The sequence below is a fragment of the Brucella anthropi ATCC 49188 genome (assembly GCF_000017405.1).
In the GTDB taxonomy this organism is placed as follows: domain Bacteria; phylum Pseudomonadota; class Alphaproteobacteria; order Rhizobiales; family Rhizobiaceae; genus Brucella; species Brucella anthropi.
Genome location: NC_009672.1, coordinates 1 through 57,138 on the forward strand (window position 1 = coordinate 1; position 57,138 = coordinate 57,138).

A 57,138-nucleotide genomic window follows, 5' to 3' on the forward strand; every position below is an offset into this window, starting at 1 on the left:
CTTTCCGCCAAGCGATATCCAACCTGCAACGAAAACAGTTCACCGGTCAGAGATGGGTAAGTTTTTTCGCCCGGCGCACAAGATACCACACGGCAACAATGATTACCGGGAAGCCCGCAAGCGTCAGAAGCGTTTTCAGACCGGAGATAACTTCAACATGGCTCAGGCTTTCCAGTAGCGTCTTGTAGAGCCCGATGGCGTAATAGCTGATGGCGACGATAGAGAACCCTTCAACGGCTTCCTGAAGCTTGGTCTGCACCTGCACCCGTTTTTCCATCGATTCCAGCAGTTGCAGGTTTTGCTGCTCCAACTCAACCTGAACCGACGTTCGCAACAAATCGCTGGCGCGGGCAACGCGGGTGGCTGAATTCTCGACGCGTCTGCTGGCTTGCGCGCAAAACCTGATAGCGGGGCGGAAACGACGCTCGATGAATACGCCGAGCCTTTGATAACCGTCGACATGTTGTTCGCGCAATTCAGCAAGCCGCGCAAACACCAGTTCCGCATAGGCAGCAGTGGCGCTGAAACGCTCGCCCGTATTGACCGATACGTCGAGAATTTCGCTGGCAAGCTGTGCCAGATCCTTGAGAAGCCGCTCTTGCTGGTGCGCTTCTTTGCCTAGCGCATCAACGATTGTCTGCAACCGGGTCTCGAACTCGGAACAACGTGCAAAAGTGTCCTGCGCCAGCGGCAGGCTGATCAACGCCATGAGACGGTAATCTTCGATTTCGAGTAATCGCCGAACCATACGTCCGGTCCGAAACGCATTGAGATTGTGATTGAGCAGGACAAAGCGCGTCGCGTTGGCTTCGTTGAACCGAAACGTCGACCAGATTTCAGCGTCGCAATTGCCTATTGCAGAAACGGCAACATCTGTATCCGTTTCTGCACCGAGCATAAGCTTCGCATCATGCGTACCCGCAAGACCAACGACAATTTCAATGGAATTGATGCGCTGTCCCGGCATTTCATTGACGAGTTTGATCCAGATTTCTTCTCTGAGCGGGATGGCATTGTAGTCGCCGCTCCATTGAATGACATAGGTCAGCGATACAAATTCAGCGTGGATTTCCCACTTGATGCGACCGCTTGTCGTTTGTGCAATACCGCTTTTGCCGTCACTGGTATTCTTCAATCCCAGCTTTAGAAGAGTGTCGGGAACACGCGTGGTCTCGTTTCCGACAAAAAAAGCTTCATGCCAAACCACTGCCGGAGCATCAAAATAAATCGACGGACGCGAATGCAGTTCGTCGTTAAGAACACTACGCCATGGATAGTCTTTGGTCATCGGCGCGTGGTCCCACCCCGTTTTTCAAAACTGTTTGGAAAGATCGAAAGCCATCATCGACCATAGCGTATTACGGTCAGCTGATCGTTCAAAGGCTTTTTCGCGCACTTCCTCAATCGATTCAGCCGGGTTTCAAACTCAATGAGATTGTGTAGCACCATCTCGCTTCAAGTTCTGGCATCAAAGTCGACAAATGGTGTACGCGCAAGGGTGTCTAATGTGTTCGTCGGGGAAGATGCAAACCAAGGAATACCGGGAGCAATGGAACTACCTTCTTCCATCGTCGCGTTGCACAATATTGCGACCGCGACGGCAGGTCGTCGTTTCTCGTCAACCATCACGCTGCCGCACCATGTTGGAGCATTGACTTTTGTCAGCATCAGTGACTAATGTCAGAATATCCAACGAAAGAACCTCAATGCCTGTCCGACCGAATGACCAGATCATCCACAAGGCCGCCTGGCTTTATTATACGCACGGCCTGCGCCAGGACGAAGTGGCCCAACGTCTCGAAATCTCCCGCGCCTCAATTGCAATGTATCTGCGCAAGGCCCGCGAGATGGGGATTGTTACCATCTCGACCTCCTCGGAACTGTTTTCAGACGATGTGCTGGCGCGCGAACTGGAAGACGCGACGGGCCTAAACACTGTCTGGCTGGTGCCGGAAGACCGTCAAGCGATGGATCCCGCAGCTGAAATGCCTGTCGTCGCAGCTTCTGTTTTCCTTGAACTCCTCAACAAGGGCGACCGCGTCGGCGTTGCCTGGGGCCGCACCGTCTATCACATTGCCGACGTAATGCCTTTCGCGGATCTGAGCGGCGTTACCGTTGTCCAGCTCTGCGGCAATCTCGGTGCGCCCTATTCCTATAGGCCGGACCAGTGCACTACGGAAATCGCCCGCCGTCTCAATGCGGAAGGCATCAACTTCTATGCGCCGCTCGTTCTCTCTTCCGAGCGCCTCGCTGATGAATTGCGCGGTGAACCTGTCATCAAAGAACAGCTCGCTACAATCCCGGACTGCAATCTGGCGCTTTATTCCGTCGGCGGTATTGAGGATGACAGCCATCTCGTTAAATGCGGCGCGCTTTCGGCCGCCGACATGCATGCCATGGGCGAAAAGGGCGCTGCCGGGGTCATTGCCGGTCAGCTCATAGACCGCGATGGCCAATGGCTGGATTGCAATCACAACAGGCGCTGCATTTCCGCCGACCTCGCTTCCATTCGCGCCATCAAGAAACGCATGCTTGTCGTGCAGGAAGACAACAAGTTCGAGCCGCTGGTGGCGGCATTGAAGGGCGGCTTTGCTTCCCATCTCGTCATTACCACCTCGATGGCGCGTCGGATTCTGGATCGCTGGAGCAAGGATGGGCTCGGCAAAGGCGGTTCAAGCAAGGCTTGAGCCAGAAAAGTTTGGGTCCGCCGATGCCGGCCGGGCCGGTTTATCGGGAGGCTGACTACCATGGAAAATCTCTGGCGCGATGACGAAGCGGAAAAGGTCATCGCCGAATACGCCGCGAAAGGCGTCAACCGCGATTTGGCGCTGCGTACCTATACGACGCGGCTTCTGGGCGGCGAGCCACGACTGGTGTTACATGGCGGCGGCAACACGTCGGTAAAAACCGAGGTGACAGACCTCGTCGGCGACACGCATGCGGTGCTCTGCGTCAAAGGCAGCGGCTGGGACATGGGAACTATCGAACCGGCAGGCCTGCCCGCTGTGAAAATCGACGCCCTTCTCAAGAGCCGCAAACTCGACAGGCTTTCGGACGAGGATATGGTGACGCTGCTGCGCGCCAATCTCATCGAACCCGCCGCTCCGAACCCTTCGGTAGAAGCGCTACTGCATGCCTTCCTCCCGCACAAGTTCATCGACCACACACATTCGACGGCTATTCTCGCCATTGCGGATCAGGCCGAGAGCCAGAAGATGAGCACAGAACTCTTCGGCAAGAAAATGGGCTTTGTGCCCTATATCATGCCCGGCTTCGCGCTCGCCAAAGCGGCCGCCGAAGTGTTCGAACAGGACTCGACGGTTGAGGGCCTGATCCTCGACAAGCACGGCATCTTCACCTTTGGCGACACTGCGAAGGAAGCCTATGACCGGATGATTCACTATGTCACGGTCGCGGAGGATCACGTCAAGAACCACGGTCGCAATCCGTTCACGCCCGCTACCCTGCCTGCTTCGCTGGCAAGGCCCGGCGATATCGTCTCCATGCTGCGCGGCGCAGTTGCCGTCGACAAGGGAGAAGGCCGCTATGACCGGATGGTCAGCGTTTTCCGCACAACTCCGGCTATTCTCGATTTCGTCAATGCCCGCGAGGTCGCGGACATGGCGGCGCGCGGTGTCTCCACACCCGATCTTTCAATCCGCATCAAGACCGGCCCTATGGTGTTGCCCGCACCGGCCACGGATGATCTGGCCGGTTACCGCGCGGTGATCGACCAGCACGTTGCAACCTTTGTCGCCGATTACACCGAATATTTCCGCAGCAATGATGCGCGCGACGACGTCAAGCGCACCATGCTCGATCCCATGCCGCGCCTGACGCTGGTGCCCGGCCTTGGCATGTTTGGCCATGGTCGAACCTTCAAGGATGCGACCATCGCCGTCGATGTCGGCGAGATGTGGATCGAAGCAGCGCGCGATGCCGAATCCGTTGGTCGCTTTGAGCCGGTCAGTCGTCCCGATCTCTTCGATCTCGAATATTGGTCGCTCGAACAGGCAAAGCTCGCGGGCGCCAAGCCGAAACCGTTCACTGGGCAGGTCGCTGTCGTCACTGGCGGTGCGGGGGCCATCGGTGCTGCCGTCGTCAAGGCCTTTGCAGCCGAGGGCGCTCATGTCGTTGCGCTCGATCTCGATGGCGAGAAGGCTTCGGCGGTTGCGAAGGCTGCCGGAAACAGTTCCATCGGCATTGCCTGCGACATCACCGATCCCGCATCTGTGCGAGCCGCCTTTGACAAGGCAGTCGCAACATTTGGCGGCGTCGATATTGTAGTGTCAAATGCCGGCGCAGCCTGGGAAAGCCCTATCGCCACGATGGACGACACGCTGCTGCGCAAGAGTTTCGAGCTCAATTTCTTCGCTCATCAGACAGTCGCACAAAATGCCGTGCGCATCATGAAGGCACAGAAAACCGGCGGCGTTCTGCTGTTCAATGCCTCCAAGCAGGCCGTCAATCCCGGCGCGAAATTCGGTGCCTACGGCCTGCCGAAAGCGGCAACGCTCTTCCTGTCGCGCCAATACGCGCTGGAACACGGTGCCGACAACATCCGCGTCAATGCGGTCAATGCCGATCGTATCCGTTCCGGCCTGCTGAACGATGAGATGATTGCCAATCGGGCTGCGGCTCGCGGCCTCTCCGTCAAGGACTATATGGGCGGCAATCTGCTTGGCCTTGAAGTGACGGCTGAAGACGTTGCCCGTGCCTTTGTCCATCACGCACTAGCCGAACGCACGACTGCCGACGTGACTACAGTCGATGGCGGCAATATCGCAGCAGCCATGCGTTGATCTTTTGGGCTGGTGCAGACAACTGCTTCAGCCTTCCAGACATACAGAAAGGGGCGGTCCGATGGACCGCCCCTTCTTCATTCCGTCATGCCTAGAGCAGTTGTTTCGGCGCATTATCCTACACAGAGCCGCTTCGCACCTTTGCTGGAAATGCTCTAAATCAGGGCTTCGGCATCCATGCAGGCATGGCAACATCGGCATGAGCGAACTGCGGCAGTTTCGTGCCGAGCTCTTCCATATTCTTGATGTCCTGATCGTTGAGATCTTTCTGCGTAATCAGGGTCGGCGGCACGATGACCTGCTTGCCAGGATTTTCACCGGCCAGCAGCATGGCGAGCGAGCGTACAGACACCTGACCAACTACAGCCGGGTTGGTCGCTGCCGTCGCAACCCATGCAGAACCGGATTCACGCATGGCGGCGATGTCGGAGGTCGAGATATCCGCCGAGTAAATTTTCACGTCGGAAGACATGCCAGCTTCGTCGACCGCAATCTTCACGCCCTTGGCGAATTCGTCATAGGGTGCAAACATCACCGTGATGTCAGGGTTGGCGGAGATCACCGAGCGTGCCTGATTGGCGACCGAATTTGCAATGGGATTGTCCATCGTGCCGAACTGGGCGGCTTCCTTGATGCCGGAATATTTCGCCTTGAACTCTTTCCATTTCTCGTCACGACGGTCGAGCGGTGCGATGCCTGCGACATAGACATAGCCAGCCTTGAAGCTCTCGCCATTGTCCTTGATCGCCTGCTCAAGTGCCAAACGAGCGAGATCATGATCGGACTGCTCGACTTGCGGGATATTCTCGTTCTCGACGTTCACATCGAAAGCGACCACCTTGATGCCCGCGTCGACCGCACGCTTGGCGGCCTCCTTCATGGATTCCGTCAGGCCGTGCTGGATGATGATGCCCTGCACACCAAGCGCAATGGCCTGATCGACCATATCGGCCTGCAGAGCTGCATCCTGACGGCTGTCGAACACCTGCAGCTGAACACCCAACGCCTTGGCTTGTGCTTCAACGCCCGCGAGGTAGGACTGGAAGAAGTCGCCGGTCGACAGATAGCGCACGAGTGCGATCTTCACCTCTCCCGGCTTGTCAAAGGGTTTCGGCATATCGGCCGCAAAGGATGGCGTACCAAATGTTGCTGCAGCCATCAGCCCGAGCGTCAGCTTGCCCAGGGTTCTACGCGTGAAATTCATGTCAGTCTCCTCCACTGATCAATATTGTTAGCCCGCTGAAGGTTCCCGCCTCAGCGTTTGCCTCTTTTCGAGAGCGCAAAGGTGAAAATCAGGGCCATGACGAGCACGGCGCCCTTGACGAAATCCTGTGTGTAGTAAGGCGCGTTCATCATCGTCAGGCCCTGCAAAAGAATGCCGACGAAGAGAGCGCCAACGGCAGTGCCGAACGCATTCGGCTTGGCAGCGCCAAGCACTGCGAAACCAATGAGGGCCGCGGCAACGGCATCGAGAAGCAGATTATTGCCCGAGGCGATATCCCCGCGCCCGAGGCGGGCGGCAAGCAGAATGCCGCCGATCGAGGCGAAGACGCCGGAGATGATATAGGCCGAGATCTTGTAGGCATTGACCGGCGCGCCAGCGAGGCTTGCCGCGCGCTCGTTGGAGCCGACAGCGTACATCATCCGGCCGAAGCGGGTATATTCAAGGAAGAACCAGATGACGATGGCCAGCACGATCAGCACCACTACCGAAACTGGCACCAGATTGGGCAGGATGAAATCGAAACGATGACGGCCAAGCGCCAGAAAGGCCGGACTGAAAGCACCGGTTGCCGTCGAGCCATCCGGCAACGTCATGCCCGTTGCAATCGAGCGTCCTTCAGTCGGGATGCGTTGCAGGCCGAGCAGCAGGAACATCATTCCGAGCGTCGCCAGAAGATCGGGAACGCGCATATAGACGATGATGATCCCATTGACCAAACCGACGAGCACACCGACGGCAAGGCAAACAAGTGTCGCCGTCAGGGCGTCCCCACCCATGACCACCATCACATAAGACGAAGCCATCATGGCAGTCGTTGCGACGGAACCGATGGAAAGATCAAAACCGCCAACAACGAGCGTCGCGGTGACACCAAGTGCAAGAATACCGGTGATAGACACGGATTGCAGGATAAAGACCGCGCTCTGGGGCGAAGCGAAACCACCGGTCACAGCCGAGAAATAGAGCACCATGCCAGCAAGCAGCACGAGGAAGCCATATTTGATCGCGGTTTCCCGGATATTCAGGCCCGCAGGCGGAATTGCGCCGGTGGCGGTGGATTTGCTCTGTTCACTTATCATCATGCACTGACCTGTTGATGGGATTGTCCGGCAATCTCGGAGAGCAGCCGCTCGACATTGATGTCGACATTGCGGTGCTCGCCCACGATAGTGTGTTCCGACATCACGAGAATGCGGTCGGCGACTTCGAAGGCTTCGTCGAGCTCCGTCAGGAAAAGAATTGTGGTGCGCCCTGCCGCAGAAGCGCGCAGCTTCTCACCTATGTCGCGACGAGCGGCGATATCGACTCCCTGGAAGGGCTCATCGAGGATGAGCAGTCGCGATGGCTCGGAAAGCCAGCGACCGACCATAACCTTCTGCTGGTTGCCGCCCGACAGCGTCTGCATCTCGTCACGCTCATTGCGGCAGACGACACCGAGCGACGAAATCTGCTGGCGCGCCGTTGCCTTCTCTGCCCGTCGGCTTGAAATGCCGAAAGTCGAAAGCCGGCGTAAGAATGGCAAGCTGATATTTTCGTAGATATTGAAGTCCGGCACGATGCCGCTGATCGCACGGTCCTTGGCGACAAGGAAAACGCCTCTGGCTATCGCTTGACCAGTCGTCTTCGGTGCGTAGTTCACACCATCCAACGTCATTTCGCCTGCTTCCGGGGTCCGCGCACCAAACAGCGTTTCAGCAAGTGCCGTCTTGCCGACACCAACAAGACCCGTGACCGCGACGATCTCACCATCCCCGAGATCGAAATCGAAGGGTCGCGCCTGTTCGGAAAGCTTAAGGCCCCGCACGCTAAAGACCGGACGACTTGCGTCACGCACGGCGACGGCACCAGCCGACACCTTGCGCCCCAGCATGGCATTGACCGCGCCCTCGTAATCGAGTTCCGGCCCCTCGAAACGGCCAGTGATGCGACCGTCGCGCAGCGACACGATGCTGTCGGCAAGGCGACGAATATCCGACATGCGATGCGAGATATAGAGAATGGCGACACCCCGCGCCTTCAACCGATCAACGAGGTCGAACAGACGATCCGCCTCGGCACTGGAAAGCGACGACGTCGGTTCGTCGAGGATCAGCACTTTAGGTTCATGCGCCATGGCACGCGCAATCGCCACCATCTGGCGATCCGCAAGTGTCAGGTCAGTGATTTTGGCCGAAAGGTCGATGGCAAGGCCCATGCGCGAGGCGACCGCCGCCGCTTCGCGACGCACCCGGCGCGGATTGAAAAAAAGCCGCGCACCACGCCCGTTCAACCGATCGAGCGTGAGATTGGTCGCCACATCGAGATCGGCGACGACGCCGTCATTGATGTTCTGATGCACTGTGACAACGCCAGCACGGATTGCCTCGGCGGGCGTCGCTGGATCAAAGGCAGCATCTGCCAGCGTGATAGTGCCGGCACCACGCGTATAGACGCCCGAGAGGATGCGCACGAGCGTCGATTTTCCGGCGCCGTTGGCCCCCATCAAAACCGTCACTGCGCCTGCTTTGAGGTCGAGGTCAACACCTTGCAAGACCGTCACCGGTCCAAAGGATTTGCGCACGCCCTCAATGCGAAACACTGGCTGTTCGCTCATAAATTCCTCCCACTGACGCCACGTTAAGATAGGCTGCCATCAAATGTCAAGGCCATTGACATTTGACAGAATGATGCCTTAGCTGTGGGAAAGACGGCATGGCGGCGCATGGTGGAGGCGGCCCATGCGCAGGAGGAGAGCATTATGGACAGCCACGTCTTCGAGGCGCTGAGTACAGAGACATTGCCAGTTCGGCTTGGTGGCAATGCCGCCATGAAAGAGAAGGTCGGGAGCGATTCGTCACGCTGGGCCATCAGGGAAGTTGGTGACGGTAATCTCAATCTGGTCTTCATCGTCACAGGCGAAGCGGGCGCTGTGATCGTCAAGCAGGCACTGCCTTACGTGCGCCTCGTCGGCGAAAGCTGGCCGCTTCCGCTCAAACGCTCGTTTTTCGAATATCACGCTCTCAAGCGCCAGGGTGCGCGTGACCCGGGTATGGTGCCGGAAATCCTGTTCTTTGACGAAGCCCAGGCAATCATCGTCATGGAATTCCTGACCCCGCACATCATTCTGCGCCGCGCTTTGATTGACGGTCGCGAACTTCCGAAGATCGGTCGTGACCTCGGCCTCTTCGTTGCTCGTACTCTTTTCCGGGGGTCCGACCTTTCCATGGTGACCCGCGAGAAGAAAGCGGACGTCGCCTTGTTCTCTGACAATGTCGAGCTCTGTGACATCACGGAAAATCTCGTCTTTTCCGATCCCTATTTCGAGGCAAAGCTCAATCACCACACCACACCGCAGCTCGATCCAATCGTGGCGGAATTGCGCGCCGACCGCGAGCTCAAGGTGGAAGCGCAGCGGCTGAAACACCTCTTCTCTGCCAAGGCTGAAACACTATGCCATGGCGACCTGCACACCGGTTCGGTCATGGTGACCGACGATGAGACCCGTGTCATCGATCCGGAATTTGCCTTTTACGGTCCGATCAGCTTCGACGTCGGTATGCTGATCGCCAATTTCTGGATGAGCTATTTTTCACAGGCTGGTCATGAGACTGCACCCGGCGCTCGCGACAGCATGCGTGCCTATCTTCTGGATACGATCGACACACTTTGGGAAACGTTCCGCGCCGAATTCGCTGCCCTGTGGCGTACGGAGCGCAAGGGTATCCTCTATCAGGCAAGCCTCTTCGAAGATCGCCAGGACCCGCTTGCCGCCGAACAGGCACTCAACATCGTCATCGACGAGATCTGGCACGAAATGCTGGGCTTTGCCGGCATCGAAACCCATCGCCGCATCCTGGGTCTTGCCCACAATGCCGATTTTGAAACCATCACCGACCCCGACCGCCGCGCTTCTTGCGAGAGCAAGGCGCTGAAGTTCGGGCGTCACCTCGCCGTCAACCGGCAGCGCATCCATAGTCTTCGGGATATCCGAGAGACCGTGGAACGGCTTGAAAAGGAGATTCTCGCGTGAAAGTCGGAGAACGCCACTACCATACGATCTGGCTGAACGAAGACGGTCGCTCCGTTGACATCATCGACCAGCGCTGGCTGCCGCATGAATTCCGTGTCGTAACACTGAAAACCGTCGCCGATGTCGCCGATGCAATCCGCGACATGTGGGTACGCGGCGCGCCGCTGATCGGCGTCACCGCCGCCTACGGCGTTGCCATCGCGATGGCGAAAGACCCCTCGGATGCTCACCTCGATGCCGTATGGGAAGAACTCAACGAGACCCGCCCCACCGCCATCAACCTGCGCTGGGCGCTGAATGCGATGCGCGAATATCTGCGTCCATTGCCTGAGGCAGAACGTGCGGATGCTGCCTATAAGCGTGCCGCCGAGATCGCCGAAGAAGATGTTGAGCTCAACCGCGCAATCGGCGCGAACGGCCTCGATGTCATTCGCGAGATCGCTTCGAAAAAGAAGCCGGGCGAGCCCGTGCGCATCCTTACCCATTGCAACGCCGGCTGGCTTGCTACCGTCGATTATGGCACCGCGACCGCGCCGATCTATATGGCCGTTGAAGAAGGAATCCCGGTCCATGTCTATGTCGATGAGACGCGTCCGCGCAATCAGGGTGCCTATCTGACGGCTTGGGAAATGAACGGCCATGGTGTGCCGCACACGCTGATCGTCGACAATGCCGGTGGACATCTGATGCAGCACGGCGATATCGATATGGTGATCGTCGGCACAGATCGCACCACTGCAAACGGCGATGTCTGCAACAAGATCGGCACCTACCTCAAGGCGCTCGCGGCGCGTGACAACGACGTGCCGTTCTATGTTGCACTCCCCTCGCCAACCATCGACTGGACGGTGCAGGACGGCGTCAAGGAAATCCCGATCGAAGAACGCACCGCCGACGAAGTGAGCTTCGTCCAGGGCCGCGCCGCCGATGGGTCCATTGCGAGCGTCCGCATCTCGCCCGAAGGCAGCCCTGCCGCCAATCCCGCCTTTGATGTCACGCCAGCCCGCCTCATCACCGGCCTCATCACGGAGCGCGGCATCGCAACGCCGTCGCCTGAAGGCCTGAAGGCGCTCTTCCCGGAAAGGAGCTGAGACGATGATTCTGACCAACGAAAAATCCACCGAGGAAATCGCACTCGGCATCCGTCGACGGGTCTTCTTCCATACGATGAAGAACAATGGCGGCTATCTGAGCCAGGCCTGCTCCGCCGCCGAGAGCCTTGCGCTGCTCTACAATGAGTTGCTGACGCTCGGCGAGCCAACCCTGCCGAAAGTGCCGTTGCCTTTCCGTGGCGTGCCTTCGGCGCATAATCCGGATGCCTTCACCGGCGCCGGATATCATGGTCCCGTCGGTCCGAACTTCGACCGCTTCTTCATCTCGCCTGCCCATTATGCGCTCGTCATCTATTCCGTGCTGATCGAAATGGGACGGATGGACGAACACGCGCTTGATCATTTCAACAAGGATGGCGGTTCCGTCGAAATGATCGGCGCCGAACATAGCCCCGGCATGGAAGTGACCACAGGATCGCTGGCCCAGGGGCTTTCCATGGCGTCAGGCGTTGCCTGGGCGCGGCTGCGTAAAAAGGAGCCCGGCAAAGTCTGGGTCTATATGTCCGACGGCGAATTCCAGGAAGGCCAGACCTGGGAATGTCTTGCGGCGATGAGCTACCACAAGATCGACAACATCCGCGTGATCGTCGATGTAAACCGCCAGCAATGCGACGGCGCCATGTCTTCCGTGCTCGACCTTGGCGACCTTGCGTCCCGTGTGGCGTCCTTTGGGGTCACCTGCCGTTCGGTGGATGGCCACGATCTGGGCGCACTACGCGCAGCTGCCGAGAGCGCGGAAGCTGGTAAGCCACTTGTCATCCTCGCCAACACCTCGCCTTACCAGGGCATGGATTTTCTGAAGAAGCGTTTCCCACGCCTGCACTATGTCCGATTCAAGAGCGCGGAAGAGAGGCAGGAAATGCAGACGGCACTTGCCATCGAACTCGGTATCGATCTCACTGCGATGGAAAGGGCCTGACAATGGTCGAAATCGTCAACCGCCCTTACGCCAAGGCTTTCGAAGCCTTCGCCACCGCGCGCCCGGAAGTTCTGTGCCTTTCGGCTGATCTCACCTCGTCTTGCGAAGTCGACGGTTTTCGCGATCGGCATCCGGAGCAGTTTCTCACTCTCGGCATGGCCGAACAGAACATGTTGTCCTTTGCTGGCGGTCTCGCCATGCAGGGGTTCCGGCCGTTCATCCATACCTTTTCAGTTTTCCTCTATCGACGGCCCTATGACCAGCTGATCAACTCGATTGCCTATTCCAATCGCAAGGTGCGATTGATGGGGTTCCTTCCTGGCATCACCACACCGGGCGGCATTACGCATCAGGCGATTGAGGATATTGCCGTGTTGCGCGCGGTACCGAACATGACGATCCTCGAAACGGGTGATGCGACGGAAGTCGAGACTGTGTTGGAAGTCGCCGACAGCATCGACGGCCCGGTCTATGTGCGCATCCTGCGCGGCGAAGTACCTCGTCTGTTTTCAACGCCCTTTGAATTCAATAAGCTGCGCACGCTCTCGGAAGGCGATGACATCCTCGTCGTCTCTTCCGGCGTATGTACCGAGGAAGCGCTGCGCGCCACCGGCCCACTTGCCGCGCGTGGTGTCGGCATCCATCATCTTCACGCCTCCACGCTGAAACCATTCGATAAGGACGGTCTCCTGAGAGCCGCGCGCGGCAAGAAGGGTATCGTCACGCTGGAAAACCACACCATCATCGGCGGCCTCGGCTCGCTTGTCTCGGAAATCCTTGCGGAAGAAGGGCTTGGTATCCGCCTCAAGCGCCTTGGTCTCAACGACACTTTTGCGCACGGCGCCTCGAAGCCATATCTCATGAAGAAATATGGGCTTGATGCTGGCGCTCTGGTTTCGGCAATTGAAGAACTTGTCGGCAAGAATCTCGCCATCGGCGAAGAGGAGCTGGTGGAAGTGCGCCTCGATCATGTGCATTCCGCACAGAAGGCCGAGGCGCTTTGATGGCACCGCGCTTTACGGTTACCTATTTCGTGCGCGCCGCCGACGAGGCGGAGGCCAAAGCGCGTGCGCTCGACATTGCGCTGGAACAGACCGTGGAAATCCCGCGCAACGTCGTGCCGAAAGGCTATGTCGAGGACGAGATACTCGGTCGGTTGGAAAGCCTGCTCCAGGATCCCGAAGGCAGACCGGGATTTCTCGCCGCAATCTCCTATTCGGAGGACGATATCGGCGGGGATTTCCTGCAGTTTCTCAACATCGTCTTCGGTAACAGCTCCATCAAGCCCGGCATCAAGGTCGAGGATATTGGCCTGTCGCCGGGCCTGCTTGATCTGTGCAAGGGACCACGCCACGGCATAGTAGGCCTGCGTGCCCGCGCTGGCATCGGCGAAAAGCCGCTCTTGATGTCCGCCATCAAGCCGGCCGGCCTGTCGACTACGGAGCTTGCCCGCCTCGCCTATGATTTTGCGCTGGGTGGTATGCATTTTGTGAAGGACGACCACGGTCTCGTCGACCAGAAGACCGCTCCCTTCGAGGAGCGGCTGAAGGCCTGTATTGAGGCGGTCGGCGAGGCGAATGCGAAGAGCGGCGGTCGCACGAGTTTCGTTCCTAACATCACAGGCCCTGCAACCGCGATCATCGAGCGGGCAAAACAGGCGCAGGAATACGGCGCAGGCGGTGTAATGATCGCTCCAGCGCTTGCAGGCTATGATATCGTGCGTACACTTGCTGCAGATCCGGATTTTTCCCTGCCCATCGTCTCGCACCCGGCCTTTTCCGGCGCCAACGTCGTCTCACCCGATTGTGGCTTCACGCACCGTGCCTTTTTTGGCACGCTGCACCGCCTGATGGGCGCTGACGCCGTGGTCTATCCAAATTTCGGTGGCCGTTTCGGCTTTACTCGCGAGGAATGTCAATCGATCGCAAAGACCTGCTCCGTGGATATGGGTGGTCCCAAGGCCATCGTCGCGGCACCCGGCGGCGGCATGACCTTCGCCCGCATCCCGGAAATGCGCGAAGCTTACGGCAATGACATCATGTACCTTGTCGGCGGTGCACTGCTGTCGGAACCTGATCTGGTCAGCGCATGCAAACGCCTTGTTGCCGCAACGGAGTGAACAATATCAAACTGCACCCCGCCACGATGGAGGTTCGTTGATCGATCGCCAACGTTATGGCTCCCCCCTCTGCTTCAGTAACCTCGCTTGCGGTCAATCTCCCCCATAAGCGCTTCGCCCGTCTGCAGCCGCTGCAGGTTTTCAACGAGTATGTCAGCCGCTCCATGGCTGTCAGTCACGCAAGCAATATGGGGGGTGAGGATTACTTTTGGATGCGACCAGAGGGGATGCGCCGATGGAAGTGGTTCAGGGGCAGTCACGTCAATGAAAGCCGACGAAAGATGTCCGCTATCGAGAGCTGTAAGAAGCGCATCATAATCCGTATGCGGCCCGCGGCCGACCAGAATCACACTTGCCCCCCTCGGCAGACGCGCAATAAACCCGGCATTGATCAAGCCTTCCGTCTCCGTTGTGAGCGGCAGAAGGCAAACCAGTATGTCTGTTTGCGCAACGAATTCGTGAAGCCCATCCTCACCGGAAAAACACTGCACACCCTCAATATTCTTCTCGCTGCGGCTCCAGCCGGACAGTGGGAAACCGAAAGGCTTGAGCGCCGTCAACGCGGCCTGTCCAAGATATCCAAGCCCCATTACACCCACCCGGCGGCGATGCGCACTTGGCTGAGGAAGCGTCTGCCAAATCTCGTCACGGCTTTGTTTCAGATAAGCGGGCAATTGTCGGAATACGGACAGCACGGCGAGCGTCACATATTCCTGCATCATCCGTGCAAGACCTGGCTCGGTCATGCGGACAATGCGAACGTGAGAAGGAATATCTGCTTCAAGAAATTGCTCTACGCCCGCCCCACTTGAGAAAATGATTTCCAATGCAGGGAAGCGCTCCGCCAGCCCTTCAGGAACCTGCCAGCATAATAAATGACGAACCCTTGCCGCAGTGTCTGCATCCAACGCGCCGGAGAGGAACTCCATCTCCGGCAGTTCGTGGGCAAACACGTCGCGAATCTGCTCGGTCCGCGCTGCATCCAGATAACAATAGAAAGCCATGACGCCTCCAGCGCGACACAAGGCATGTGTCACGCGTGAATTTGGATCAATGATTGAGAACGCGGCGCAGGAAGTCCTGTGTACGCGGATGCTGGGGTGCGCCGAGCACGTCCTTGGCCTTACCCTGTTCAACGATGACACCACCGTCGAGAAAAAGTACACGGTCAGCTACGTCGCGGGCAAAGCCCATCTCGTGCGTCACCACCAGCATGGTGAGCCCCTCATCGGCAAGACTGCGCATGACATCGAGCACATCGCCCACCAGTTCAGGATCGAGCGCAGACGTGGGCTCATCGAAAAGGATTGCCTGCGGCCGCATCGCCAAGGCGCGGGCAATCGCAACACGCTGCATCTGACCTCCGGAAAGCTGGCCCGGATAGTGGTTGGCCCGGTCTCCGAGACCCACGCGCTGAAGCAGATGCTCGCCATATTTGCGAGCTTCGGCTGGCTTTTCACCTTTGACGTAGACCGGCCCCTCAATGACATTCTCAAGTGCGGTTCGATGGGGAAACAGGTTGAACCGCTGGAAGACCATCGCCATTCGCGTGCGAATATCGTGGATCGAACGATCCTTCGCGTTGACCCGCTGGCCTTCGATCAGAATATCGCCGCCCTGATAGGTTTCCAGCCCGTTCAGGCAGCGCAGCATCGTGGATTTTCCCGAACCGGAGGGACCTATGAGGCAGACCACTTCACCCTTCTGCACATCAGCACTGATGCCCTTGAGAACCTGAAGCGGACCATAGGATTTGGTGACGTTCTTTATTTCAATCATCGCCATGATCAGTGTCCGTTTCTTTTACCAAAGAGCTTTTCGAGACGCCCGACAGCCATCATCAACGGCAAGCTCAGGCAGAGGTAGAACATGGCAACCAGCGTATAGACGCTCATGTTTTTGAAGGTCGAAGAGGCAAGCAGCTGACCTTGTAGAGTTAGTTCAGCAACGGTGATGGCCGATGCCTGCGAGCTGTCCTTCAACAGCATGACCATGATGTTGCCGTAAGGCGGCAGGATCACGCGAACAGCCTGCGGCAGGATCACGCGGCGCATCGTCATGAACCAGCCCATACCGATGGACTGCGCGGCTTCCGTCTGCCCATGGTCGATGGCTTCGATACCAGCGCGGAAATTTTCTGCCTGATAGGCCGAATAGGCAATGCCGAGACCGATGATACCAGCCTGAAGAGCGGACAGCGCAATGCCGAATTCCGGTAGAACGAAGTAGATATAGAACAGCTGCACCAGAATGGGGATACCGCGGATCACATTAACGATAGCTGCGGCAATAGCCGACACCCAGCGAATCCCCGATACCCGCATCAGCGCCCAAACGAGCCCCAGAAGCGTCGAAAGGACAAGGGAACCCAGGGTCACGAGAAGCGTGTATTTCACGCCTTCCAGCAAGATCGGGAAGAACTCGCGGATGTCCATGAGAAAATTTTGCATTGGCTTTAACTCTATTTATTTGGCGCGATCAAACGGGGATTAGGCCTTGCGGCCGGTAGGCCCCGTCTCGTGCGCAGACCGGAAAGCATGAAGAGCTTCAGCTCGGACGCGCGCGTGGAGCACACCTGAAATTTCGAGCATGGGGATTGATCCCCATGCTCGCACTGGAATTATTTCAGTCCGTATTTCGCAAGAATTTTCTGAAGCGTACCGTCCGACTTGATGCGGGCAATGGCCGCGTTGATCTTGGGCATACGTTCATCGCCTTTGCGCAGGGCCAGGCCAAACTCGCCGCCAGCCGAAGCTTCATAACTCTCGACCATCTTCACCTTGGGGAACCGGCCCTGAGAGAGGTAATAGGCAGCCATCGGACCATCCCCGAAACCGGCATCGATACGCCCGGCGTTCACGTCGGCAATGATATCGGGAATGCCCTTGTAGACCTTAACATCGCTGAACAGCCCGCTCTTCTTGAAGAGATCGACGAAAGTGGTCCCCACCTGCACGCCGATAGTCTTGCCCTTGAGATCCGCATAGGTCTTGTATGCGGTATCATCCGAAACCGGTACGAAGACGCCTTCGCCATAACCATAGACAGGATCAGAGAAGTCCACGACCTTTGCACGTTCTTCCGTGATGAACATTGCCGAAGCAATCATGTCGATCTTGTTCGAGGTTAGCGATGGCACGAGCGCCGAAAACTGCACGGCTTCGAATTCCGGCTTGATGCCGATATCCGATTCAATGGCCTTGACTACATCGACCAATACGCCATCCATCGCCTTGGTTTCCGTGTTCACAAAAGTAAACGGCAAACCGGTGGGCGAAGAGCCTACTTTGACGACCTCCTGGGCCAAGGCAGGCATCGCGCCCCCCATGATGACCGCCATAGCCGCCAGACCGAAAATTTTCTTGAGACGCATGACATTCTCCTTCCTAAATGCAGCGATAAGCCTGTTATTCGTAACGCCGGTTGTGAAACCGCGTTTGATAAAGTGAAATTCGTTGTGACCAGCGTCCGCGTTGCGGCTTCTCACTTGTGGCCACCCTGAGAACCCGTGCTGTTTCTCAATGCTCGTTCACTGGATGCGGTTGCCTCCAACTTGCGATCCTTCCGTTCAAGGTCGGCGAAAACCAGCGGCATGAACCAGGCTTTTCCGCGCCACGTAGGAACAAGACGTGGGGGACGAAAATCGAAACTGCTCTCGCTGTTCGGTACACCCAGTATTTTCTGCGCTGCTTTGAGGCCGAGCCAGGGAGCCCAGACAACACCCGAGCCACAGAAACCGGTTGCATAATGAACCGCTCCACGTTGAAAAATTCGAGGCACCATGTCCCGATTCATCGCCACATAGCCAAACCAGCTATGCGAGATACCAACGCCTTCAAGTTGAGGGAAAACCCTGCACATTTCTGCATAATTGCGCTGCGTGGCACTATCCGGGTCGCCTCGGCTTGTTACGTCACGCCCACCGAACAAAATGCGCCGTCCATCCGGCGATGGGCGGAAATAGTAAGTCATAGCACGGGTGTCGGTGAGCATTTTCAACCCCGGCACCAAGTCGCGCACACGTTCCTCACCCAGATCCTCGGTTGCGATGATTCGTGAACGCAAAGGCACTAGCCGCTGACGCAACCAACGGTCCGAATGGTCGGTATAACCGTTCGTGCAAACAAGGACTTCGCGTGCCTGAGCGCGGCCACGCGCGGTAATTACTGTCTTTTTATCAGCGCCTTGGTCGATACCTTCTACGCGGCATTCGGCGTGAATCAGCACCCCTTCAGCGAGTGCAAGCCGCACCAGTTCCGCATGAAATTTTGCCGGATGCAGACCGCCTATATCCATACGCACGCTGCCGCCAGCATAGAGGTCCGTGGCGATATGGCGGCGAACCTCGTTCAAGGGAACCGCATAGGATTCAATGCCGGTCGCTCGCTGGATAGCTTCAGCGCTTCGCGCCATATCGTCATACTCGGCGCGCGTCATTGCACCGCTGAACCGTCCCACAAGCTGGAAATCCGCGTCGATGCCTTCATTAGCCAGAAAATCGATCATGAAGCGACGCGCTTCATGGCCTTCAGCAGCAATCTTGACCGCACGTTCCAAGCCGAACTTGCGCACCAGTGTCTTATCGTCGGGACGAATATTGCCACTGGTAAAGCCGCCGTTGCGGCTGGAAGCGCCAAACCCCAGTTGTTCCCGCTCGAAAACCTGAACCTTTCGCCCTGCGCGCGCCAGATGAAGAGCAGCGCAAAGCCCCGCATAACCCGCACCAACAATGGCAACGTCGCAGTCCCGCTCGATTTCGTGGTTCTCGATGCTACGCGGCGGAGCGGCTTCCCACCAATAAGGTGTATCCTTGTGAGCCATGTCCGATATGTCCCCCTCCATGTTTTGGATGGATTTTGTTTTTAGTTTATTGAACGTGGATCAAATATGAAGCAGAATAGTGAAAACTAATCAACCCCGATTCAATCCTGTTTGTAGCGAGAGCCATCAAAGGATGCCAAAAGTGAACAAGGCAGAAATATCCCCGACCAGCGAGCCTGCGCCCAACGACGCAGGGGATATCGGAGCGCGCATTCGCTTGCGACGGCAGACGCTGGGTCTCACTCTCGGTTATCTGTCGGAAGTCTCTGGTCTGTCGACGGGTGCCTTGTCACAGATCGAGCGGGGCCTCGTATCGCCGACTGTGCGCACCCTTTATACGATTGCCGAGGTGCTCTCCATGAGCCCGGCCCAGCTCATCGACCCACAAGGCTTCGCCGCTGCCGCCCGAGCTAATCCCTATGTATTGCGTGCCGGAGAACAGCCAGAAGTGCTGAACGCTGGTGGCGTCATCAAGCACCGTGCTTCGCCTGAACTCATTGAGACCATGAAATCCTTCGCAGTGCGGATCATTCCGGGCGGGAGTTCCGGTGAGGAATGCTACACGCATTCCGGCGAGGAACTGGGTTACGTCATTTCGGGCAGTTTCACGCTGCAGATTGAAGACGCACAGTACCTGCTTTCAGCAGGTGACGGATTTGCACTGCCTTCAACGACCCGCCACAGATTCTTCAATAATGGTGAAGCCGAAGCCTTCGTGCTCTGGGTGAACAAACCCGAGTGAAGTCGCTCGACAGGCCGAAAAAACGCTGGAGAAAGATGAAAATGGCAAGCAGCCCTGAGAGCTTCTCACGCTCATTATGGTGGAACGCAGCTGGCGAGGCAAAACCGAACCATTCCAAACTGAATGGCGTGCACGAGGCGGACGTCGTTATTGTTGGAGGCGGCTTTACAGGCCTTTCCAGCGCGTTGTTCCTTGCCGAACGCGGGAAAACTGTAGTGGTCCTTGAGGCGCGCCATGTCGGCTTCGGCGCATCAGGACGCAACGGCGGACAGGTGATCCCCGGTTTGAAGCATGACCCAGAAGATCTTCTGGCTGCCTATGGTCCAGAGCACGGCAAGCGCATGATCGACCTCGTGGGTGGTGTAGGCGATCTTGTTTTCGACCTTGTACGCGAACATGGTATCCAATGCTCTCCTGTTCGAGCCGGGTGGATACAAGCCGCCCATTCCCAGCTTGCAACCGCTGCCGTCCATAAACGTGCGCGGCAATGGCAGGCGCAAGGCGTCGAAGTCGAGATTTTGGATCGCGCGCAGATTACTGAGCTTTCCGGCACGGAGCGCTATTTCGGCGGATGGCGCGATCCCCGCGCAGGTGCCCTGCAGCCGCTGGATTATGCCCGTGGGCTTGCCCGCGCCGCCACGGCACGCGGCGTTCAGATTTTTGAAGACTCCTCCGTAACTTCCCTGACGCCGGAGAATGGCGACTGGATTGCAAAGACCGCAAATGGGTCGGTTCGCGCGCGCGAAGCACTTGTCGCCACCAACGCTTACACTGACAACCTCGTACCGGGTCTTGCTCAAAGCATTCTTCCGGTGCAAAGCATGCTGATCGCGACAGAGCCGCTTTCAGAAAAGCAGCGGCGGGAGATCATACCAGGCGGAGTGGTTCTATCCGAAACACGCAAGATCGCTTTTTATATGCGCCAATCTGAAGACGGGCGTTTTCTTATTGGCGGACGCGGCGCCGTCGGAATGAACGAAAAGAACGCGCTGATGGAAGCGTTGAAAGCCGGAATGGTGCGGCTGTTTCCACAGCTCGAAGGTATCGGCATCGATTATCACTGGTCCGGGCACGTGGCGCTGACCATGGATGGCCTGCCACATCTTCACAATCCTGCTGCGGGCTTGCATGCCATGCTTGGCTATAATGGCCGGGGCGTTGCCATGGCCACCGCTTTTGGCAAGATGTATGCCGAATATATCGCCGAAGGCCGCCCCATGGTTTATCCAACCACAAATATACCGCGCCTTGCCTGGCATGCGATCCGCAAGCCTGTCATGGACCTCGGCATCCGCTGGTACTGGATCAAGGACAGCCTTGGTTTCGCATCGAAATAAATCCCATGCAGAGAGAACCTAACGTGCTGAGAAACGTAATCAATCTGGGCGTTGCACCTTCTTGCGGCTCCGATCTGGAAACAGCTTTCCGAGCCGTCAGCCTGGACGGTCAGTCGACGGAACCTTTCGGCTTCGGACGCGCAATCCTTTCTGGCCAAGGAACAGGGGTGGAAAGCCTGTTTTCCTCCATCATAATGCTGCGTGATGGTGCTTTGAATATCCGGGACAATAATGGTCTCGAAATCACACTGACCCAAGGTGAGGTAGCAAGTCTGCCTGCAGGCATATTTTCATGGGAGGCGCGCGCGGCAGATTGTGTCATCCTCACGATACATCAAGAGAGCCTAAGCGTATCCTTCGGTAAACTTGATCTTGACCATCCCATGTCACCCGGCGGAGCGCCCAATCCGGCACTTCTGACCACCCCTGCACCAACAACTTCCCGTCACGAGTTCCAAAGTGACGATCCAATCGCCTGGGGCATCTGGGCCACGACGCCTTATGCTCGTCATCCGATCACCTATTCATTCTCGGAATTGATGATGCTGCGCAGGGGCGAGGTGACATTGTCAAACCCTGATGAGGGAAGCGTGACATTCGTGGCGGGCGATATCTTCCTCGTTCGTCCCGGCGCTGTAGCAGCATGGGACAATCCGAGTGATCTGGAGAAGTTTTGGATTATTCACAGTCCGAGTTAGGCCATTTCCAGTAAACACGCAAAGCACCTAACGAAGGAAATCAGTTCAATGGACTGATTTCCTATGCCTGCCAATTCCCACGTGGCAAGACCTGCCCTTCAACCGCCCTTGCATGCTGAAGGAACAGCGCGGCCCACGCCCCATGAGAGACGTCCCTGTATGATGGTCAGCGTTTGTCGGCCGTTCGAATAGGTCGTACCTTCTTTGCCGATAGAAGGTAAATCAATCGCCGCATTGCCGTTAACAGAGACGGAAGCACGGTCACCGAAGAGGCGTACCGCCAACTGAGTGCCATCCTCGCACTTGTAGTGGCTAACAGGATAGGGATTGCCAGCACCGATTGACGCACCGGACGCGGACTGGCTGAAAGCCCCAAGTAGCAGGACACAAAATGCTGCGCTCAATAAATTTTTCAACGCGACAATCCTCCGGGTTAGGAGTTAGCCAGCGGAAAGTATACGAGATTTCATGGCTACGGAAGTACACTTAATCATCATAACGACACCGTTCACGGACAGAGGGATTGAACGGAGTAAGGCCAAAACGAATTGGATTTCGCTGTAAAATTACCCTGAAATAAAACCCGCATAGCCGTCGCCCAATGTCTTGTGCAGAATTGCCGAATAAGCTGCAAAGGATATGTCGCCAGGTCGCACCCGCCCAAATGACGGATCAGCGAACTGCTTCATGGGAACAAGTGCAAGTGGTGTCGAAACTGGTGTCAGATGTGCACCCTGCCCGGCGCGCAATGTCGTCAGGATGCCGAACATTTCGCCTGTGATGCTTGGGCGGGAGAGCACGGCCATACGGTACTGGCCGGATGTATTCGTGACGAGATAGATGTGTCCCGAAAGATGTGGAACGGAGACAGCCCCCTGTTGTGAGAACGAGACGTCAGAACGTTCACGCTCACGAAAATTGAGATGCCCGGCATCGAAATCCCAACCGATTTCCGTGATGTAAGCGAAGATGGCCTTGTCCTCCCCAAAGGACGGACGCAAGGTCAGGTAATCACCTTCGAGCCATGAAACCGAGGCGCGCGAATAGGCGCCCAGCTCTTCCGCTGCGTGACTGTCGCCATTTCTGGCCAGCTGGGCGGGCGCTTCACCTGCCTGTTCGCGCAGGGCGACACCCATTGCCTGTTCGAGCCGGATGATGGTTGCGAGCGTGAAGGGCCTGTGACCCGACAGCGCCTTTTCCAAAGTCGAGAGGCTGATCCGCGCTTCATCGGCCAGAAGCTGGCGCGAAATACGCCGTCGGGCGATTTCCTCACGAACCCGGACTGCAACACGGGCATTGATCTGGTCGGGCAGATGAGGGTCCTGATCGGACATGGCTTATCCTGAACTGCGTACTTTTCTGCACAATTCCACACATATGCGTAACCGGCAAGGCGGTTTGCGGAAAGTGACGGCTGAAACTTGGCAAAGCTTACGCTGGAGTGGAAACAGTGGCTCCAGCGACAATGGCTCCAGTTCTTCGAGGTGAACAAGGAGCACGTCATGTCACCCGCGATAAATCTTCCAAATCATAGCAATAGAGGTCGGGTACTCTCCCGCTTCTGTTCGTTCATCTGGTTCTGCAACATGGCGTTGCTGCCAGCACTGGCTGTCATTTTCTGTCTGTTGCAGATCGTGCAGGCCAGCGCTGAAACACCCGCTCTCGTCAGGCCGAACGAGGTTCAATCCGGCAGCCTTCTGCTTGAGACAAACGAAGCCGGACGTTACGTCGAAGCGCCTCGGCTCGCAACGGACGTCAATCTCGATGTGAGTGGGCCGACGGCCCGAGCCCGGCTGACGCAGGCATTCGAGAACCCGACCAATGGTTTCGTTGAAGCCTTGTATGTTTTCCCATTGCCAGAAGAAAGTGCGGTCTATTCGCTGAAGATGGTTATCGGTGATCGCGTGATTGTCGCTGACATCAAGGAGAAGCAGAAAGCCCGCGAAATATATGAACAGGCGAAAAGCGAAGGCAAAAAAGCAACGCTGATCGAGCAGCAGCGACCCAACGTGTTTACCAATGCGGTCGCCAATATCGGTCCGCACGAGAAAGTCGTCATCCAGATCGAGTATCAGCAGGCGGTACGTCTTTCCGATGAGCGTTTCTCGCTGCGTGTGCCTTTGGTCGTCGCACCCCGTTACAATCCGGACAATGCCTCCCCGGTTGTCCAGGAAGTCGAAATAAAGAACGGCTGGGGCAAGTCGCGCGATACGGGCAAGCCTGATACTTACAATACCCCGCTTGTAACGCCTTTGGCCCCACCGACTGCCCTGCGAACCAATCCTGTGACCATCTCAGTCAAACTGAAGGCAGGCTTCCCGCTTGGAAAGGTTGAGAGCCTTTTCCACAAGGTAAGGATCGATACGACGAACGACGCGACACGGGAAATCACGCTGGACGGAGCTGCAGCTGCTGATCGTGATTTCGTTCTGGAGTGGAGCGCCGTCGCAAGCGATGCACCACAAGTCGGGCTGTTCCGCGAACATATCGGCAAGGATGACTATGTGCTTGCCTATGTTACGCCACCGGCGCTTGCCAGCCCAAAAAAGGTCCAGCGTGAGGTCATCTTCGTGATCGATAATTCCGGATCAATGGGTGGTACTTCCATTGAACAGGCGAAGGCGAGCCTGGATTATGCACTGTCGCAACTTCAGCCCGGAGATCGTTTCAACGTGATCCGCTTCGACGACACATTGACCAAATTCTTCGAAGATTCAGTCGATGCCAATCAGGAGAATATCGCGTCCGCCCGCCGTTTCGTGACGAGCCTTGAAGCGCAAGGCGGCACGGAAATGTTGCCTGCCCTTCATGCCGCGCTTGATGACAGTAATCAGGGTAATGGATTGCGCCAGATCGTGTTTCTGACCGACGGCGAGATCAGCAATGAGCAGCAATTGCTGGATGCCGTTGCAGCACGTCGGGGGCGCTCGCGTATTTTCATGGTCGGCATCGGCTCTGCCCCGAACTCCTATCTGATGAACCGTGCGGCAGAACTTGGACGTGGAACCTTCACCCATATCGGGTCGGCGGCTGAAGTGGACGAACGCATGCGGGCTCTGTTCGACAAGCTTGAAAACCCGGCTGTTACCGATCTGAAGGCCAATTTCTCGGAAAAGAATGTGAGCATGACACCTTCCCTTTTGCCCGATCTTTATCGTGGTGAACCACTTGTCATCGCAGCGCGAATGGGCAAGGCGATCGGAAACCTTGCTATTGAAGGCCAGATCGATGGCCGTCCGTGGACAGTCAATCTGCCACTCGATCAGGCAATGAATGCTGAAGGCATTTCAAAACTGTGGGCACGTCGCAAAATCGATGATGCGGAAGTGGAACTAACCCTTGGGAAAATTTCCCAGGACGCTGCCGATGCGCGCATTCTCCACCTTGCACTGGAGCATCATCTGGTCAGCCGGCTGACGAGCCTTGTGGCTGTCGACAAGACACCGTCGCGACCGGCAAATTCTCCGCTGACCCGTGCCGATATTCCTCTGCAACTGCCCGCGGGCTGGGACTATGACAAGCTGTTCGACATCCGTGCGGATCGCACCGTCGGGGATCACGCAAACATGGACATGAATGGTGTAAATGACGCTGTCCGCAGCCACGAAAGCCCTACATCACCATCATCGCCATCGCAGTCGATCCCGCTGCCGCAGACGGCAACGTCAGCGACACTACTGCTCATGCAAGGCTTGGGTTTGATGCTGACTGGCCTGTTCGTCTTCTGGTTCTTCCGCCGCAAGGAGAATGCGTGATGTCTATCAATCCGATTATGACAGGGAGCGCACTGTGGCGCTCCCTACTCCCCACGGTGGGCATGGTGCTGATTGCGCTCGGGATGATAATTGCCAGTCAGGGAATCTGGATCCATGCGAAGGCATTTGTGGCACAGATCCTCCTCGAACGAGCTTTTGCGGAAAGCATTGAAACTGGCGCACCAGTCAAACCCTGGAGCTGGATCGATACATGGCCGGTTGCCCGCATCGAAGCTCCACGACTTAATGAATCCGCCATCGCGTTGAAAGGCGCCAGCGGTCAGGCATTGGCTTTCGGCCCCGGTCATCTGGACAATACGTCGATGGCCGGCGAACGGGGAACAGCCGTCTATGCTGCGCATCGCGACACACATTTCGCTTTTCTGAAGAATATCGAGAAGAACGACCAGATACTCGTCACCCGCAGCGACGGTAAGACGATTTCCTATCGTGTCAGTCATATGGCCGTCGCGCGTTGGGATGAAGCGAAGATCGCCGTGAATAGCGAAGGCCGCCATGTTGTGCTGGCGACCTGTTATCCATTCGATGCTATCACGCCTGGGCCGCTTCGCTATCTGGTTTATGCGGATATGGAAGAACCGCAATAACCCAGCACGAACTATCGGTTTTCACGAAAACAGATGACGTGATCGAAACCCGGATAAGCTCTCTTCCTGAAACTGAATGTTGCAAGAAGGCCCAATCCCAGAATTGCGAAAACACCCCCTACGACCAACACGACAGATGTCGTCGCCGATATAAAACTGCCGAATATCAACACCGCTGCCATCGAAGCTATGGCTATCGCCCACTCAACCTTGCGGGGCTTTGGCATCAGATGCCACGTCTCCGGATCAATACCGGCTTCAACGAAAATATCCGGGTCGAAACGCAAATTCGAGCGAGCTGCCATGTTCTGTAGCAGAGCAATACGCAGGGCGTCAGCATTGACGAACCACAGACATTGCATGCCACGTTCCCGCAATGACATTGGAAGCGAATACTCGCTCTGCGTTCCGTCGGGCATTTTATAACCGAACGCTATCCGAGGCTCCCGCACGGGCCCTTTCAAAATGAGACGCACGTCATAACGTGCCATCTGATCGGGCGCTATGCGCGCCCATTCGATTACCGTGCCTTGCTGATCCGCAAGCCCATCACCTGTTCCATATTGGACATTCTGTGGTGTTATCGTGATCCAGGCACCAGCCAAAAGACCAGCGCGCGCAAACATGAAGACCGGAACAAGAAGCATTGCTGCGATGAGTGTCGATACAATGAGGGCTATCGGATCATGGTCAAGGCTGGGTCGGATGAGAAACGTGAGTGCAGGAAGCGCCAACGCAACACACGACAAGAGCATGGCAATGCCAAAACACGTCCATCGCGTTGCCGTGATATCAGGGATACCGGTAAGCGAGCGGTTCTGTCGGTTAGTTGAATCGAATGCTATGATCCGCACAACCGAATCTTGATGCCGCGTTGTTGGACTAACATGAGGTCGGGACACTGACGCCCGCTGCTTTGCCAGTTTCGGCTTCATCTTTCGCTTTGCAGTCTGTTTCACCCTTATTGCCGTACCTGTTGCTTCATCTCTCCTCACATACCACCCAAGCTTGCGCGCAACTTAATGTGGCGCCGCCTTCCAAATCGATCAAACACGAGGGCAATCTTGCTTGGCTTAAAGATACCCCCGCAAGGAAAGCTCTTGTCACGCACTGCAATCTGTCTCTTATGAAATCAGCGAGCGACCCATGCAACTTGATCTTTCGCTTTTTCGGATCTTTGGTCCCATGTTGATGAACGCGGATCGATGAGGAGCTGATTATCAATACGCTCCTTATCGCGCACTTCGGTCGGAATAAGTGGTTCAAGCATTGACCATTCGAAATCCGTCAAATCACATACTCTTTTATGGGTATGTCACATAGCACACCAAGCACGGCCCGCCCATCGTTCTAAAGAACTTCGCCCCCGTCGATGACCAGCGCGAGACCAGTCACGAAAGCCGACTGCGGCGAGGCGAGGTATACTATACCGGCTGCAATTTCCTCTGGCGATGCCCAGCGCCCCATCGGTATTGTTTCGGCGACGTAGTTTTCGAGAGCCTCTCGACCACCCATCTGCTGTTCAAAGCCAGCATTGAAAGGCGTATCGACAAATCCCGGACAAAGCGCATTGAACCGGATGTTCTCCCGCGCATAGTCAGCCGCCATCTGCCGTACCATCGCCACCGCTGCATGCTTGGTGGTGGCATAGGAAATCATGCCGCGATCATACTGGCATCCGGAATTGGAGGCAGTAATAATCACCGATCCCCCGCCCTGCGCCCGCATTGGCGCAAGCGCGGCCTGCGCCACAACAAAATGCGACCGCACATTCAACGCCCACGCCAGATCCATCTGGGCAGGCGTCACATCCTCCAGTTTGCCTGCAATCTGGATGCCGACATGCGAATGCACAACATCAAGTCGTCCGTAACGAGCGGCAACGCCGGAAACTGTTTCTGTGATGGCGGCGTCATCACGGGCATCGAGCACTGCGCTCTCCGCCTGCCCTCCGGCATCTCTGATCGCCTGCGCAGTCGCTTCAGCAAGTTCCGCGCGAAGATCCGTAACTACAACGGTTGCGCCTTCTGCCGCCATGGCAATCGCGCCTGCGCGGCCGATACCTGATCCGGCGCCAGTGACAAGGGCAACCCGGCCCTCAAGACAAGATTTCATGATTTTTTCCCTAGAATGATCGCGGAGAACAGGAGGAAGGCAGGCGCTTGAAATGCTTTTGGCATCTAATGACCTGCCGGTTTCCCGCGCCGGAGAATGATTTGTGCGAAGACAAGCAGCAGCAGAGAGAACACCATTACCATCGTGCCGATGGCATTGATCTCCGGCGTCACTCCGCGACGGATTGACGAAAAGATGTAGATCGGAAGGGTCGTTTCTGGCCCGGCAACAAAGAAAGCGATGATGAAATCATCGAAACTGAAGGTGAAACTGAGCAGGAATCCGGCCATTATCGCAGGCATCAGCATTGGCAGGGTTACTTGCCGGAAGGTGCCGATTGGCCCTGCACCGAGATCGAAGGAAGCTTCCAGCAAAGAACGATCCATGCCGTCGATACGGGCACGCACCAGAATGATAACGAGAGACATGGTGAACAGCACATGCGCCGCTATGAGCGAGCCATACCCCAAAGAGAGCTTCAAACCCGTCACCGCCTGAAGCCAGGGATTAACGGTGTTGAATACGGTCACCAACGCGATCAGCGTTGCAATGCCGATGACAATGCCTGGGATCATCACTGCAATATAGATGAGGGCATCAAAGAGAACGCGCAATTTTCCTTTCAGGCCCGTCAATGCAATCGCAGCCATCGTGCCAAGCAGGCAAGACAGGAACGCCGATGTCAACGCGACTGATGCCGAAGTCTTGAGAGCATCGATAACGAATGGGTTGTCGAGTGCCTTGGAATACCATTGCGTCGAGAAACCCTGAAGCTGGCTCGCCGATCGGCCCGCAGAAAAGCTGAACAGCGCGATAATCCCGATAGGAAGATAGAGGAACAGATAAACTGCAAAAGCATAAATGCGCATGGTTTCCTCACATCAAACTGACATCGTCGCGCGCTGTCCCCATCAAGCGCAGGAAACGCATGTAAAGGGAGACGACAAGCAACATGATCGCCACCAGCGTTATCGACACGGCGGAGCCGAACGCCCAGTTACGCGATTGCAGGAAAAGGTCGACCAGCGCATTTCCGACGAAGAAAACGTTGCCTCCACCCAGCATCTGCGGGATGAGATATTCACCCATGAGCAGAATGAAGACGAGCATCGAGCCGGTTGCCACGCCGGGGAGCGACAGGGGCAGGGTAATCTGCAGGAAACGCCGCCAGGGTGGCGTCCCAAGATCGTCTGCCGCTTCCAACAGCCGTCGGTCGAGTTTTTCGAGACTCACATAGATCGGGAAGAACATCAGCGGCAGATAACCGTAGACGATGCCCACCAGAACGGCGAAAGGCGTATTGATCAGGCGGAACTCACCGAGCCCGAACGCCGACAGCAATTGGGGAATTCCCCGCCCGCCAAGAAGAAAGATCCACGCATAGGAGCGGATCAGGATCGAAGTCCAGAATGGCACAATCACCAACACAAGCAGCAATGTTCGCCACTGCTTGCCGACCCGCAATGCAAGATAATAGGCCAGCGGATAAGCGATCAGCAGCGCCGCGATGGTGCCGATGGGCGCCAGCGTCAATGTGTTGCGGAATGCGGCCCAGCGACTTCCCAGATTGGCGTACTGCGCAAGGGTGAAAGCCGGCTCGTAACCGCCAGCTGCCCCGCGCTCCCCGAAGGAATAGACGAGGACGACCGCCAGCGGCAGTACAAGGAGCGCAGCGTACCACAGGCCCGCCGGCCCCAGCAGGAGCCAGCGCATTTTTCGCTGAGACAGTGCCATTGTGTCCGTCCGTTATGCCGATTTGAAGCGGGCAATAAGTTCTGCCCGGTTTGGATCGGTCAACGTGACCGCCGCCCCGAACTCCAGTGTCGACAGAAGTTCCGCCGCCGGATGAAGGATAGGATCATTGCGCATTTCCTCCGGCACCAGAGCTTCGACGCGTGCGTCGGGCACCGGATAACCATGGAAGAGTTCCTCGCGCGCATTGACCGAAGGATCGAGCAGGAAGTTCAGCAATGCGTAAGCGCCTTCACGATTGGGCGCGCTTGTGGGAATGGTATAGAAATCGGACCAGATTTCGCCGCCTTCCTTTCCGAGCGTGTATTGGATTTCCGGCAGATCGCGATTCATCTGTTTCGCATCTCCGGTCCAGCACATCGTCAGCCAGGCATCGCCGTTACGCATGGAGGGCTGATAGTCGGAGGTGATGGCAAAGAGATGCGGCTTCACCTCGATCAGCAGTTTCTCTGCATCGGCCAATTCCTTCGGATCGACGGAATTGAACGAATAGCCGTAATATTTCAGGGCATTTCCGATAGCGGTCAGCTGATAGTCGTGGATAATTGTGCGACCTGAAAAGTCGGTTTTGGTCCGGTCGAAAAAATCCTTCCAGCTGGTGAAAGGTGTCTTCGCCTTGTTGCTGTCCCAGGCCATACCCGTTGTGCCCCATAGTTTTGGGATACCGTAGAGCTTGCCGTCGACAGTGCCGGGCGTTGCGAAACGCGCCTCGAAGGACTCGGCGTTGTAGTTGGGTATTTTTGTCAGATCGAGTGGCTCTATCATCTTGCTGTCGGCATAGGTGCTGATAGCGTAGTTCGTAGCGACCACAATATCCCAGCCTGCTCCACCGGCCTGCAGCTTGGCGAACATTTCCTCGTTTGAACCGAAAACATTCACTTGCACCGCTGCGCCAGTCGCTTTCTGGAAGGCCGCCAAATTGTCGGGGTCCTGATAATTTGGCCATGTTGCGATCGAAACCCGGTCACCAATGTCGCCTGCCCAGGAACGTGTTGGCAAAAGTCCCGGTATTGCGCCCGCCAGGACCGCCGTTGCGGCACCCAATCCGGTCACGCCCAAAAAATGGCGGCGTGTAACCGAACCTTTCTGGTAACGGCGCAGTTCTTCCATGAAAGTCTGCCGGGAAACCGGCTTGTCGTTCTTCGTCATTTCATCCCTCCCGTTTATTGTCAGCAGATCGAATTTGGCGCTTGAGGTTTGTCCTCACGGATGCCAGCCAGACGCCAAACTCGCAAAACTCATTCGCCACGCTCAAGGATCAGTCCTGCTCCACGATCCCAGACAAGATGCGCGCTCGAGCCCACTTCGACGCCCGGCAATGCTCTTTCCGCCTGCCTCGGAACCAGAACCTGCAATTGGCCCAGAACCGGGTGCGTCAGCAGGAATTCGATGTGCTCGCCGAGGAAAATCTTGTTGGCAACCTGTACTTCAATCGTCTGCTCCCCCTCCGTTGGGGAGATAGTCAGGCGCAGCGCTTCAGGTCGGATCATGACGTCGACAACATCGCCGGGCGCCACAGCAAAAGCTGTCTCAACTACCACCTTGTGGCCCGAAGCCAGGCTCACCGCCACATCGTCACCGTCGGTATGTTCGACCTTCCCGGCGAGAATGTTGGCGCGCCCAACAAAGTTGGCAACATAGCGATTGGCAGGACGGTCATAGAGTTCGCGCGGCGTCCCTATCTGAGCGATACGACCATGCCCCATGATGCAGATGCGGTCGGACATCGACAATGCTTCCTGCTGATCATGAGTGACGAGAACGAAAGTGATGCCCAGCTCGCGTTGTAGCGACAAAAGTTCAAGCTGCATCTCGGTCCGAAGCTTGGCGTCGAGTGCGGCCATGGGTTCATCGAGCAGCAATATCTTTGGCTCGTTCACGATCGCACGGGCAAGTGCCACGCGCTGTTGCTGGCCACCCGACATCTCCCAGATCCGCCGCCCGCCGAAATCAGCAAGGCGAACGGTTTCCAATGCTTTTGCGACGCGAAGCGCGATTTCGGCCTTTGCCAATCGCGGTCGACGCTGCCTCAATCCATAAGCCACATTCTGGGCTACGGTCATGTGCGGGAAGAGAGCGTAGCTTTGAAATACCATATTGACGGGGCGCTTGTAGGCCGGTGTCGTCCCCACCTCTGACCCGTCGATCAATATTTCGCCTTCGCTTGGCTGCTCGAATCCGGCTAACATCCTCAGTGCTGTCGTCTTGCCGCAGCCCGATGGTCCGAGAAAGGAAAGAAACTCCCCTCGCCGGATTCGCAGGTTCAGCTGACTGGCTGCAAGTACGGCACCATAGCGTTTCGTGGTGCCGACAAATTCCGCAACAGTGTCGCTGCTTCGACCAACAGAAGCCTCGGTAGCGTATACCATCAAAATATATTCCCCTAGAGAGCTTTGCCTAAAGCGGCATATCCCTTATTTTGAGAAAAACATATAAAACTAGTCGATATGTGTATATATCACAAAAGGCATAGAGACGGAGATTCCGAATGAACTGGGCGCAGACGTCTGCACGGGTCATTGATGCGTTACACCAGCCACATTTTCCAGCAACGCTGATCGAAGCGATCCGCAGCGTGGTGCCTTTCGAGCATACGGTGACCTTCGCCTATTGTGGCAACCGGCGCCCCATCGCTCTGCATTCAGAATTCCCCGTATGGAAACACAAGGTTATGGTCGAGGACTATCAGGAAGGACCTTATCTCCTCGATCCATTTTACCTGCAATCATCCCGGCCCGGTGATCCCCGCCTCGTACGATTGCGGGATATGGCACCCGACCGTTTTTATCAGGGAGAGTATTTCCGTAACTACTATGTCCAAACGGAACTGGCCGAAGAAATCGGGTTCATGTTCAATGTTGAACCAAATATCTGCATTGTAATTTCTGCCATGCGAACTTCAAAGCCGTTTTCTGCGCATGAATTTCGCAAGCTGGGGGAACTGGTGCCATTCATTGGTGCAGTAGGACGGCACAATTGGGCGGACTTGTCGAAGCAATTCACCCAAACCTCTCAGCAACCGGAAACAGACAATCTTTCAAAAATCATCCAGCATGCTTTTCGCAATCTGGGACGTCAGATTTTAACCACCCGTGAGGTGGAGGTAACAGAGTATATTCTGAAAGGCTATTCAGCCGAAGCGACCGCACATGCTTTAGGAATATCATGTGGAACCGTGCGCATCCATCGACGCAATATATACGGTAAACTTCACATCAATTCGCAGGGAGAGCTGTTCTCACGATTTATCAGCGCGATGACAGGGCAGGATAACTAGACTTAGTACTGGTTAAATCAAAGCTAGCGGACGGCGGCCGCTGTAATACATGGCTGACAAGAATGTATGCGCACATCCGCCCTTCTTTTAGCGTTAGGAAAGCAGGCTCGCGCAGGTCCTTTGGAGGCGCGAGCCTTGTATTGCGGCGATTTTTGGTTGTGGCTTGTTGGTTACCACCTGACGATGAAGCCAGCATTCCCCTTGACGGCATAGCTGTCGGTTGAGTGGTTGAGGGAGGTGTTGATGGAGCCCTGGCCGTAGATTGCATATTTGCTGTCGGCCCATGCATAGGTGCCGCCGGCGCCGATGCCGGCCCAGGTTTTGTCGTTGTCGGTATCGACGTTGACACCAGCCACATTGATGCGGGTGCCGCCGAGGAACTCCTGATAGACATTGGCGATGCCATAGACCGATGTGTTGACCATGCGGCCGTCATCCCCCTGCCAGCTGTCCTGATAGTTGGCGGCAAGACCAATGCGTGCCGTCAGGCTGTCGCCATCCTGCATGTGCACGCGGTTGCCCCAGATGTCGTGGAACGCATCCGCATCGAGTGACGACCACATCAGCTGCGCCTGTGGCGTCAGCGACCAATGTTCGTCGAGCGCAATCCGCTGCCCCACCTCGGCACTCAGCGCATAGCCGAAGGCCTTTGCGCCATCGGCCAGCCCGCTATTGGCCGTATCGGAGTTGAGATCATTGTCGAACCATGTCAGCTGGCCCTGCGTATCGACATAGAAGCCGTCATTGCCATACCAGGTTGCGGTCGCGCCAAGGCTCCAGGCGCTGGTGTCGGTATAACCGTCACCGAAGAACGAGCTGGAATTGCCATGCGCCGTACCATATTGCCCGGTGATCCCGGCAATCAGCTTCCCGTTGGCATCCTCATAGAACTGCCCGTCGACACCGGTCTGCATGATGAAGCTGTTGATATCCTGCTTCATGCCGGTCGCGCTGTGCGGCTCAAGCCGGTTATGCGCGCCCTCGATGCGCGCCCAGATCCCGCGGCTGTCGACAGTGCTGCTGCCTGTATTGCTCGCGTCGTTGTCGTTCCCGCTCGTCAGATAGCGATTGCCGACACGTTCCTGCAGCGTGGGCAGTTTGTTGAGCACCTGCATGTTCTGCGCATAGCCCTGATAGACCGGAACACCGGCACTATAGCGCGGGTTGTCCGGATCGACCGGGCAGGTATTGGTCTGCTGGCAATCGGGGGCCGGCGGTTCCTGTGTCGTCTGGCTGGTCAGATACCAGTTGCCGTCCTTGTTGCCGCTGCCCGCCCCCTGTTGCAGCGTATAGGCATAGGCACCGCCCACAACCGCCTTCTGACCGTCCTTGGTGGTGTAGTCGCTGACAAGCGAGAAGGTTCCGTTCGACTGACCGGCAACCTCGACCACTTCGATGCCGTTGACAGTCTGTGCCCCCAGTCCGCCGCGATTGTTGACCTTCAGATTGGTCGTGCCGGATGTGTCACCACCCACCTTCAGGCGATCGGTTTTGGAACTGTCGTCGCCGAGCACCGTATTGATGACGACCGTGCCACCGGTGCCGGTATAGTTGCCGGTCACGCTCAGTGTCGTACCTGCCGTCTGCTGTGTTCCCATCGTGATGAGACCGCCATTCGACAGCGCGGCCAGCGTGGTATCGAAACCGCCAAGATCGAGCGTCCCGTCTGTACCGACAGTGTAGCCCGACGATGCATTGTTGAAGACACCAGCTGCGCCCTGCTTCAGCGTGCCGCCATCGACATTGGTCGCACCGGTATAGGTGCCGGCCGTATTGAGGGTCAGGGTACCAGTGCCACTTTTGGTCAAATCGCCAGCACCAGAGATTACACCGGAGAACTTGCTGTCGAAGCTTTGTTCGACCGTCAGCTTGCCCGATCCAAGTGCAATATCGCCATCGCCCGTCGTGCCGCTCGCGTCGAAGGCCGCAAGACCGCCGACCGTCGTGTCGAAGCCGCCGAGATCGGCCGTTGCACCCGCCTTGACCTTCAAGGTGCCCGTGCCGAAGGCATGGCCAGCGACACCTGCCTTGACCCCGCCATTCTCAACCGTCAGACCGCCCGAGAAGGTGTTGTCGCCGGTAAACGTCGTTGTGCCTGTGCCTTTCTGGACCACACCACCCTTGCCATCACCGGTGATGTTGCCGTCAAACTCCGTATCATCGCTCCGGTTGAAGGCCAGCGTGCCGTCACCATAGGCGCTGCTCGAAACCGCAACGTCACCCTTGATGCTGCCCGTATTGCCACCGTCACCGATCTGCAGGACACCACCTGTCACCGTCGTCCCGCCGCTATAACTGTTCGCACCCGTCAGAACCAAGGTGCCGTAGTTGGTCTTGTTGATGCCCTTGCTGCCCGTCAGCGTCGCCGCGATAGTTGCCGTCATCGATTTGCTTGCATCGGTGGCGTCACCGACGTTGATAATCGGCTGGTCGGTATTGTCGAGATCGAGCGCATCGCCCGCCAAAACATAGCCATCGGTTGCAAAATTAAGACCGGATGCCGTCACATTGCCTGCGGCATTGCTGATCGTCACCGTACCCGGCGTACCCCGAAACACGGCGAACGACCCCTGATCATAAGGACCCTTGATATTGTCTGCATTATCCGTCCAGACATCATTGGAATGATCGGACACAAGGTTCCAGGCACCATTGCCGCCATCCCAGACGTTCAGCCTGACCCCGTAGCTGCTCATCAGATTGACCTGCTTGTTCGCCTCATCCGTATCGATCCACATCCGTGTGGGATCACCTCCCGGAGCCGTGCCAATGGTCATCCCATTGTCCGTCAGGTTGCCCTGATAGTCGATGAGACGATAAAGGCCCGGACCGAAGCCGCCGCCGTCCGTGATGTTCAGCGACCCGGCCAGAGTGACATTGCCCTGCACATCGTAAAGGGCGGTCTGGCTCGGCATGCCGAGTGTGACATTGACCTGGCTGTTGGCATCAAGAGCAAGATTGCCGCCAATCTGAAGCGTCTGGCCATATTTGCCTTGCAAATTGCCATTGTCCGCGACCACGACATTCTGGCCGACCTGACCGGACCCCATCAATGTGCCACCGGCGTTCACATTGACATCGCCCCCTTGCGTGCCACTGATCTCAAGCGTCGCACCGCTGTTTACAGCGAAGCTTCCATCGAGGCTGCCCTCAACAACGATCTTGCCAGCGTCGACATTGGCTCCAGCGCCAACGTCACCGGTCGCACTGCTGTCAAACACCAGAAGGCCGGTACCGGTCTTGTGCCAGTCTGAAGCCGGCGAACCATCAAAGGCTCCGGTCAGGGTCAAAGTGGCATCCGTGCGGATCGACCCGCCATTTGCAGTGACATTGACAGCGCGTGCACTGGTCAAAGCAGCCGTGTTGGCAAAAGTACCGCCGTCAATGGTCAGGTTGCCCGAACTTGCACCGAGATTTTTGTCACTGGACACTTGAAGGACGCCCGCAGACACAACCGTGCCACCCGCATAGGTGTTCTGGCCTGTCAGCGTCGTAGTACCGGTCCCCGCCTGCACAACAGAGCCCGTACCGGAAATCAAACCGTTATAAGCGTAAGCATTGTTGCGGTTGAAGGCCAGACGCGCATTGTTGGTGATATCGCCGACAACACTGCCCGTGCCGCCGCCATCTCCAATCTGCAAAGTGCCATCCGAAATCGTCGTGACACCAACATAATCATTATCACCCGAAAAAACCAACGTGCCGGTGCCGGTCTGCACGACAGAGCCCGTGCCGGAAATCACACCGCCATAATTCAGGACATTGTTGCGCTTAAAGACCAGTTGCGCACTATTGGAGATACTACCGACAACACTGCCGGTGCTTCCGCTATCACCGATTTGCAAGGTGCCGTCAGAGATCGTCGTGCCGCCAACATATTCATTATTACCGGTGAGAACGAGGGTACCCTTGCCTACTTGCTGCAGACCGCCCGTACCGGTGATCAATCCTCCAAACGTAGTAATTGTTCCGACCGACTGCTTGTAGGACAGAAAGCCAGAACCACTCGCATCTCCGGTATCGATCGTACTTGTATCGGCAATCACTCCGCTGTCGCCAACTTCCAAAGTGCCACCGCGAATTTGCCAATCATTGTTATATGAAGCCGCAAGCGTCCAGGTGCTGCTTCCAGATTTTCTATACGTCTGAAAGCCCTGATAGTCCGACGCATTATCGATGGTTGACGACAGAGTGCCGGAGAAACTCTCATCCTGACTTCCACCGAGAATGAAAACGTTATCCCCTCCTTCCGCGACTACATCACCGTGAATGTCGGAACCTTTTTGAATTTCAAGCGAGTTTCCGGAAGATGACGACAGCAAGTGTATCGCAATACCATCCTTGCCAGCTTGTCCGCTTCCTGCTGCGCCTCCAGTTCCGGGAGTCACCGTTCCGCTGTTGATAACCGATATTCCGGCACCGCTAATACCGTCGCCACCGTTGCCGCCATTTCCGTTTGTCACATCGGTGTTGAAAACAATCGCACCGTCGCCACCATTGCCGCCAGTGACGGTCCCAGAGTTTGTTATGGTATTACCCGACGACGCAAAAATGCCGCTCCCACCTGCGCCCCCATTACCTGAAGTCGCAGAATTGGTCGCTTTGACCGCACCTCCATTTCCGCCATTTCCACCAACGACGTTACCACTGTTGGATATTGAATTTATTCCGGCATCTGAAGCAATCCCGCGGCCTCCAGCCCCGCCATTCGCACCGATGAAAGCTGGGGGAGTTGTCGATCCACCGGGTCTAAACGGACTGCCTTCGCTGGCATCACTGCCGTTACCACCCAGAATGGACCCCTCATTCTGAATAGTCACGGAACCGGCAACACCATCGCCGCCGCGGCCGCCATCGGCATTCGCGTATGTAGAAAGGGCCTCAGCCTGCGAAACGCTGACACCGCCATCGCCGCCGACGATACTTGCGCCTGTCACGTTGGATATCTGACCGCCAGCCGTACCTACAGCATATATAGCTGTACCGCCCGCACCAGGATCACCACCTTGATCATGATACACATCCTGCCCACTATCAGGATCCGGTCGTTTCCCAGACAGTCCAGCATCACCACCTTTCCCACCAACAATTACACTATGATTTGTTACAGCAATATTGTCAGAATTTAGCCAAATACCTACCCCGCCATCGCCACCATTTCCGCCGCCGCCCGGGTATGCGGAGGCGGGCGCATTACCGCCATCCCCCCCGGCGCCACCTTCCCCCCCTTGAATAGTCGCGTTCGCGCTATTCGTGATGGTAGAAGCGCGATTTGCAACCAGACCATAGCCCCCGGCACCACCACCACCGCCGCCACCGCCACTATAATAGGTCGCGTTCGCATCAGCGCCATTGCCGCCCTTTTCTCCGGCGCCACCCGCCAAATTTCCGCCATTCGTATAAAGTTGGTTATCGGTATCAATTATAGCACCGTGCGTCCCGCCTCGCCCCCCAACTCCTCCGATACCGTTATCACTGTCCTGAACGCCACCGCCGGCGCCTCCTTCAGCACCGCCGGCCCCGCCTCCACCGCCACCACCGCCACCACAATTGCCAAATTTCGTTAAACTTCCGTCCTGTCCGTTCTGAGACGGCGCCCCTCCCGTTCCGTAGTCTGCGCAACTGCCACCATTATTTCCGCCACCGGTTCCGCCAACCGTTTGGGCAAGCACGGGGGTCATAGCCAAAGCTGTTCCAGCACTCAGAAAGAGAAATCGCAGGAATAATACATTTTTGCCGTTTAATCGCTTAAGCATTATACATCCCTAATTAATAATAGTTCATATAGAATTAAATCAAATTAACATTGATATTATATTTGCGTCAAACTCCAATAATATTGAGATTATTTTCTCATTATTTTGTAACTATATTTATATTTTGATATAATTTAATAATCAATAATATAACCTCGATAATAAAATTTAGATTTACTAAATCTGTAAACAACAGAAGAAAGCCTTAAAAATCTAAATATCTATAAGATCAGATATAACTCATCGCTGTGAGTTGAAGCGATAACAGTTCGCGCCACGAGACACCGTAGCAGCAATCCATGTCAGTGATGACAGTTGTTCACCATCCACTCCTTCTGCATTCTCAAGGGGCAAACTTTAGGCAGGAGACTTCTAATGACCTATACAATAAAATATAGCTTTGATAAGACCACATCTAAGGACACTCCGATCGGAACAGCCGTTTCAAACTCATCTGATTACGCTATTCATGTCACGGCAAGCATCAGCGACGGAACATCTGATCCTGTTAAAGGAAAAATACTTCAGTTTTATACAGACCCACCTACATTAATCGTTATGGACAGCAAGGGCAAATCGCTAGAATACGACAACGTTTGGGGAAGTTATCTGATTAGCGACGAGGAGGGAGAATATTCATTCTATCTGGCCGCTCAACAGAAGACTATCGTCAAAACTGGGCTCATTGTTGAGGATGATCCCGACAGTGCGAATGATTTGGATCCGCCGATTGTAGTGTTCTCATCCTACGTGGGATTGACCACCAAATACGGTCCGCCAGTTGTACATGATGATGATGGCGTGATCGATCTAGGTTCAGGAACTCCCTATATAAACATCGGATTGCCGTCGACAACAAAGGACTTTACTAACTTCCCAGAGGCAATGACAGCATTGCTTGTCAATGGATCACAATCCGTCACCGGGCTATTTTCAACCATTTTTAATGACGGATTCACTGTTCCCACGAATATGCTATTGACGGAAGAACCAAACCAATTCGGTTACATTATCGTGAATGGTACTTCTTCCGCTGCTCCGGTGACAGCTTGGACAAAAGTTACTGGTGCAATACTGACGAAGCCTCTGCCTTCACCTTTACGCACACTCACCCAGAGTCCGTATTTGCCGGCTCATGCGGCGACAGTCAATGATGCGTCAAAAGACCTGCCAGTTTATATAGACATCCCAGAGGGTAATCCGGATAATATAGCCAAAGACGACGTGATAGATTTAACTGTTTACATCAATTCATATAATCAGGGAACAAATCAACCAAATAATAAAATTATTTCACTTGCTCAAATTGTTGTAAACGATAATGATATTACAAGTAAAAAGATAACATCAAAAATTAAAAGCTCTGATCTTCAAGGATGCGGCATGAATGCAAGTGCGGTACCTGGAACGATTTATATCGATTACACCCTGAAGAAAGCAAAATCTGACACTGTTTCCGCCATGCCACAACAATACTACTCAGGATTAATAAATACAGTAGGACCAATCTAAATTATAATGATTCTTGTTTGATAATTATTTTAATATAAATAATTGTAATTAATAACTGACGTTCATCTGTAAATATGATCGTCAGTTTTATTTACCTTTAATTTACTTTATAATCAGCATCCAGGAGGGATGAATGAGAAACGTCATTCTCACTAAAAGTAAAAATATACTCTCATTCGAATTAAAAAGCCTAAACGATCATTCTGCATTGCCTGCAAATGATTATGTCGAGCTGGCCGTTTCTTATGAAGATTCACATCGAAACCCACTGTTCAAAAAGCGGCTTATGTGGCGCATCATTGAAGGCAATGCCCTTCTACACCAGCCAACAACCCTGACAGATAGCCAGGGATTGGGCACCAATCGCATCAGAGTCCCGCTTGATAGTTCTGATCGTAACACTACGATCCGCTTAGCCGTATGGGCGCAGCAGGAACCCGACGATAAACTGGAGTTTGCATGCCTTTTTGGAGAATCGGAGCCAGCGCCGCCCGTCGCCAGTGGCGCCGTGTTCCAGACCGTGTTTCCTAGAAATGACATAAGCGGGAGGACAGGGGTCACCTCCGAAAACCCAACGAAATTCAGTTTTTTATACTGTGACGGCTACGGATTTATCAATTTAGATCGAACGATATACTATACTACGAAACCGGGAATGGCAGACCAGTACACAGATGTATATAATGACTATTTGTATGTATCAGTTAGGTTCCCGATGGGGGCAATACCTGGGGGAACGATATCACTTCTTGCTCAGGATAAATCGAACGGTCTCGAATACAACTCGCAGTATGAGGTCGGGAATGCTGCATCAACATTAGGCCAGGTCAACAATTTCTGGCCTCCGAATGGTTCCCTACTGCAACCTGGACGGAAATACCCAATTCGCGCGCTTTGCATGAATTCCAATGGTTCTTTCTGTAGTAACCAGAGCATACAATGGTCTCTAACGGGTGGATCGACGAATGGAACAATCTCGCCAGCGATCAGCATGACCGATGCGTATGGGATCGCCGTATCAAAAATAGAGTGCGATTATGTGTCTCTTGGCGAAAGCGGAGACGTCGATCTGTGCGCTTCAGTTGTTGGGTCGCTGAATGACGAATACTTTGTCTTCGATTTTCCGAGCTTCAAAATAGGCGGTGATCGTTTTGTTTCGGTCAGCCCAGACACCAGTGTAAGCTTCAACGCTGGCCTACCTTTCCGTTTTGCCATCGTTTTGCAGGATGAAAACGGTTCGCCGCGTGCCGGATACAATATCGACTGGAGTGCTAGCGGACGCCCCACAGCACAATGCTATTTTGACCCACCAGTATCTCAGACAAATTCGAACGGAATCGCATCCAGCATTCTGACTTCCAAGGACATTCCACAAGGAACTGTTCAAGATATCGTCGTCACGGTAACTCCCCCGCAAGGCGCGCCCTATATAGCCACATACCAACTGGTTGCAAATGTCGTCAAACAGATAGCGCCAGCAGATCAGGGGCCTTATCCCATCGGGAAGCCTTTGGATGTTGAAGTTATGCTTCAAGACCCCAGTGGTAAAAAAATAGCGGGCCGCAGTTTGGTTGTTACTCCCAACCCCTTGCTTACAATCAGCGATCCTAATCCAAAGACAGACTCTAACGGCACTGCAAAATTTCAGGTAACTGCCTCTGCTAAAGTTAATACCTTGCTCCAAGTCTCCGAGTACGCCGACAGTGTACCCACATCAATATCTCTGTCTTTCGGTACCACAGGCATTGTCATAAGCCCGACAACAAGTGATAGCATGCGCTATGACCAGTGGGTAAGCGTGAGCGCTTCCTATAACGACGCCGCAGGAAACCCGGTTAACGGCGCCTCGCTGTCATGGAATTGCACCAATGGCGTAGAAGTCGAAACCCCCAGCACTACAACAGTCAACGGGATATCGACAAACCGTATTCGCTATCAAACAGTGAGCGGATTCCCGCAGCCGCCGATTACAACAATAATGACTGTCACGGCATCAGACGGCACAGCCGGTGAGCAGACTTGGACATTTACAAAAAGCGGCCTAAAGAACAAACTGCAGCTTATATCACCTCCGAACGAAAGCCAGCTTACCACTGATACACCCACATTGGTTACATTGAGACTGACCAATCAGTTCGATAATCCTCTAGCCAACTATAGTATGGTCTGGGATGCCCCGTCAGATGAAGCAGTTATTCTACACTATGATTCACTGACCGATTCCGATGGAATAGCTACAGCGATCGTAAAGGGAACAATCCCGGGATTAGTGCACTTCACTGCCCTGGCCCCGAACGCGCTCGGCATATGCAGCTTCGATTATGATTATGAGGAGGAGAAATTACCCGATTGTTCAATTCTTCTAGAGACCACATTTGCCCACAATCCACCAAGTGGACAAACGGTCGACCCAACAGACAATAGCCAGATTATAACCTTTGTATTCCGCCTCCTATCCAACAACGCTCCACAGCAAAATCAAAGTATACTCTGGTATTTTAGCCCGAGAACACCTGACCTCTGTTTCTTTGATGGTGACAATAATCCGATCTCCGCTGATTCTCACGGAAATATTACAACGATAACCAATGCAGATGGCCTAAGCACTTTCAAAATTGGCAGCAAGACACGATACATGGGAAGCGTCTCTGCCGCGCCTGGTAATAATCCAAGTGCGGGAGCACTACAGTATTCCATAGTTATCGCAACATTCAACTCTGGATTAATCGAGCAGAGCCTAGAGCCTGCAATTTATAACCCTAACCCGATCGCTATTCCGGATCAATTTTCCATCAGCGACGCAGGTTTTGTACTACGTATCGATGAGCTACAAAGCAATACCATGGGACAGACGGTCGTGTTTTGGACGTCCAGTGGCGCGCCTGGTGTGTCTCCTCAGGAAAATATCTTAACTTGCTCCACTAGCCAGGCTGAAAATGGAATAACTGTTCCCTATAGCTATCTGTGCCCCGATCCCACTCGCGCAGGGTACAATTCAATTGCATATATGATCGTACAACAGAGCACCAGCACCAGCTTCCTGGCAAGAGCTATTACACCTGCGGTCACAGGCAGTCAGATGCCTAATCATCCTGATTACAACAATACTGATCGGCCACTACCTAGCCCATATTTGTCTAACCATGCAAATGTCGTAAATGGTAATAATATCGTTAACGGCTTGAAAGTTTACATCCCATATTCTTCAACCTGGAACATCGGAAGCACGATAAATCTGTCTTTATACCTCAACGGGCAAGACGATTCTGGAAATGTATTTGGAAAAACGATCCCGCTTTCGCAGACGATTACCAAAGATAATTTGAATTCCCAGAAGGATGTAATTATTATTGCACCGCAAGACCAGCTTTCAGGATACAATGACGGCACGCTGGAGGCCGACTATTATATTGAAACGATTTGGTCACAGATACTAGAAAATGTTACTTTGAACACCGCCAACTGGCATTAGATTGCGGTCATTGGCTCAGAATATTTGAATTAAATTTATTTCTCTGCTTGAGACATATATCGTTTTGCGTGGTTACTCGGATGCGGTAATCACGCGCCCAGCTTTTTCTTCTTGCGGCAGCATAAAGACGAACTCCTCCCGCCCTTCCAATGGAGGTGCGGGAGTGTTGTATTATTGCGGCAATTTTTGGTTGTGGCTTGTTGGTTACCACCTGACGATGAAGCCAGCATTCCCCTTGACGGCATAGCTGTCGGTTGAGTGGTTGAGGGAGGTGTTGATGGAGCCCTGGCCGTAGATTGCATATTTGCTGTCGGCCCAAGCATAGGTGCCGCCGGCGCCGATGCCGGCCCAGGTTTTGTCATTGTCGGTATCGACGTTGACACCGGCCACATTGATGCGGGTGCCGCCGAGGAACTCCTGATAGACATTGGCGATGCCATAGACCGATGTGTTGACCATGCGGCCGTCATCCCCCTGCCAGCTGTCCTGATAGTTGGCGGCAAGACCAATGCGTGCCGTCAGGCTGTCGCCATCCTGCATGTGCACGCGGTTGCCCCAGATGTCGTGGAACGCATCCGCATCGAGTGACGACCACATCAGCTGCGCCTGTGGCGTCAGCGACCAATGTTCGTCGAGCGCAATCCGCTGCCCCACCTCGGCACTCAGCGCATAGCCGAAGGCCTTTGCGCCATCGGCCAGCCCGCTATTGGCCGTATCGGAGTTGAGATCATTGTCGAACCATGTCAGCTGGCCCTGCGTATCGACATAGAAGCCGTCATTGCCATACCAGGTTGCGGTCGCGCCAAGGCTCCAGGCGCTGGTGTCGGTATAACCGTCACCGAAGAACGAGCTGGAATTGCCATGCGCCGTACCATATTGCCCGGTGATCCCGGCAATCAGCTTCCCGTTGGCATCCTCATAGAACTGCCCGTCGACACCGGTCTGCATGATGAAGCTGTTGATATCCTGCTTCATGCCGGTCGCGCTGTGCGGCTCAAGCCGGTTATGCGCGCCCTCGATGCGCGCCCAGATCCCGCGGCTGTCGACAGTGCTGCTGCCTGTATTGCTCGCGTCGTTGTCGTTCCCGCTCGTCAGATAGCGATTGCCGACACGTTCCTGCAGCGTGGGCAGTTTGTTGAGCACCTGCATGTTCTGCGCATAGCCCTGATAGACCGGAACACCGGCACTATAGCGCGGGTTGTCCGGATCGACCGGGCAGGTATTGGTCTGCTGGCAATCGGGGGCCGGCGGTTCCTGTGTCGTCTGGCTGGTCAGATACCAGTTGCCGTCCTTGTTGCCGCTGCCCGCCCCCTGTTGCAGCGTATAGGCATAGGCACCGCCCACAACCGCCTTCTGGCCGTCCTTGGTGGTGTAGTCGCTGACAAGCGAGAAGGTTCCGTTCGACTGACCGGCAACCTCGACCACTTCGATGCCGTTGACAGTCTGTGCCCCCAGTCCACCGCGATTGTTGACCTTCAGATTGGTCGTGCCGGATGTGTCACCACCCACCTTCAGGCGATCGGTTTTGGAACTGTCGTCGCCGAGCACCGTATTGATGACGACCGTGCCACCGGTGCCGGTATAGTTGCCGGTCACGCTCAGTGTCGTACCTGCCGTCTGCTGTGTTCCCATCGTGATGAGACCGCCATTCGACAGCGCGGCCAGCGTGGTATCGAAACCGCCAAGATCGAGCGTCCCGTCTGTACCGACAGTGTAGCCCGACGATGCATTGTTGAAGACACCGGCTGCGCCCTGCTTCAGCGTGCCGCCATCGACATTGGTCGCACCGGTATAGGTGCCGGCCGTATTGAGGGTCAGGGTACCAGTGCCACTTTTGGTCAAATCGCCAGCACCAGAGATTACACCGGAGAACTTGCTGTCGAAGCTTTGTTCGACCGTCAGCTTGCCCGATCCAAGTGCAATATCGCCATCGCCCGTCGTACCGCTCGCGTCGAAGGCCGCAAGACCGCCGACCGTCGTGTCGAAGCCGCCGAGATCGGCCGTTGCACCCGCCTTGACCTTCAAGGTGCCCGTGCCGAAGGCATGGCCAGCGACACCTGCCTTGACCCCGCCATTCTCAACCGTCAGACCGCCCGAGAAGGTGTTGTCGCCGGTAAACGTCGTTGTGCCTGCGCCTTTCTGGACCACACCACCCTTGCCGTCACCGGTGATGTTGCCGTCAAACTCCGTATCGTCGCTCCGGTTGAAGGCCAGCGTGCCGTCACCATAGGCGCCGCTCGAAACCGCAACGTCACCCTTGATGCTGCCCGTATTGCCACCGTCACCGATCTGCAGGACACCACCTGTCACCGTCGTCCCGCCGCTATAACTGTTCGCACCCGTCAGAACCAAGGTGCCGTAGTCGGTTTTGCGCAAACCGCCCGTTCCCTGCAGTTCGGCACTGATCGTTGCCGTGATATTCGAATCCGCCTTGCCGTCGCCGACGCGAATGATTGGCGCAGTGCCCGGCGCACCGTTATCGAGCATCAGCGCATCGCCCGTCAGCACATAGCCACCGGTTGCAAAATTAAGACCGGATGCCGTCACCGTTCCGTTCTGATTATTGATTGTGACCGTACCGGCATTACCGCCGAACACGGCAAATGAACCATTATCCCAGCGACCGTTAAAGAGCTGCCCCTGTTGGGAGCCCTTGTCGTCCTCGGTCCAGTTGTCATTGCTGACATCCCAGGTACCGCTGCCGCCGACGATCTTGCTGTTCTGGTTGTTCTGGCTGCGGTCACCTTCCGCATTCCAGAACGTCACCTCGACACCGTTCTGATTGACCAGATTGACCTGATGTTCGTAATCCGTCTGAATCCACATTCCAGATGCGTCAGAGTTCTGGGGGACAGTGCCGATGGTCATCCCGTTGTCCGTCAGGGTGCCGCCATAATCAAAGATGCGGTACACCCCGGCGCCAAAGCCGCCAACATCCTCGGTCACATTCAGTGTACCACCAAGCGTCAGATCTCCCTTGACGTCGAACAGCGCGCTTCCGGTTGGCGTGCCGAGCGCGATATTCGTCATGCTACCGTTCGCAAGCGTCAGATTACCGTTCATTGTCAGCGTATTATTATCCAGCCCGACAAGTGTTGCACCACTATCGATTGTCGTATTTCCATCGATAGTACCGGTTCCCCTGAGCGTTGCCCCGGTCTGAACCGCCAGATCGCCCCCGAGCGTGCCATCCACGCGCACCGTGCCGGTCTGAACTGTGCCTGTGCCCACAAAGGCGCTTTCGTCACCGCCAAAAATCAGGTCGCCGGTCCCGGTCTTGGTCCAGGTTCCGGTTCCCGTGAGTGCACCTTCAAGTGTCAGATCGGCATCCGTCTGGAACGTGCCGCCGCCATTGCCGATCTCGATGGCCCGTGATTGCGTCGAGAAGGCTGCCGTGTTCTCGAATATGCCGCCATCCAGCGTCAGCTTGCCAGACTGGTCCCCGAGTACACCATTCGATGCCACGGCCAGCGTACCGCTCTTGACAGAGGTTCCACCCGTATAATCATTCGCGCCTGTAAGCGTCAGCGTATCGGTGCCGATTTGTTCGACACTGCCGGTACCGGAGATTTTATCATCGAACGCATAGGCATCGGAACGGTTGAAAGCCAGAATGCCGTTATTGGTCACATCGCCTTCGATCGTGCCGGACGTTCCGCCATTACCGATCTGCAAAGTTCCCTTCGAAATCGTGGTGCCGCCGTCATAGTCATTGTTATAGGTCAGGATCAGCGTACCGTCGCCCGTCTTGGTGAGACCATCGCTACCCAGGATGACGCCGCTGGCAATGACTGTATGGCCGTTCGTGTCGAGCTGGCTTTGCGCTGTATTCAGCTCGATTGTGTGTGTGAAAGTGTTTGCGCCCGTAAAGTCCGCGCCAAACTTCAAGACCGCGTTCCCGGTAGCGCCTCCGGCGACATCCTCGGGGTCCGCTCCGACCGCTACGACGCTTTCGGCAGGCCCCAGATTGTCATCTTGCGTGACGACAAGAGTTCCAGACCTGACATACGTTCCGCCGCTATAGCTGTTGTTACCCGAGAGTGTGATTTCACCACTGCCTGTAATACTGACGACTCCCGTGCCGGTGATCGTATTGTCAACCGTCACAGTACCGGAACGGTCGACAGCAAGAAGCCCTCTGTTGATGCCGTCTATGCCCGTGTCGATATCGCCCAGAACGCTTCCGCTCGTGCCGCCATCTCCAAGCTGCAGAGTACCGCCCAGAATGTCAGTGCCGCCGGTATATTGATTATCAGCCGTCAGAACCAGCCGCCCAGCATAAGTCTTGCGCATTCCATCAGTGCCAACCAGCTTGGCCGAGATCGTGGCTTTCATATCGCCGTCATTCGTGCCGCCGCCAACGCGAATGATCGGCGCTCCCGACAGATTGGAGGCAGGCGACACCAGGGTGAGATCACCGCCGGTCACCTCATAACCGTCGGTCTGGAACTGCATGCCCGAAGCTTTGACCGCACCGGCACTATTGTCGACAGTCACCGTGCCTTTGTTGCTTGCAAAGATCGCAAAGCCGGAATCATCCCACGGACCGTTGAGCAGATAGTTATGATCGGTCCAGCTTTTGTTGCTGGCCTCGTTCGTCCAGGTGCCGTCACCGCCGTTCTGCGCACCATCGTCTTGGTTGGCAGGATTGTCACCATCCCAAAAAGTCAGCTCACCCCCGTTGGTATTGAGGATATTGACCTTACCCGACTGATTGGTCTGGACACTCACCTTGGCAGCATCCTGACCGGACGGCAGGGTTCCTACAGAAAGCGTATTGTCCGTCAGGTTTCCGGAATAGTCGAAGACCGTGTAGATACCCGGCCCATCGTCGCCGAAAGTGCCGACATTGATTGTGCCGCCCAGCGTCAGGTCGCCCTTGACATTGAACAGCCCCGTCTGGCTGGCGCCGCCGAATGAGGCCTCGATGGTGCTGTTATTGGCGAGGCTGAGGTTCTTGTCGAAAGTCAGGACCTGACCGGCTTGACCGACCAGTGAAGCACCGTCGGCAACCGTCACATTGCCACCAATGGTTCCGGCTCCGCCAAAGCTGGCGCCGCTGGCGACACTCACGGTTCCGCCGAGCGAACCGTCAACAAGAAGCGTGCCCGCCGCAACGGAGGTACTACCACCGAAAGCGCTGCTGTCACCACTCAATGTCACGCTGCCTGCACCATTCTGCTGAACAATGCCCGTGCCGCTGATGATACCGGAGAAGTCGAGCGTGTTGCTGCGATTGAACGCCAGCGTGCCGTTATTGTCCACATTGCCTGCAATGCTGCCGGTGGTGCTGCCATTGCCGATCTGCAGCGTGCCTGCCGAAATCGTGGTGCCGCCCGTATAGGTGTTTGTCCCTGTCAGCGTCAGCGTGCCGCTGCCATCCTGATGCAGCGCCCCGGCGCCCTTGATCACGTCACTATATGTATATGCATCGCTGCGCTTGAAGGTGAGCGTGGCCCCCGAGGCGATATCGACTGTGCCTGTGATACTGCCCGTCGTGCTGCCATTGCCGATCTGCAACGTGCCTTTCGAGACCGTCGTCGTGCCGCTGTAGCTATTCGCGCCTGACAGGACCAGTATGCCGTCACCCGTCTTGGTCAGCTTGCCAGCACCGCTGATCACACCGGAAAAATCGTTGCTCTTGGCCGCTGTTGTCTCGATCGTGCCGCCACTCGCGCCGAGCGTTACCGCGCGCGCGCTGTCGAAACTGTCGGTCAGCAGAAGCGAGCCGCCGTTAAACGAAAGCGCACCAGCCGTCGCGCCAAGATTCTCATCCGCACCGACAGACAGGACACCGCCATTGACCGCCGTCCCGCCCGTATAGCTGTTGACGCCTGAAAGTGCCAGCGTGCCGGCGCCGGTCTTGGTCAGCTTGCCCGCACCGCTGATCACACCGGAAAAACCGTTGCTCTTGGCCGCCGTTGTCTCGATCGTACCGCCGCCGGCATCAAGCGTCACCGCGCGGTTGTTGTCGAAACTGTCGGCCAGCAGAAGCGTGCCACCGTCGAACGAAAGCGCACCGGTCGTCGCGCCAAGATTCTTGTCCACACGGACAGACAGGACACCGCCATTGACCGCCGTGCCGCCCGTATAGGTATTGACGCCTGAAAGCACCAGCGTGCCAGCGCCCGTCTTGGTCAGCTGGCCCGCACCGCCGATAACACCGGAAAACTCATTGCTGTGAAACAGGCTGGTCTGGATCGTGCCGCCACCCGCACCAAGCGTCACCGCGCGCGAATTTTCGAAACTGCCCGTCAGCTGCAGCGTGCCGCCGTTAAACGAAAGCGCACCCGTCGTGGCCCCAAGATTGGCGTCCGCACCAACCGAGACAACACCACCATTGATGACGGTCCCGCCCGTATAGGTGCTGTCGCCCGAAAGCGTCAGTGTGCCGGCGCCAACCTTGATCAGCTGGCCAGGATAATTGGGGTCATCGCCATTATCAATCACACCGCTGAAGGTGCCATTGAAACCGTTGGTGTCGATTATGCCGGCTGCGTTAAGACGCAACTCCCGCCCGGAAGAAAAACCGGAACCGCCAAGCTGCAAAGTACCACCAGAAAAATCGACATAACCGGCCTTGTCACCAAGATTCTCGTCCTTGCTGACAATCAGGGTGCCCTTGTTGATCGCCGTGCCGCCCTGATAGGTGTTGTTGCCTGAAAGCGTCAGTGTGCCATCGTCGTCTTTGACTAAAATAGCCGCACCATCAATCGTACCATTGAGCACGGCATCATGACCACCTGTATTGATCCAGCTGGCGAAATTGCTGTCCAGATGTATTTTGCGATTCGTGGAAAACTGGCTGTCAAGCTGTAGTGTGGATTGAAGGCCAAGCGTCAAATCTCCACTGGCATCGCCCAGATTCTCGTCGCTACTGACGGTCAGAGACGAATAATCCGTTACAAAGGTACCACCCTTATACGTGTTCTGGCCGGTCAGAACCAGTGAGCCGTTTGCTGTCAACGCACCATTCCCATCGATCACGCCGGAGAAGGTCGCGTTTCCATTGTAGGCACTGAGCTTGCCATTGCCCGTCAAATGCACCTTGCGTGCGGAGGAGAAAGTTCCGTCGGTTTCCAGCGTGCCGCCATTGAGCGTCACCGCGCCAGTTGCAGCACCCAGATTGGCATCGCTTGTGACCTTCAGAACACCGTCATTGATAAAGGTCCCGCCCGTATAGGTGTTGGTGCCCGAAAGCTTCAGCGATCCCGCACCGGTCTTGGTCAGGCTGCCCGCGCCGCTCATCACCCCTGAAAACGTGCTGTTCGTGCTGGTATTCGTCTCGATGGAGCCGCCACCCGCGCCCAACGCCACCGTACCGCCGAAACTGACATTGGCCGTCAGCTGCAAGGCACCACCGTTGAAGCCAAGCGGACCCGTGCCGAGTGCGCTCATACCGCCAACCGCAAGCGTGCCCGCATTGATATCCGTGCCGCCGGAATAAGTGTTGGCACCTGAAAGCGTCAGCGTGCCAGCGCCCGTCTTGGTCAGCTTGCCGGTGCCGCTCAGCTTGCCGCTGAAACTATGGCTTGCACCCGTGGCCACATCAATCGTGCCGCCGCCAGCATTCAGCGTCGCAGCCAGGGTCAAGTCGCCGCCCAGACCAAGCGCGCCGCCATCAAATGTCAAAGCACCCGTACCAAGATTGCTGTCACTGCTGGCGATCAAAGTACCCGTATTGAGCGAAGTGCCACCGGAATAGGTATTGGTGCCCGAAAGCGTCAGTGTACCGTCACCGGTCTTAGTCAACCCGCCAGTGCCGGACATGACACCGGAAAAACTGCTGCTCGTACCGCTATCCGCCGCGATCGCCCCGCTGCCATTCAACGCGACTGCTCCGCCAAAGCTGACATTGGCAGTCAATTGCAAGGCACCGCCGTCAAAGGCAAGCCCGCCTGTGCCAAGCGCGCTCGTATTGCCAGCGGCAAGCGTGCCCCCGTTGATATCCGTGCCACCCGAATAGGTGTTGGTGCCCGAAAGCGTCAGCGTGCCAGCGCCGGTCTTGGTCAGCTTGCCGGTTCCGTTCACCTTGCCGGCAAATGTCGATGCATCGGAACGGTTGAAGACCAGAGTGCCATTATTGGTAATATTGCCGGCAAGACTGCCGCTCGTCGAACCATTACCGATCTGCAGTGTGGTCCCGCTATCGATCGTTGTGAGCCCGGTGTAGCTGTTTGTCCCGGACAGTATCTGCGTTCCAGACACCAGGTCGATGCCACCGGAACCGGAGATCGAACCTTTGAACTCATCGCCTGTACCTGCGGTCAGGGTTAAAGTCTTGCTGCCCAGCGCGACTTGTCCGGTTGTATCGCCTGTAAGGTGCTGAATGGCGGTGGACGATGCACTGATGGCTGAGATGTCCAGCGTACCATTAACCGTCACGCTGTCAGCCTTAGCCAGACTGCCATCGCTGAAAAGAGCTAAAGTCCCCTGCTTGATGGTCCAATTATGCGTGTCGTTCACAGCACCGGTCATCGTCCAGGTGCTGGTTCCATCCTTGATAAACTGCTCAAACCCTTGATATTTTACACCGATCTGTGTGCCATCGAAGCTTGAGGCATCGGTTCCGCCAAGAACGAAGACGTTTCCGCTCGTGCCACCAGCTGCAACCACATTGCCATTGATGACGGAGCCATTCCATATCTCGAATGTATTGTTATTGCCGACGATATCGACCGCATTGGAACTGGGACCACTCGCGCCCCCCGACACCCACCGAGCACCTGCAGATATCGTCCCTGCATTCACAACATGCGAATCCGCCCCCATTCGTACACCGCTTCCAGCAAAGCCGAGAGATACACCCTGCGATGACCCGACCCCGGCAGCACCCGCTATTGTTCCGTAGTTGATCAGGGTAGATGTGTTGGTGACAACAGCGCCATCCCCGCCGCCGCCCGAAGCCCCCCCCCTTCCCGACATGTTACCCTGGCCACCACTTCCACCCTGTCCGCCTGTTACGGTCATGTAAGTTGACAAAGTTGTTCCGGAAAGGATGATACCAGCACCACCACCGCCGCCGCCGCTGCCATAGTAGGAACTCGAGGAGCCAACCCCATTCCCTCCCTTCCCGCCGGAGACATCTGATCGCAACTCCCCGGTGAGGTCGACGAGGTACAACCCAGCACCGCCACCGCCACCGCCACCGCTTGGATAACCGACATTAATCGCGGGGGCGGTCACTCCGTCCTGACCGTGTATTGTCGAACCATCGGCCGGAATAGCGGTGTCACCGACTGCCCCCCCAGCTCCACCTACTTCTCCACTCCATGTCCCATTTGCACCTTTGCCGCCAACACCATTCTGCGACGGAGCTTCTCCAGCTATGGGATTACCATCGACATCAACTGTAGAACCGCCACCGCCATTGCCACAACCGCCAGCCCCACCAGCACCACCGGGCGATGGCGCTACCGGACCACACAAGTCAGGTGTAGCGCCGGTTGTCGCGGCAACATTGAACACAGCCGAAGGCAAGGGCGAGCTGAACGCAGCTCCACCTGCCGTCGACAACGTGACCGGGGTGCCATCGTTCAAATCACCTGCACCAAAATTGAACGAAGCAATGGGAGAAACATAGGGATCGGCCACGACCAGTGTTGGAACCTGTAACTCGTCGCTATTGTCCTGTGCCGTATAATCCGTTGCCTTTCCGGAGCTGACGGAAAGCGCCAGCGTGGAGACGGAAATGGCCAGCACAAGCGCTGCGGAAGCCAGGACGCCACCGCCAGATTTTTTATATCTGGTTTCACGCCGCGTGAACGGCACGACTGCTGAAACTGAGCAATAAAAACCCGCCAAAGGATTTCTCCACGAAGTATGACATAAAAATAATCACATGCGTTATTAATGAACGGTGTAAACTGATTTCCCAAATACCTCAATAGTATAGAAATTATGGCACATTTCGCTTGATTATTTATTATGCATTACTAATATATAATAATTCTATATACTTATTTTGCTGAAAATATACTCTATAATCGACAAAAATTCCACATGAAGCGCTGAGCTGCCGCACCCTGGGGAGCTTCAAGATGATCTGACCACATCATTCCTATTGGATTGGGCATCGACGAGCCTTTACGAACTTTCGTCCCATTGACTCGACAACGGAACCGCGCACTCGTCGGGCCGGATTGAAAATTCAAGACATCCTGGAAAAGCCATGCCGAGAAGATATCTCTGATACATCGGCCCAGCATCTGTGAGCTAAGCGAGCCAACTGACGATGTTTCCTCGGAACTGAATGATCAGCCTGGCAGGACGGTGACCACCTCTAGCGAGAAACGAAAAGAGATCATTCTCCGGGAACGGAACACGTCCGGTAAGCCCACGGAGCCCAGTAATTCCTCGAAAGACAAACCGCGATCATGAATACACGCTCATGCAAACTCATGCTTTCTAGAATTCAAATAGACGCTCGAATAAGCATCCAATTTTGCCAGCAATCTGATCTCAGAAAATAAGGAAATTATATACAAAAAAAAGAATACCGCCATGGAATAGTTAATTTTTTGAGATAGCAATCAATAGCGATATATAAATCTAATAAAATAAGATACGATAATCATATTATTATGACTAATTCTATACTATAATATTTATTATAAATACATAATTATACTAATTATACATTTAAAAATGAGGACTATTAAATGAAGAGCAATTTATTTATTTATTGCATCCCTTTCTTTTTATTTGGCTGCTCGACGCCGAGTTCAAAAGTGCTTCCCCCATATAAATTAAGTAATGGTGACACATATCAAGATGTCGTTACCGTTGGGTCTGACGGAAAAGGGCTCTCCCCTACTGTAACCGGCGTTAAAACTTTTCATATTCGCCCAAACAAGAAGAGCGAATTGGTATCCCACGCGGTTGGATCCGAAAGTAGCATCGCCAATGCTTTGATTAGTTCATCCAGCAGCACGCTATCCAGCACTCTGCCAATATTGCTGTTGAATAACAGAAATAGATCCAAAAAAGATTATAACAATATCGTAAATAGCTACAATTCTGGCAGTGGAAATAGCGGAGACTATAGCGGAAATGGAAATAACAACTAAAGTTTACCAAAATTTGGAGGTTTTATTGATCGCTTAGACTAGGTCTATAATATTATTTCCCAGACCAGCGCGAGCCAGGCGGCCTTCCAGAAGACTGCCCTGGCTCGCGATAATTTGAGCGATATAGAAGGTCTCTATTTTGAACATCTCGGCGACGATGCCGACCAAGGCCTTGGCCTTTCAAAGTGCAGAATGTGCTTGATGTTCACCAAGTGCCACTACGAGAAATCTCTTAACAGGAATACGCGGCTCCAGAACTGGAGTGCCATCGGCTGGTCAATCGAGCGCTATCGCGCTGGAGGTGTAAACAAGGCTCTGGTGGAGTATTATCGTAAAGTCGTCGGTGACAGCGAGTACGCCGATGAAGACCCTGCGGCACAAGTATGTCGAAAGACAAAGCGCTGAACAACTTTCGCCCCAGAGCCCCCATAATACCTATTATAAGCGCCTACCATATCTCAGGTAGGCGCTTCATTTATTTTACCAACGGCCGCCGTTGTTGGTGTTGCCGTTGCCGCTATTGTCACCGGAGTTACCGGAGCCGCTGTTGCCATTACCAGTATTGTTGCCACCATTGCCCTGGAACAGGGTCGTCGCTGCCGGGGACTTTTGAGCAACGCCCGATTCTACTGGCGACTTCATGGTCCCGGCATGGGCTGCAAAAGGAGCAAGAGCAATAAAAAGCGTAATAAAAGTTTTCTTAATCATAATAATATTTCTCCATATTTACTAAGCAAAGCTAATTATCTTTGCATTATTATTTGACATCAAATACGAAAACCTTTCAACGCCAATATATAAGTAACTCTTTGTGTTAATTATATAATAATTTAAGAATGTATAATTTACCACCTTTCCAAGGGCGATTAGAGGAAGCCGTATCGAGCATTTGAAGACGGTAACCGACCGCGACGTTTGCTGGTTCGCAGTTGGCCGATTGTCAGATGACGCCAGGTCCTTAACGACACAGACATCCGACGCGCGTTTCAAGCATCAAAGCTTCCTGTTGTTTTTTGTGTCCGGGGTGACGTCATCAAGAAAGTTCACCGTGGGAACGAAGAACAGAGAGCCCGTTACCGCACGACTAAAATCGAGAACATGGTCATAGGTTCCCGGCGGGTTGCCGATGAACATATTCTCCAACATTTTTTCAATACGTGACGGCGAACGGGCAAAGCCGATAAAATAAGTTCCGAACTCGCCTTTTCCAATCTCGCCAAAGGGCATGTTGTCACGCACGATCTGCAACTGCTCTCCATTCTCTTCAATGTTTGTCAGTACATTGTGTGCGTAGGGTTTCTTTTGCTCATCGCGTTGCTCAATATCGGAAAGCTTGTGCCGACCTATTATATTCTCCTGTTCCTCAACGGGGACTTTGTTCCAGCTATCGAGGTCATGAAGATACTTCTGGACGATTACGTAGCTACAGCCGGAAAATTCCGGGTCTTCATTGCCGATGAGAGTTGCCGACAAGGCTGCCTGATCAACCGGGTTTTCCGTGCCGTCGACAAACCCCAGAAGATCGCGATCATCAAAAAACTTGAAACCGTGCACCTCATCGACAACTGCAACGTTACCTGAAAGCCTGGACATAATGTGGCTGGCCAGCTCGAAGCACTGATCCATGCTGTCTGCGCGTATGTGAAAAAGGATATCGCCGGGTGTCGATACAGCCGTGTGAACACCGCGAATCTCCCGGAACGCATGCAGTTCTTTCGGCTTCGGTGAGCCGAAGAGCCGGTCCCAAGCCTCCGAACCAAAACCGGTTATGCAGGAGAGCTGTCCATTCAACCGCCGAAATCCAACGCCTCGTACAAGGCTTGAAAGATCCGCGCACAACCCCCGAACCGTCCGCTCCGCATCAGCGCCCTCGTTGATGGTTACGACAAGAAAGATAGCGGCTCTCGTCAGCTTTCCGACAACTGACTGGGAAACTGGGAGCGAAGAAATACCATCTGTGGCCATGCTCAATCCATCTCGACAAATGAAAATTTTCAGGCTTTAGCAACCGCTCATCTATGCTTACCCCGAAGTCAAA

General features: G+C 55.3%; 39 protein-coding genes. 18 read left to right on the forward strand and 21 right to left on the reverse strand.

Annotated features, from left to right (window positions below; translation table 11 throughout):
* Window positions 1–46: 46 nt before the first annotated feature.
* On the reverse strand, window positions 47–1,288 hold the full coding sequence (locus OANT_RS24815; protein ID WP_011983101.1) for a DUF3422 domain-containing protein: 1,242 nt from the start codon (window positions 1,286–1,288) through the stop codon (window positions 47–49).
* Between the two features lie 261 nt (window positions 1,289–1,549).
* On the opposite strand from OANT_RS24815, the gene OANT_RS27325 reads away from it, so the two are divergent.
* Genes OANT_RS27325 through OANT_RS24825 form a run of 3 tightly spaced genes read left to right on the forward strand, consistent with a single transcriptional unit; the run spans window position 1,550 to window position 4,802 of the window.
* On the forward strand, window positions 1,550–1,678 hold the full coding sequence (locus tag OANT_RS27325) for a hypothetical protein (RefSeq protein WP_255412157.1): 129 nt from the start codon (window positions 1,550–1,552) through the stop codon (window positions 1,676–1,678).
* Between the two features lie 28 nt (window positions 1,679–1,706).
* Complete coding sequence (locus OANT_RS24820) at window positions 1,707–2,687, forward strand: sugar-binding transcriptional regulator (RefSeq protein WP_011983103.1); 981 nt, start codon at window positions 1,707–1,709, stop codon at window positions 2,685–2,687.
* Between the two features lie 60 nt (window positions 2,688–2,747).
* Window positions 2,748–4,802, forward strand: a complete 2,055-nt coding sequence (locus OANT_RS24825; protein WP_011983104.1) for a bifunctional aldolase/short-chain dehydrogenase — start codon at window positions 2,748–2,750, stop codon at window positions 4,800–4,802.
* Between the two features lie 160 nt (window positions 4,803–4,962).
* On the opposite strand, the gene OANT_RS24830 is transcribed toward OANT_RS24825, so the two are convergent.
* From OANT_RS24830 to OANT_RS24840, 3 genes are read right to left on the reverse strand one after another with little or no spacing between them, the layout of a single operon-like run.
* The gene (locus tag OANT_RS24830; protein ID WP_011983105.1) at window positions 4,963–6,006 is read right to left on the reverse strand and encodes a substrate-binding domain-containing protein; all 1,044 of its coding nucleotides are present in this window, start codon (window positions 6,004–6,006) and stop codon (window positions 4,963–4,965) included.
* A 50-nt stretch (window positions 6,007–6,056) separates the two neighbouring features.
* The gene (locus OANT_RS24835; protein WP_172488819.1) at window positions 6,057–7,106 is read right to left on the reverse strand and encodes an ABC transporter permease; all 1,050 of its coding nucleotides are present in this window, start codon (window positions 7,104–7,106) and stop codon (window positions 6,057–6,059) included.
* Complete coding sequence (locus tag OANT_RS24840; RefSeq protein ID WP_011983107.1) at window positions 7,106–8,620, reverse strand: sugar ABC transporter ATP-binding protein; 1,515 nt, start codon at window positions 8,618–8,620, stop codon at window positions 7,106–7,108. Before OANT_RS24840 ends, OANT_RS24835 begins: the two co-directional genes overlap by 1 nt.
* 144 nt (window positions 8,621–8,764) lie before the next feature.
* On the opposite strand from OANT_RS24840, the gene mtnK reads away from it, so the two are divergent.
* Genes mtnK through OANT_RS24865 form a run of 5 tightly spaced genes read left to right on the forward strand, consistent with a single transcriptional unit; the run spans window position 8,765 to window position 14,186 of the window.
* The gene (gene mtnK / locus OANT_RS24845) at window positions 8,765–10,036 is read left to right on the forward strand and encodes an S-methyl-5-thioribose kinase (RefSeq protein ID WP_011983108.1); all 1,272 of its coding nucleotides are present in this window, start codon (window positions 8,765–8,767) and stop codon (window positions 10,034–10,036) included.
* Window positions 10,033–11,127 carry an S-methyl-5-thioribose-1-phosphate isomerase gene (mtnA, locus tag OANT_RS24850; protein WP_011983109.1) on the forward strand — a complete coding sequence of 365 codons (1,095 nt, stop codon included), beginning with the start codon at window positions 10,033–10,035 and terminating at the stop codon, window positions 11,125–11,127. Before mtnK ends, mtnA begins: the two co-directional genes overlap by 4 nt.
* 4 nt (window positions 11,128–11,131) lie before the next feature.
* On the forward strand, window positions 11,132–12,067 hold the full coding sequence (locus OANT_RS24855) for a transketolase (RefSeq protein WP_011983110.1): 936 nt from the start codon (window positions 11,132–11,134) through the stop codon (window positions 12,065–12,067).
* A 2-nt stretch (window positions 12,068–12,069) separates the two neighbouring features.
* The gene (locus OANT_RS24860; protein ID WP_011983111.1) at window positions 12,070–13,071 is read left to right on the forward strand and encodes a transketolase family protein; all 1,002 of its coding nucleotides are present in this window, start codon (window positions 12,070–12,072) and stop codon (window positions 13,069–13,071) included.
* Window positions 13,071–14,186 carry a RuBisCO large subunit C-terminal-like domain-containing protein gene (locus OANT_RS24865; protein ID WP_011983112.1) on the forward strand — a complete coding sequence of 372 codons (1,116 nt, stop codon included), beginning with the start codon at window positions 13,071–13,073 and terminating at the stop codon, window positions 14,184–14,186. Before OANT_RS24860 ends, OANT_RS24865 begins: the two co-directional genes overlap by 1 nt.
* Before the next feature lie 74 nt (window positions 14,187–14,260).
* On the opposite strand, the gene OANT_RS24870 is transcribed toward OANT_RS24865, so the two are convergent.
* From OANT_RS24870 to OANT_RS24890, 5 genes are all read right to left on the reverse strand, one after another.
* Window positions 14,261–15,190: a 2-hydroxyacid dehydrogenase gene (locus OANT_RS24870; protein ID WP_011983113.1), complete on the reverse strand. Its 930-nt coding sequence runs from the start codon at window positions 15,188–15,190 to the stop codon at window positions 14,261–14,263.
* Between the two features lie 46 nt (window positions 15,191–15,236).
* Window positions 15,237–15,965: an amino acid ABC transporter ATP-binding protein gene (locus OANT_RS24875; protein ID WP_010660472.1), complete on the reverse strand. Its 729-nt coding sequence runs from the start codon at window positions 15,963–15,965 to the stop codon at window positions 15,237–15,239.
* A gap of 8 nt (window positions 15,966–15,973) precedes the next feature.
* Entirely contained in the window at window positions 15,974–16,636 is a 663-nt protein-coding gene (locus OANT_RS24880) for an amino acid ABC transporter permease (protein WP_011983115.1), read from the reverse strand.
* 170 nt (window positions 16,637–16,806) lie between these two features.
* Window positions 16,807–17,559, reverse strand: a complete 753-nt coding sequence (locus OANT_RS24885) for an ABC transporter substrate-binding protein (RefSeq protein ID WP_010660474.1) — start codon at window positions 17,557–17,559, stop codon at window positions 16,807–16,809.
* Window positions 17,560–17,669: 110 nt separating this feature from the next.
* Window positions 17,670–19,007, reverse strand: coding sequence for an NAD(P)/FAD-dependent oxidoreductase (locus OANT_RS24890; RefSeq protein WP_011983116.1), 1,338 nt, complete (start codon window positions 19,005–19,007; stop codon window positions 17,670–17,672).
* A 133-nt stretch (window positions 19,008–19,140) separates the two neighbouring features.
* Here OANT_RS24890 and OANT_RS24895 point away from each other — a divergent pair, with 133 nt between their 5' ends.
* From OANT_RS24895 to OANT_RS24905, 3 genes are read left to right on the forward strand one after another with little or no spacing between them, the layout of a single operon-like run.
* Window positions 19,141–19,749 carry a cupin domain-containing protein gene (locus OANT_RS24895; RefSeq protein ID WP_011983117.1) on the forward strand — a complete coding sequence of 203 codons (609 nt, stop codon included), beginning with the start codon at window positions 19,141–19,143 and terminating at the stop codon, window positions 19,747–19,749.
* 41 nt (window positions 19,750–19,790) lie between these two features.
* Window positions 19,791–21,086 carry an NAD(P)/FAD-dependent oxidoreductase gene (locus tag OANT_RS24900; protein WP_040128782.1) on the forward strand — a complete coding sequence of 432 codons (1,296 nt, stop codon included), beginning with the start codon at window positions 19,791–19,793 and terminating at the stop codon, window positions 21,084–21,086.
* A 23-nt stretch (window positions 21,087–21,109) separates the two neighbouring features.
* The gene (locus OANT_RS24905; protein WP_231771529.1) at window positions 21,110–21,784 is read left to right on the forward strand and encodes a cupin domain-containing protein; all 675 of its coding nucleotides are present in this window, start codon (window positions 21,110–21,112) and stop codon (window positions 21,782–21,784) included.
* Between the two features lie 98 nt (window positions 21,785–21,882).
* On the opposite strand, the gene OANT_RS24910 is transcribed toward OANT_RS24905, so the two are convergent.
* Window positions 21,883–22,188 (reverse strand): hypothetical protein, encoded by a 306-nt coding sequence (locus tag OANT_RS24910; protein ID WP_036588329.1) that lies wholly within the window; start codon window positions 22,186–22,188, stop codon window positions 21,883–21,885.
* 162 nt (window positions 22,189–22,350) lie between these two features.
* Window positions 22,351–23,118 (reverse strand): helix-turn-helix domain-containing protein, encoded by a 768-nt coding sequence (locus tag OANT_RS24915; RefSeq protein ID WP_011983121.1) that lies wholly within the window; start codon window positions 23,116–23,118, stop codon window positions 22,351–22,353.
* A 168-nt stretch (window positions 23,119–23,286) separates the two neighbouring features.
* On the opposite strand from OANT_RS24915, the gene OANT_RS24920 reads away from it, so the two are divergent.
* Window positions 23,287–25,539: a marine proteobacterial sortase target protein gene (locus OANT_RS24920; RefSeq protein WP_011983122.1), complete on the forward strand. Its 2,253-nt coding sequence runs from the start codon at window positions 23,287–23,289 to the stop codon at window positions 25,537–25,539.
* A complete protein-coding gene (locus tag OANT_RS24925; protein WP_011983123.1) occupies window positions 25,539–26,147 on the forward strand; it encodes a class GN sortase in 609 nt (202 codons plus the stop codon). Before OANT_RS24920 ends, OANT_RS24925 begins: the two co-directional genes overlap by 1 nt.
* Window positions 26,148–26,158: 11 nt before the next feature.
* On the opposite strand, the gene OANT_RS24930 is transcribed toward OANT_RS24925, so the two are convergent.
* The 6 genes from OANT_RS24930 to OANT_RS24955 all read right to left on the reverse strand — a co-directional run bounded on the left by OANT_RS24930 (window position 26,159) and on the right by OANT_RS24955 (window position 32,383).
* Window positions 26,159–26,902, reverse strand: a complete 744-nt coding sequence (locus OANT_RS24930) for a hypothetical protein (RefSeq protein WP_235823029.1) — start codon at window positions 26,900–26,902, stop codon at window positions 26,159–26,161.
* A gap of 595 nt (window positions 26,903–27,497) precedes the next feature.
* The gene (locus tag OANT_RS24935) at window positions 27,498–28,262 is read right to left on the reverse strand and encodes an SDR family NAD(P)-dependent oxidoreductase (RefSeq protein WP_011983125.1); all 765 of its coding nucleotides are present in this window, start codon (window positions 28,260–28,262) and stop codon (window positions 27,498–27,500) included.
* 65 nt (window positions 28,263–28,327) lie between these two features.
* Complete coding sequence (locus OANT_RS24940) at window positions 28,328–29,131, reverse strand: ABC transporter permease (RefSeq protein ID WP_011983126.1); 804 nt, start codon at window positions 29,129–29,131, stop codon at window positions 28,328–28,330.
* A gap of 7 nt (window positions 29,132–29,138) precedes the next feature.
* Entirely contained in the window at window positions 29,139–29,996 is an 858-nt protein-coding gene (locus tag OANT_RS24945) for an ABC transporter permease (protein WP_011983127.1), read from the reverse strand.
* Window positions 29,997–30,008: 12 nt separating this feature from the next.
* The gene (locus tag OANT_RS24950; RefSeq protein WP_011983128.1) at window positions 30,009–31,163 is read right to left on the reverse strand and encodes an ABC transporter substrate-binding protein; all 1,155 of its coding nucleotides are present in this window, start codon (window positions 31,161–31,163) and stop codon (window positions 30,009–30,011) included.
* A gap of 89 nt (window positions 31,164–31,252) precedes the next feature.
* Window positions 31,253–32,383: an ABC transporter ATP-binding protein gene (locus tag OANT_RS24955; RefSeq protein ID WP_011983129.1), complete on the reverse strand. Its 1,131-nt coding sequence runs from the start codon at window positions 32,381–32,383 to the stop codon at window positions 31,253–31,255.
* Between the two features lie 119 nt (window positions 32,384–32,502).
* On the opposite strand from OANT_RS24955, the gene OANT_RS24960 reads away from it, so the two are divergent.
* Window positions 32,503–33,291, forward strand: coding sequence for a response regulator transcription factor (locus OANT_RS24960; RefSeq protein ID WP_011983130.1), 789 nt, complete (start codon window positions 32,503–32,505; stop codon window positions 33,289–33,291).
* Between the two features lie 170 nt (window positions 33,292–33,461).
* Here the strand turns inward: OANT_RS24960 and OANT_RS24965 are convergent, their stop codons facing one another.
* On the reverse strand, window positions 33,462–39,047 hold the full coding sequence (locus tag OANT_RS24965; RefSeq protein WP_011983131.1) for an autotransporter outer membrane beta-barrel domain-containing protein: 5,586 nt from the start codon (window positions 39,045–39,047) through the stop codon (window positions 33,462–33,464).
* Window positions 39,048–39,422: 375 nt separating this feature from the next.
* Here OANT_RS24965 and OANT_RS24975 point away from each other — a divergent pair, with 375 nt between their 5' ends.
* Together OANT_RS24975 and OANT_RS24980 are read left to right on the forward strand one after the other, a co-directional pair.
* On the forward strand, window positions 39,423–40,559 hold the full coding sequence (locus tag OANT_RS24975; RefSeq protein ID WP_040128494.1) for a hypothetical protein: 1,137 nt from the start codon (window positions 39,423–39,425) through the stop codon (window positions 40,557–40,559).
* Between the two features lie 133 nt (window positions 40,560–40,692).
* Window positions 40,693–44,031: an Ig-like domain-containing protein gene (locus OANT_RS24980; protein WP_011983133.1), complete on the forward strand. Its 3,339-nt coding sequence runs from the start codon at window positions 40,693–40,695 to the stop codon at window positions 44,029–44,031.
* Between the two features lie 204 nt (window positions 44,032–44,235).
* Here OANT_RS24980 and OANT_RS25205 read toward each other — a convergent pair whose 3' ends face one another.
* A complete protein-coding gene (locus tag OANT_RS25205; protein WP_049768482.1) occupies window positions 44,236–53,835 on the reverse strand; it encodes an autotransporter-associated beta strand repeat-containing protein in 9,600 nt (3,199 codons plus the stop codon).
* Between the two features lie 857 nt (window positions 53,836–54,692).
* On the opposite strand from OANT_RS25205, the gene OANT_RS26145 reads away from it, so the two are divergent.
* Both OANT_RS26145 and OANT_RS24995 read left to right on the forward strand, forming a co-directional pair.
* Window positions 54,693–55,100 (forward strand): hypothetical protein, encoded by a 408-nt coding sequence (locus OANT_RS26145; protein WP_011983135.1) that lies wholly within the window; start codon window positions 54,693–54,695, stop codon window positions 55,098–55,100.
* 114 nt (window positions 55,101–55,214) lie between these two features.
* Window positions 55,215–55,505, forward strand: a complete 291-nt coding sequence (locus OANT_RS24995) for a hypothetical protein (protein ID WP_125335853.1) — start codon at window positions 55,215–55,217, stop codon at window positions 55,503–55,505.
* Between the two features lie 75 nt (window positions 55,506–55,580).
* On the opposite strand, the gene OANT_RS25000 is transcribed toward OANT_RS24995, so the two are convergent.
* Together OANT_RS25000 and OANT_RS25005 are read right to left on the reverse strand one after the other, a co-directional pair.
* Window positions 55,581–55,808 carry a hypothetical protein gene (locus OANT_RS25000; RefSeq protein ID WP_040128498.1) on the reverse strand — a complete coding sequence of 76 codons (228 nt, stop codon included), beginning with the start codon at window positions 55,806–55,808 and terminating at the stop codon, window positions 55,581–55,583.
* Between the two features lie 285 nt (window positions 55,809–56,093).
* Complete coding sequence (locus OANT_RS25005; protein ID WP_011983136.1) at window positions 56,094–57,065, reverse strand: Dyp-type peroxidase; 972 nt, start codon at window positions 57,063–57,065, stop codon at window positions 56,094–56,096.
* Window positions 57,066–57,138: the final 73 nt, after the last annotated feature.

What these genes read in the sequence shown, in the direction of transcription:
- OANT_RS24820 (WP_011983103.1), top strand. Translation starts at nt 1,707, where the DNA reads ATGCCTGTCCGACCGAATGACCAGATCATCCACAAGGCCGCCTGGCTT.
- OANT_RS26145 (WP_011983135.1), top strand. Translation starts at nt 54,693, where the DNA reads ATGAAGAGCAATTTATTTATTTATTGCATCCCTTTCTTTTTATTTGGC.
- mtnK (WP_011983108.1), top strand. Translation starts at nt 8,765, where the DNA reads ATGGACAGCCACGTCTTCGAGGCGCTGAGTACAGAGACATTGCCAGTT.
- OANT_RS24950 (WP_011983128.1), bottom strand. Translation starts at nt 31,163, where the DNA reads ATGACGAAGAACGACAAGCCGGTTTCCCGGCAGACTTTCATGGAAGAA.
- OANT_RS24920 (WP_011983122.1), top strand. Translation starts at nt 23,287, where the DNA reads ATGTCACCCGCGATAAATCTTCCAAATCATAGCAATAGAGGTCGGGTA.
- OANT_RS24890 (WP_011983116.1), bottom strand. Translation starts at nt 19,007, where the DNA reads ATGGCTCACAAGGATACACCTTATTGGTGGGAAGCCGCTCCGCCGCGT.
- OANT_RS25000 (WP_040128498.1), bottom strand. Translation starts at nt 55,808, where the DNA reads ATGATTAAGAAAACTTTTATTACGCTTTTTATTGCTCTTGCTCCTTTT.
- OANT_RS25005 (WP_011983136.1), bottom strand. Translation starts at nt 57,065, where the DNA reads ATGGCCACAGATGGTATTTCTTCGCTCCCAGTTTCCCAGTCAGTTGTC.
- OANT_RS24965 (WP_011983131.1), bottom strand. Translation starts at nt 39,047, where the DNA reads ATGCTTAAGCGATTAAACGGCAAAAATGTATTATTCCTGCGATTTCTC.
- OANT_RS24880 (WP_011983115.1), bottom strand. Translation starts at nt 16,636, where the DNA reads ATGCAAAATTTTCTCATGGACATCCGCGAGTTCTTCCCGATCTTGCTG.
- OANT_RS24830 (WP_011983105.1), bottom strand. Translation starts at nt 6,006, where the DNA reads ATGAATTTCACGCGTAGAACCCTGGGCAAGCTGACGCTCGGGCTGATG.
- OANT_RS24860 (WP_011983111.1), top strand. Translation starts at nt 12,070, where the DNA reads ATGGTCGAAATCGTCAACCGCCCTTACGCCAAGGCTTTCGAAGCCTTC.
- OANT_RS24945 (WP_011983127.1), bottom strand. Translation starts at nt 29,996, where the DNA reads ATGGCACTGTCTCAGCGAAAAATGCGCTGGCTCCTGCTGGGGCCGGCG.
- OANT_RS24980 (WP_011983133.1), top strand. Translation starts at nt 40,693, where the DNA reads ATGAGAAACGTCATTCTCACTAAAAGTAAAAATATACTCTCATTCGAA.
- OANT_RS24825 (WP_011983104.1), top strand. Translation starts at nt 2,748, where the DNA reads ATGGAAAATCTCTGGCGCGATGACGAAGCGGAAAAGGTCATCGCCGAA.
- OANT_RS24975 (WP_040128494.1), top strand. Translation starts at nt 39,423, where the DNA reads ATGACCTATACAATAAAATATAGCTTTGATAAGACCACATCTAAGGAC.
- OANT_RS24815 (WP_011983101.1), bottom strand. Translation starts at nt 1,288, where the DNA reads ATGACCAAAGACTATCCATGGCGTAGTGTTCTTAACGACGAACTGCAT.
- OANT_RS27325 (WP_255412157.1), top strand. Translation starts at nt 1,550, where the DNA reads ATGGAACTACCTTCTTCCATCGTCGCGTTGCACAATATTGCGACCGCG.
- OANT_RS24915 (WP_011983121.1), bottom strand. Translation starts at nt 23,118, where the DNA reads ATGTCCGATCAGGACCCTCATCTGCCCGACCAGATCAATGCCCGTGTT.
- OANT_RS24955 (WP_011983129.1), bottom strand. Translation starts at nt 32,383, where the DNA reads ATGGTATACGCTACCGAGGCTTCTGTTGGTCGAAGCAGCGACACTGTT.
- OANT_RS24870 (WP_011983113.1), bottom strand. Translation starts at nt 15,190, where the DNA reads ATGGCTTTCTATTGTTATCTGGATGCAGCGCGGACCGAGCAGATTCGC.
- OANT_RS24835 (WP_172488819.1), bottom strand. Translation starts at nt 7,106, where the DNA reads ATGATAAGTGAACAGAGCAAATCCACCGCCACCGGCGCAATTCCGCCT.
- OANT_RS24895 (WP_011983117.1), top strand. Translation starts at nt 19,141, where the DNA reads ATGCCAAAAGTGAACAAGGCAGAAATATCCCCGACCAGCGAGCCTGCG.
- OANT_RS24930 (WP_235823029.1), bottom strand. Translation starts at nt 26,902, where the DNA reads ATGCTCTTGTCGTGTGTTGCGTTGGCGCTTCCTGCACTCACGTTTCTC.
- OANT_RS24840 (WP_011983107.1), bottom strand. Translation starts at nt 8,620, where the DNA reads ATGAGCGAACAGCCAGTGTTTCGCATTGAGGGCGTGCGCAAATCCTTT.
- OANT_RS24885 (WP_010660474.1), bottom strand. Translation starts at nt 17,559, where the DNA reads ATGCGTCTCAAGAAAATTTTCGGTCTGGCGGCTATGGCGGTCATCATG.
- OANT_RS24940 (WP_011983126.1), bottom strand. Translation starts at nt 29,131, where the DNA reads ATGCGCATTTATGCTTTTGCAGTTTATCTGTTCCTCTATCTTCCTATC.
- OANT_RS24960 (WP_011983130.1), top strand. Translation starts at nt 32,503, where the DNA reads ATGAACTGGGCGCAGACGTCTGCACGGGTCATTGATGCGTTACACCAG.
- OANT_RS24935 (WP_011983125.1), bottom strand. Translation starts at nt 28,262, where the DNA reads ATGAAATCTTGTCTTGAGGGCCGGGTTGCCCTTGTCACTGGCGCCGGA.
- OANT_RS24875 (WP_010660472.1), bottom strand. Translation starts at nt 15,965, where the DNA reads ATGATTGAAATAAAGAACGTCACCAAATCCTATGGTCCGCTTCAGGTT.
- OANT_RS24925 (WP_011983123.1), top strand. Translation starts at nt 25,539, where the DNA reads ATGTCTATCAATCCGATTATGACAGGGAGCGCACTGTGGCGCTCCCTA.
- OANT_RS24900 (WP_040128782.1), top strand. Translation starts at nt 19,791, where the DNA reads ATGGCAAGCAGCCCTGAGAGCTTCTCACGCTCATTATGGTGGAACGCA.
- OANT_RS24865 (WP_011983112.1), top strand. Translation starts at nt 13,071, where the DNA reads ATGGCACCGCGCTTTACGGTTACCTATTTCGTGCGCGCCGCCGACGAG.
- OANT_RS24855 (WP_011983110.1), top strand. Translation starts at nt 11,132, where the DNA reads ATGATTCTGACCAACGAAAAATCCACCGAGGAAATCGCACTCGGCATC.